General features: G+C 51.6%; 55 protein-coding genes and 3 pseudogenes (2 of these 58 only partly in view). 31 read left to right on the top strand and 27 right to left on the bottom strand.

All coding sequences use genetic code 11. From position 1 onward, the window contains the following. From ACLJRU_RS12645 to ACLJRU_RS12565, 17 genes and pseudogenes are all read right to left on the bottom strand, one after another. A pseudogene (locus ACLJRU_RS12645) lies at window positions 1-1,241 on the bottom strand (DUF6056 family protein); it reaches 307 nt to the left of the window's first position. Beyond that, window positions 1,241-2,170, bottom strand: a complete 930-nt coding sequence (locus ACLJRU_RS12640; protein WP_000703637.1) for a glycosyltransferase family 2 protein — start codon at window positions 2,168-2,170, stop codon at window positions 1,241-1,243. Before ACLJRU_RS12640 ends, ACLJRU_RS12645 begins: the two are co-directional and overlap by 1 nt. Then, complete coding sequence (locus ACLJRU_RS12635) at window positions 2,167-2,529, bottom strand: GtrA family protein (RefSeq protein WP_000593182.1); 363 nt, start codon at window positions 2,527-2,529, stop codon at window positions 2,167-2,169. The genes ACLJRU_RS12640 and ACLJRU_RS12635 overlap by 4 nt, the downstream gene beginning before the upstream one ends. Window positions 2,530-2,855: 326 nt before the next feature. Further along, entirely contained in the window at window positions 2,856-3,578 is a 723-nt protein-coding gene (locus tag ACLJRU_RS12630; RefSeq protein WP_001541288.1) for a phage baseplate assembly protein V, read from the bottom strand. 9 nt (window positions 3,579-3,587) lie between these two features. After that, the gene (locus tag ACLJRU_RS12625) at window positions 3,588-4,631 is read right to left on the bottom strand and encodes a phage late control D family protein (protein WP_000818153.1); all 1,044 of its coding nucleotides are present in this window, start codon (window positions 4,629-4,631) and stop codon (window positions 3,588-3,590) included. Beyond that, window positions 4,619-4,828: a tail protein X gene (locus ACLJRU_RS12620; RefSeq protein ID WP_001269715.1), complete on the bottom strand. Its 210-nt coding sequence runs from the start codon at window positions 4,826-4,828 to the stop codon at window positions 4,619-4,621. Before ACLJRU_RS12620 ends, ACLJRU_RS12625 begins: the two co-directional genes overlap by 13 nt. Further along, complete coding sequence (locus ACLJRU_RS12615) at window positions 4,828-5,781, bottom strand: phage tail protein (RefSeq protein ID WP_000271432.1); 954 nt, start codon at window positions 5,779-5,781, stop codon at window positions 4,828-4,830. The genes ACLJRU_RS12620 and ACLJRU_RS12615 overlap by 1 nt, the downstream gene beginning before the upstream one ends. Beyond that, window positions 5,781-8,135: pseudogene (locus ACLJRU_RS12610) on the bottom strand (phage tail tape measure protein). Before ACLJRU_RS12610 ends, ACLJRU_RS12615 begins: the two are co-directional and overlap by 1 nt. Before the next feature lie 96 nt (window positions 8,136-8,231). Beyond that, window positions 8,232-8,360 (bottom strand): GpE family phage tail protein, encoded by a 129-nt coding sequence (locus tag ACLJRU_RS12605; RefSeq protein ID WP_001185655.1) that lies wholly within the window; start codon window positions 8,358-8,360, stop codon window positions 8,232-8,234. Continuing rightward, a complete protein-coding gene (locus ACLJRU_RS12600) occupies window positions 8,320-8,637 on the bottom strand; it encodes a phage tail assembly protein (RefSeq protein ID WP_001003641.1) in 318 nt (105 codons plus the stop codon). The genes ACLJRU_RS12605 and ACLJRU_RS12600 overlap by 41 nt, the downstream gene beginning before the upstream one ends. A 51-nt stretch (window positions 8,638-8,688) precedes the next feature. Then, a complete protein-coding gene (locus ACLJRU_RS12595) occupies window positions 8,689-9,213 on the bottom strand; it encodes a phage major tail tube protein (protein ID WP_000907494.1) in 525 nt (174 codons plus the stop codon). Continuing rightward, window positions 9,213-10,640 (bottom strand): phage tail sheath family protein, encoded by a 1,428-nt coding sequence (locus ACLJRU_RS12590; protein ID WP_000729853.1) that lies wholly within the window; start codon window positions 10,638-10,640, stop codon window positions 9,213-9,215. The genes ACLJRU_RS12595 and ACLJRU_RS12590 overlap by 1 nt, the downstream gene beginning before the upstream one ends. Beyond that, complete coding sequence (locus ACLJRU_RS12585; protein ID WP_000875314.1) at window positions 10,630-10,827, bottom strand: hypothetical protein; 198 nt, start codon at window positions 10,825-10,827, stop codon at window positions 10,630-10,632. The genes ACLJRU_RS12590 and ACLJRU_RS12585 overlap by 11 nt, the downstream gene beginning before the upstream one ends. After that, window positions 10,824-11,279 carry a Gp37 family protein gene (locus ACLJRU_RS12580; RefSeq protein WP_001541292.1) on the bottom strand — a complete coding sequence of 152 codons (456 nt, stop codon included), beginning with the start codon at window positions 11,277-11,279 and terminating at the stop codon, window positions 10,824-10,826. The genes ACLJRU_RS12585 and ACLJRU_RS12580 overlap by 4 nt, the downstream gene beginning before the upstream one ends. A gap of 158 nt (window positions 11,280-11,437) precedes the next feature. Continuing rightward, complete coding sequence (locus ACLJRU_RS12575; RefSeq protein ID WP_000777267.1) at window positions 11,438-11,752, bottom strand: hypothetical protein; 315 nt, start codon at window positions 11,750-11,752, stop codon at window positions 11,438-11,440. Between the two features lie 12 nt (window positions 11,753-11,764). After that, window positions 11,765-12,370 (bottom strand): lytic transglycosylase domain-containing protein, encoded by a 606-nt coding sequence (locus ACLJRU_RS12570; protein ID WP_001541293.1) that lies wholly within the window; start codon window positions 12,368-12,370, stop codon window positions 11,765-11,767. Between the two features lie 2 nt (window positions 12,371-12,372). Continuing rightward, a complete protein-coding gene (locus tag ACLJRU_RS12565) occupies window positions 12,373-12,660 on the bottom strand; it encodes a putative holin (RefSeq protein WP_001226439.1) in 288 nt (95 codons plus the stop codon). Window positions 12,661-13,234: 574 nt separating this feature from the next. Between ACLJRU_RS12565 and ACLJRU_RS12560 the strand changes: the two genes are divergently transcribed. After that, entirely contained in the window at window positions 13,235-13,582 is a 348-nt protein-coding gene (locus tag ACLJRU_RS12560; protein ID WP_000615249.1) for a Mor transcription activator family protein, read from the top strand. A gap of 131 nt (window positions 13,583-13,713) precedes the next feature. Here the strand turns inward: ACLJRU_RS12560 and lysC are convergent, their stop codons facing one another. Beyond that, the gene (gene lysC / locus ACLJRU_RS12555; RefSeq protein WP_001541295.1) at window positions 13,714-15,063 is read right to left on the bottom strand and encodes a lysine-sensitive aspartokinase 3; all 1,350 of its coding nucleotides are present in this window, start codon (window positions 15,061-15,063) and stop codon (window positions 13,714-13,716) included. Between the two features lie 344 nt (window positions 15,064-15,407). Here lysC and pgi point away from each other — a divergent pair, with 344 nt between their 5' ends. The 6 genes and pseudogenes from pgi to psiE all read left to right on the top strand — a co-directional run bounded on the left by pgi (window position 15,408) and on the right by psiE (window position 21,823). Beyond that, window positions 15,408-17,057, top strand: coding sequence for a glucose-6-phosphate isomerase (gene pgi / locus ACLJRU_RS12550; protein WP_023235458.1), 1,650 nt, complete (start codon window positions 15,408-15,410; stop codon window positions 17,055-17,057). 443 nt (window positions 17,058-17,500) lie between these two features. Next, window positions 17,501-17,743, top strand: a complete 243-nt coding sequence (gene yjbE, locus ACLJRU_RS12545) for an exopolysaccharide production protein YjbE (RefSeq protein WP_001541297.1) — start codon at window positions 17,501-17,503, stop codon at window positions 17,741-17,743. A gap of 63 nt (window positions 17,744-17,806) precedes the next feature. Continuing rightward, the gene (locus ACLJRU_RS12540) at window positions 17,807-18,445 is read left to right on the top strand and encodes a YjbF family lipoprotein (protein WP_000824806.1); all 639 of its coding nucleotides are present in this window, start codon (window positions 17,807-17,809) and stop codon (window positions 18,443-18,445) included. Continuing rightward, window positions 18,442-19,174, top strand: a pseudogene (locus tag ACLJRU_RS12535) (capsule biosynthesis GfcC D2 domain-containing protein). The gene ACLJRU_RS12540 and the pseudogene ACLJRU_RS12535 overlap by 4 nt, the downstream one beginning before the upstream one ends. Then, window positions 19,174-21,270 carry a YjbH domain-containing protein gene (locus tag ACLJRU_RS12530; protein WP_001541299.1) on the top strand — a complete coding sequence of 699 codons (2,097 nt, stop codon included), beginning with the start codon at window positions 19,174-19,176 and terminating at the stop codon, window positions 21,268-21,270. Before ACLJRU_RS12535 ends, ACLJRU_RS12530 begins: the two are co-directional and overlap by 1 nt. 142 nt (window positions 21,271-21,412) lie before the next feature. Continuing rightward, a complete protein-coding gene (psiE, locus tag ACLJRU_RS12525) occupies window positions 21,413-21,823 on the top strand; it encodes a phosphate-starvation-inducible protein PsiE (protein ID WP_000982749.1) in 411 nt (136 codons plus the stop codon). A 165-nt stretch (window positions 21,824-21,988) separates the two neighbouring features. Here psiE and malG read toward each other — a convergent pair whose 3' ends face one another. From malG to malE, 3 genes are all read right to left on the bottom strand, one after another. Further along, window positions 21,989-22,879, bottom strand: a complete 891-nt coding sequence (gene malG, locus ACLJRU_RS12520; RefSeq protein WP_001252085.1) for a maltose ABC transporter permease MalG — start codon at window positions 22,877-22,879, stop codon at window positions 21,989-21,991. Window positions 22,880-22,893: 14 nt separating this feature from the next. Beyond that, window positions 22,894-24,438 carry a maltose ABC transporter permease MalF gene (gene malF, locus ACLJRU_RS12515; RefSeq protein WP_000382570.1) on the bottom strand — a complete coding sequence of 515 codons (1,545 nt, stop codon included), beginning with the start codon at window positions 24,436-24,438 and terminating at the stop codon, window positions 22,894-22,896. 131 nt (window positions 24,439-24,569) lie between these two features. After that, complete coding sequence (gene malE, locus ACLJRU_RS12510; protein ID WP_000695415.1) at window positions 24,570-25,760, bottom strand: maltose/maltodextrin ABC transporter substrate-binding protein MalE; 1,191 nt, start codon at window positions 25,758-25,760, stop codon at window positions 24,570-24,572. Between the two features lie 361 nt (window positions 25,761-26,121). Here malE and malK point away from each other — a divergent pair, with 361 nt between their 5' ends. The 5 genes from malK (at window position 26,122) to ubiA (ending at window position 31,323) form a co-directional block, all read left to right on the top strand. Beyond that, window positions 26,122-27,231, top strand: coding sequence for a maltose/maltodextrin ABC transporter ATP-binding protein MalK (malK, locus tag ACLJRU_RS12505; RefSeq protein ID WP_000179176.1), 1,110 nt, complete (start codon window positions 26,122-26,124; stop codon window positions 27,229-27,231). Window positions 27,232-27,319: 88 nt separating this feature from the next. Continuing rightward, on the top strand, window positions 27,320-28,678 hold the full coding sequence (locus ACLJRU_RS12500; RefSeq protein ID WP_000973642.1) for a maltoporin: 1,359 nt from the start codon (window positions 27,320-27,322) through the stop codon (window positions 28,676-28,678). 163 nt (window positions 28,679-28,841) lie between these two features. Further along, complete coding sequence (gene malM / locus ACLJRU_RS12495) at window positions 28,842-29,759, top strand: maltose operon protein MalM (protein WP_000782497.1); 918 nt, start codon at window positions 28,842-28,844, stop codon at window positions 29,757-29,759. A 180-nt stretch (window positions 29,760-29,939) separates the two neighbouring features. Further along, on the top strand, window positions 29,940-30,437 hold the full coding sequence (gene ubiC, locus ACLJRU_RS12490; RefSeq protein WP_023235459.1) for a chorismate lyase: 498 nt from the start codon (window positions 29,940-29,942) through the stop codon (window positions 30,435-30,437). Window positions 30,438-30,450: 13 nt separating this feature from the next. Beyond that, window positions 30,451-31,323, top strand: coding sequence for a 4-hydroxybenzoate octaprenyltransferase (ubiA, locus tag ACLJRU_RS12485; protein WP_000455248.1), 873 nt, complete (start codon window positions 30,451-30,453; stop codon window positions 31,321-31,323). 98 nt (window positions 31,324-31,421) lie between these two features. Here ubiA and plsB read toward each other — a convergent pair whose 3' ends face one another. Then, complete coding sequence (plsB, locus tag ACLJRU_RS12480; RefSeq protein ID WP_023235460.1) at window positions 31,422-33,842, bottom strand: glycerol-3-phosphate 1-O-acyltransferase PlsB; 2,421 nt, start codon at window positions 33,840-33,842, stop codon at window positions 31,422-31,424. A gap of 170 nt (window positions 33,843-34,012) precedes the next feature. Between plsB and ACLJRU_RS12475 the strand changes: the two genes are divergently transcribed. The 5 genes from ACLJRU_RS12475 (at window position 34,013) to ACLJRU_RS12455 (ending at window position 36,943) form a co-directional block, all read left to right on the top strand. After that, entirely contained in the window at window positions 34,013-34,381 is a 369-nt protein-coding gene (locus tag ACLJRU_RS12475; RefSeq protein WP_000002900.1) for a diacylglycerol kinase, read from the top strand. Between the two features lie 108 nt (window positions 34,382-34,489). Continuing rightward, window positions 34,490-35,098 (top strand): transcriptional repressor LexA, encoded by a 609-nt coding sequence (lexA, locus tag ACLJRU_RS12470; RefSeq protein WP_000646079.1) that lies wholly within the window; start codon window positions 34,490-34,492, stop codon window positions 35,096-35,098. A gap of 178 nt (window positions 35,099-35,276) precedes the next feature. Next, window positions 35,277-36,602 carry an MATE family efflux transporter DinF gene (dinF, locus tag ACLJRU_RS12465; RefSeq protein WP_001541301.1) on the top strand — a complete coding sequence of 442 codons (1,326 nt, stop codon included), beginning with the start codon at window positions 35,277-35,279 and terminating at the stop codon, window positions 36,600-36,602. After that, window positions 36,599-36,712, top strand: a complete 114-nt coding sequence (locus ACLJRU_RS12460) for a hypothetical protein (protein ID WP_010989093.1) — start codon at window positions 36,599-36,601, stop codon at window positions 36,710-36,712. Before dinF ends, ACLJRU_RS12460 begins: the two co-directional genes overlap by 4 nt. A 21-nt stretch (window positions 36,713-36,733) precedes the next feature. Beyond that, window positions 36,734-36,943 (top strand): CsbD family protein, encoded by a 210-nt coding sequence (locus ACLJRU_RS12455; protein ID WP_001030592.1) that lies wholly within the window; start codon window positions 36,734-36,736, stop codon window positions 36,941-36,943. A gap of 99 nt (window positions 36,944-37,042) precedes the next feature. Here the strand turns inward: ACLJRU_RS12455 and zur are convergent, their stop codons facing one another. Beyond that, window positions 37,043-37,558 (bottom strand): zinc uptake transcriptional repressor Zur, encoded by a 516-nt coding sequence (zur, locus tag ACLJRU_RS12450; RefSeq protein ID WP_000416271.1) that lies wholly within the window; start codon window positions 37,556-37,558, stop codon window positions 37,043-37,045. 246 nt (window positions 37,559-37,804) lie between these two features. Here zur and ACLJRU_RS12445 point away from each other — a divergent pair, with 246 nt between their 5' ends. From ACLJRU_RS12445 to pspG, 3 genes are all read left to right on the top strand, one after another. Then, a complete protein-coding gene (locus tag ACLJRU_RS12445) occupies window positions 37,805-39,115 on the top strand; it encodes a conjugal transfer protein TraF (RefSeq protein WP_001039346.1) in 1,311 nt (436 codons plus the stop codon). Between the two features lie 87 nt (window positions 39,116-39,202). Further along, window positions 39,203-40,201, top strand: a complete 999-nt coding sequence (dusA, locus tag ACLJRU_RS12440) for a tRNA dihydrouridine(20/20a) synthase DusA (protein WP_001182218.1) — start codon at window positions 39,203-39,205, stop codon at window positions 40,199-40,201. A 167-nt stretch (window positions 40,202-40,368) separates the two neighbouring features. Continuing rightward, entirely contained in the window at window positions 40,369-40,611 is a 243-nt protein-coding gene (pspG, locus tag ACLJRU_RS12435; RefSeq protein ID WP_000891414.1) for an envelope stress response protein PspG, read from the top strand. A 174-nt stretch (window positions 40,612-40,785) separates the two neighbouring features. Here the strand turns inward: pspG and ACLJRU_RS12430 are convergent, their stop codons facing one another. Further along, entirely contained in the window at window positions 40,786-41,769 is a 984-nt protein-coding gene (locus tag ACLJRU_RS12430; protein WP_001541302.1) for a quinone oxidoreductase, read from the bottom strand. A 64-nt stretch (window positions 41,770-41,833) separates the two neighbouring features. Between ACLJRU_RS12430 and dnaB the strand changes: the two genes are divergently transcribed. The 6 genes from dnaB (at window position 41,834) to ACLJRU_RS12400 (ending at window position 47,543) form a co-directional block, all read left to right on the top strand. After that, entirely contained in the window at window positions 41,834-43,249 is a 1,416-nt protein-coding gene (dnaB, locus tag ACLJRU_RS12425; protein ID WP_000918353.1) for a replicative DNA helicase, read from the top strand. A gap of 31 nt (window positions 43,250-43,280) precedes the next feature. Beyond that, window positions 43,281-44,360, top strand: coding sequence for an alanine racemase (gene alr, locus ACLJRU_RS12420; RefSeq protein WP_001147302.1), 1,080 nt, complete (start codon window positions 43,281-43,283; stop codon window positions 44,358-44,360). Window positions 44,361-44,545: 185 nt separating this feature from the next. Further along, entirely contained in the window at window positions 44,546-45,739 is a 1,194-nt protein-coding gene (gene tyrB / locus ACLJRU_RS12415; protein WP_023235461.1) for an aromatic amino acid transaminase, read from the top strand. A 186-nt stretch (window positions 45,740-45,925) separates the two neighbouring features. Then, window positions 45,926-46,639, top strand: coding sequence for an acid phosphatase AphA (gene aphA / locus ACLJRU_RS12410; protein ID WP_000724435.1), 714 nt, complete (start codon window positions 45,926-45,928; stop codon window positions 46,637-46,639). Window positions 46,640-46,767: 128 nt separating this feature from the next. Next, window positions 46,768-47,184, top strand: coding sequence for a secondary thiamine-phosphate synthase enzyme YjbQ (locus ACLJRU_RS12405; protein WP_000270392.1), 417 nt, complete (start codon window positions 46,768-46,770; stop codon window positions 47,182-47,184). A 2-nt stretch (window positions 47,185-47,186) separates the two neighbouring features. After that, the gene (locus ACLJRU_RS12400; protein ID WP_000155665.1) at window positions 47,187-47,543 is read left to right on the top strand and encodes an MmcQ/YjbR family DNA-binding protein; all 357 of its coding nucleotides are present in this window, start codon (window positions 47,187-47,189) and stop codon (window positions 47,541-47,543) included. On the opposite strand, the gene ACLJRU_RS12395 is transcribed toward ACLJRU_RS12400, so the two are convergent. From ACLJRU_RS12395 to uvrA, 3 genes are all read right to left on the bottom strand, one after another. Continuing rightward, complete coding sequence (locus ACLJRU_RS12395) at window positions 47,544-47,882, bottom strand: hypothetical protein (RefSeq protein ID WP_000146589.1); 339 nt, start codon at window positions 47,880-47,882, stop codon at window positions 47,544-47,546. It lies immediately after the preceding gene. Next, a complete protein-coding gene (locus ACLJRU_RS12390) occupies window positions 47,869-48,324 on the bottom strand; it encodes a hypothetical protein (protein WP_001541304.1) in 456 nt (151 codons plus the stop codon). The genes ACLJRU_RS12395 and ACLJRU_RS12390 overlap by 14 nt, the downstream gene beginning before the upstream one ends. A 131-nt stretch (window positions 48,325-48,455) precedes the next feature. Beyond that, window positions 48,456-51,281, bottom strand: a complete 2,826-nt coding sequence (gene uvrA / locus ACLJRU_RS12385) for an excinuclease ABC subunit UvrA (RefSeq protein ID WP_000357725.1) — start codon at window positions 51,279-51,281, stop codon at window positions 48,456-48,458. A gap of 247 nt (window positions 51,282-51,528) precedes the next feature. Between uvrA and ssb1 the strand changes: the two genes are divergently transcribed. The 5 genes from ssb1 to siiD form a co-directional block, all read left to right on the top strand. Further along, window positions 51,529-52,059 carry a single-stranded DNA-binding protein SSB1 gene (gene ssb1 / locus ACLJRU_RS12380; RefSeq protein ID WP_000168322.1) on the top strand — a complete coding sequence of 177 codons (531 nt, stop codon included), beginning with the start codon at window positions 51,529-51,531 and terminating at the stop codon, window positions 52,057-52,059. Window positions 52,060-53,098: 1,039 nt separating this feature from the next. Further along, window positions 53,099-53,731: an SPI-4 type I secretion system auxiliary protein SiiA gene (siiA, locus tag ACLJRU_RS12375; RefSeq protein ID WP_000389234.1), complete on the top strand. Its 633-nt coding sequence runs from the start codon at window positions 53,099-53,101 to the stop codon at window positions 53,729-53,731. Beyond that, complete coding sequence (locus ACLJRU_RS12370) at window positions 53,728-55,116, top strand: MotA/TolQ/ExbB proton channel family protein (RefSeq protein ID WP_023235463.1); 1,389 nt, start codon at window positions 53,728-53,730, stop codon at window positions 55,114-55,116. The genes siiA and ACLJRU_RS12370 overlap by 4 nt, the downstream gene beginning before the upstream one ends. Beyond that, window positions 55,106-56,425, top strand: a complete 1,320-nt coding sequence (gene siiC, locus ACLJRU_RS12365) for an SPI-4 type I secretion system protein SiiC (protein ID WP_001541306.1) — start codon at window positions 55,106-55,108, stop codon at window positions 56,423-56,425. The genes ACLJRU_RS12370 and siiC overlap by 11 nt, the downstream gene beginning before the upstream one ends. After that, window positions 56,422-56,900, top strand: the beginning of a protein-coding gene (gene siiD, locus ACLJRU_RS12360; protein WP_001081935.1) for an SPI-4 type I secretion system protein SiiD. The gene runs 799 nt beyond the window's last position; only the first 479 of its 1,278 coding nucleotides appear in the window; it begins with the start codon at window positions 56,422-56,424; its stop codon lies beyond the right edge, outside the window. The genes siiC and siiD overlap by 4 nt, the downstream gene beginning before the upstream one ends.

Genomic DNA, 56,900 nt, shown 5'->3' with positions numbered 1-56,900 from the left:
TGGAATAAACCAAAATGACCACCGCTATTTTGCAACTTGACGAAATGATAGTCAGGGATGATAAACTTCTGTTTACCTGCCGCTATTTCTTTAGTAATGATTTTTTGTCTTACGATTTCCTGTCCGGCCGTTTTTTTATAACCGTTAAGCATCAATGAATAGGACCAAAGGAATACGATACCACAGAGAACAGTCACGGCAGTTACGCCGACGACTCCAGCCTTAACGCCGCTTTTCAACAGGGCGTAAGCGATGAAGGAGATAGCTAAAAGGAAAAACATAAACGTACCGTTCATAACCCGATCGGGGTAGGACGGCGACGCGAACATGATTAAGGAAGTGCCAATACCTATACATACGACTAACGCAGCGCAGATAAGGGACGTTTTATCAATTTTGGCGCGAATCTGCTTATTGAATATGACCAGTAAGACCAGCAATAACAAAACAACATAAGCTATCCAGATCAGCGCCAGATGGTTATGAACGCGTTCTGTTAAGTGAATGAAAATACGTTCAAAAATCGGCCTTCCATACCAGAATTCTTTGCCGCTGGCGCGGATGAAATTGCCCGGAGAAAGTATCAATACGCATGAACCTGCGATTGCACAGAGACTATAAACTATCTTATTGCGCGAAACAGATTTGTTTTGCCATAACTCGTATGCAATGGCCAGAACAGAAATAAGCGAGACGAAAGGTGAGACGCTTTCATTGGAACAGCCTGCCATAAAGCTTAGTAATGCAACCCACGGGCTGATCGCTTTACTGTTTTTTATTGTTATGGTGTAAAAGAAGAACAGCCATGCAACAACGAACAGATTCGTCCACAAATAATTCGCAGCACCAACGATCCAGAAAGTGGTTTGACCCAAATTCGGGTTCGAAATTCAGTAAGTGAAGAATATTAGTGGGAATAATAAGTAGTCGGATTTATTCCAGCGTAATGTACCTGAGGGTGTCTTCACAATGAAATAACAAAATACCAGTGTCGAAACGGCAGCGCTGATGGAATACACGAGTTGAGAACGTGTATACAGGATGAGTGCGCTGGTGTAATCAGCTATAATCCTGCCACTCCATGTCATATAATGATGAAAATGTGATTCCGGCGAAATTCCTAAAAGGTAATAGCGGTAATCATCAGAGTGAATGGGGGTATACCATTCAATAAGAAAAATGGCCAAAAAAGCCAGTAGTATCATCGCCGTTTTCGGTAATATCTTGAGCATAGTAATCATTATTCCATCATTGTTTTTTTGTTTTTCACGATATAGCGAGGCCTTTGCTTTACCTCCGTGTAAACGCGTCCGATATATTCACCCATGATGCCTATGCCGATAAGCTGGATGCCGCCTAAGAAGAGAATCGCGGTCATAAGCGAAGGATAACCAGGAACAGGGTTTCCCCACATCAATTTATCAATGATCATCCACATGGCATATATCAGGGAGAGGGCAGAAACGCTCACTCCTATATACGTCCAGATACGCAAAGGGAAAGTAGAAAAACTTGTAATCCCCTCCAGCGCCAGGTTCCAGAGTTTCCAGCCATTAAATTTTGAGTTACCTGCGACACGTTCAGCACGGGCATATTCGACAACATCTGTTTGACCTCCAACCCATGAAAGTATACCTTTCATGAAAAGGTTACGTTCTGGTAATAGCTTGATATTTTCTACAATCTCGCGCGACATCAATCGAAAATCACCGACATTCTCTTCAATCTTTGGCGTACTGATTTTGTTATGCAGCCTGTAGAACCACTCAGCGCTTTTACGCTTCAGGTGGCCATCCGTTGAACGATCGATACGCTTAGCCAGCACCATTTCTGTACCAGCCTGCCATTTATTGATCAAATGTGGGATTACTTCGATGGGATCTTGTAAATCAACATCGATAGGGATCACCACATCTCCGGTCGCGTAATCCAATCCGGCAAAAAGTGCAGGTTCTTTACCAAAATTGCGGGTAAATGAGATCGGAACAACAAGAGGATCGGCAACAGCTAATGCGCTGATGATTGATTCAGTCGCATCGTGACTCCCATCATTAACGAAGATAATCTCAACGTTATAAGGTTTAAGTGAACTGTATTCTCTGACCGTTTTATAGAAAATAGGGATCGCGTCCTCTTCATTAAAGACGGGAACCACTAATGAAATTTTCATTTCTCATTCCTGAAAACAATGAATCTGGAATATAAAAATCCGCAAATAAGGCTAATTGCGGAAAATACAATGAGCGTAAAAATGGGAGGCATAGCACACTTGTCGCCTGTCCATCCCACGACGGCGCTCAGCACGCCCATAAAACCGACGTACAGCAAATAACGTCCGGTTGATACGCTGGCTCCAAAGGTAAACCGGGCGTTAGCGAAAAAACTAAAACTGACAGCGACAGCAAAGCCCGCTACGTTTGCCAAAGCCTGACTTGTTTGAAATCCATAGACGCAAAGGGCAAAGATAGCCCAGTGCAAAGCAGTATTAAGTACGCCTATCGAAACGTACTTTATAAATAATTTTATCATTATAGCAATCAAGAAGTTGTAATTCAGCGAAGTCTACCAGACAAAACTGAGAGGATCATTCCTGAACAGCAGATTTTATGTAAACAAGGCGAAGTTAAAGTAAAAAATAACGCTAGTTTTCCAATATACATATATGCAATATTTGCAGCGCAAAGTGATTACATTTTCATCGGAAATAGCGCGGGAAAAGGGCTTAATCACGTTGCGCTGAAATAAATATCCTCCAGCAATTTGCCCGGTGGCGCTTCTGCGCTTACCGGGCCGGTGTTTATGCACCTTTTGCAGGCTGGATAAGGCGAAGCCACCATCCAGCAGCAATTTGCAGGTTAGTGAGAGTGGTGGTTGGAGTTGCCGCCGCTGTCCATCACTGAACCGCTGGCGTTAACGTTGCCGAGGACATTCACGTTGCCGGTAATCACCGCGCTGTTTCCGACGCCGCCGCTGCCTGCCATACCGCCAAGCCAGGTGAGTTTTTTCATCACGGTAACGTCGCCGGTAAAGGTGCTGAGCGGCGCATCGACGATGACATTCAGCGCTTTAATGCCCGTATGGGGCGCTTCCACGTTGACATCTACCGCCTTGACGCCCACGGAGGTGGCCGCCACGTCTACGTTTTCTGATATCACCGTGACGTGCTGCGCCCTGACCTCTACTTGCGGTGAAGTAAGCTGCGTACGTTCCTTCACTTCAATGACGATTTTTTCTATGCCGCCGTTGACGGTGAGCTGGTGTAACGCACGGTCATATTCAAAGGCCGCGCCGTCGGAAAACTGCACGTAGCGCTTGTCGCGCGAGGCCAGCGGCGCGGTATCCACGCTGGAGTAGACCGCGCCCAGCACCACGCCATCCTCGCCGTTGTCGTCGAGCAGCACTTCGACCTGTTCGCCAATATCCGGCAACCAGTAATCTTTGTTGTCCTGCGTGTTGCGTTGCAGCACCGCAAGCCAGTTACTGCGCAGGTTATCGCACTCCGGTAGAGTGACTCTGACGCGCACGACCGCCTCATCAATATCGCTGATAATGCCCGTCTGGCGGGTAACGCCTTTCATATTGTCTCCTTACTGGCTGGTTGCCGGTCCGCGTGAAATGTCGATTTCGGTAGTGTAGCCGCCGCTGCGCGTAAGTTTGTGCATGGATTTATCAATCAGCCACTGCCCGGAAAGCACGCCAAAATCGCTCAGTTCTATCTTGTTGCCCGCCGTCAACTGCGGGCAGCCCATCATGCTGAGCGTGCCGGTTTGCTGGTATTCGTTGTGGCTGTCCAGCGCAGCATTGGCTTTAGCCTGCGCCGCGCCGGCATCTGGGGCGCGACTGTTGATCTTCAGGGTATCGGCGCTGGTCGCCGCACCGCGCGCCGAGGTCTTTTCCTGGCTATCATGGGTATAGATAACCAGTTCTTTTTGCTTACTATTTTGATGTTGCACGGTGGCGTTTTTGTAGATCCGGTTGATGGTATCTTTGAACGTGTAGTGCGAAATATCCGTCCGCCTGAGCGTCTTCACCGGCGCCAGACAGCGCAGCGTCGGCAGATGCGAAAAGATAAGCTCCGTCGCCGTCACTTTCACGGTATAGCCATATTCACTCGCCAGCCGTTTGAGAAACGCCACGTCGGTTTCGGCATATTGCGTGACCCGATCAATCGTCAGCGGCGCAATCTTGCCCGCCAGCGTTAAACCGTGTTTTTGCGCGATGCGACTGGCGATGGCGGAAAGCGTCGTCTCCTCAAAGCCCTGGCTGTTTTTGGTGCGTAGCGCTTTGCTGACCGAGGTGGCGATACCGTCGATATTGACCGTCGAAGGCGGCGCGCTGATATCAATTTTATCAATGACATAGATTCCGCAATCGAGCAGATCTTCGCCCTGGTAGCCCAGGCGCAGCGCCAGCGTGTCGCCTTTTCTCGGATACCATTCGTTTACCCAGCGCCCGGCGCTATCTTCCAGCGCAATGGCAATGACATCCGACTCGTTTTTAATGCTGTCGCTGTAACTGATGCTGGTGACATAAGGCGCGATGTCGTAAGTGATCTCTTTATGTCCGTACCAAAGGGTAAAAATGGGCGTCAGGGTGGCGAACACCCCGCCGGATACCGTTATCTCAGCCATGGCGGTAGCTCCGGGGTCGTTTGCGTGACGCTGATAACCGGGATGTTCAGCCGCACGCCTGACGGCAAAACTGGCATAATAGCGATGTGCGGATTGGCCGCGATGATGCGTTCGTAGGCCAGCGCATCGCCGTAATAGCGCCAGGCGAGATTATCCCAGCGTTCGCCGTCGGTAGTGACATGTTCAAGGTAGCGCATTACAGACTCCTCGTAATATCGGCGGCGGCAAGCTGGCTCACGTCAGGGGCGCTTGTTTGCAGCGTGCCGCGCGCCTGATTGACCAGCGTCGCGGCGCTGTCGTAAGTCGCTTCCGCGACGCTGCTGGTGATAGCGTCAAACAGCGATTCGGCGTGTTCGATAAGCGTGCCAGCATCGCCCGCGCATTCGCGGATCCCCGGCAGGCTGTCGATCAGTTCCTGCATTTTTGCCGCCAGCGCTTTCGGCAGCCCGGCCAGCGTTTGCAAATCCAGCGGCTGCTGGAACAGCGCGTCTATCGAACTCATGGTTTTTTTCAGCGAATCGACGATATCGCCACATTTTTCTTTCAGCGCTTTGGCTTCCTTCACCAGCTCTTTCGCCTGGGCGATCGTTTTTTTGATGTCATCAATGGCGTCGGCCACCTCATCCATCATCTCTTTGGCTTCACGCATACCCTCTTCAACGGCGCTCATCAGTTCATCGAACCAGGAATCGCTAACGTCGGGAAGCTCATCCAACATCTCGTCAATGTTCGGTTCCTGGGTGGTGATGGCCGGAGGCAGCAACGGGCTCTTCGGATCGCCGGTGTACTCCTGTAGCGACAGAGTGCCGCCCTGGGCAATGACGTTACCGTAAGGATCGGTGTGTTGGTGGGTAGCGGTCAGATCGGTAATCACGAACCAGCCGCGATAATCGCCGTTGCCGAACACCAGCGCCATCGCCTGGTGCGCGGTCATGGCTTCCCGCAGACGGTTCAGCTCGGTGGTCGGCTGGCAATACTGACTATGAAAGTTGAATTTCAGGGTGATTTTGTCCAGCTTATCGCCGATAAATTGCACGCCCGGTTTCCCTTCAATACGGGCATGGCTGGTATAATCCACGCCCATCGTGCTTTCAAATTCGTCCCAGTAAGCGACGACGTCAAATTCTATTTCGCCTAATACGGCATACATTATGCGTACTCCCGGCGCCGTTGTTGCGCCATGACATCGTTAATCATTCTCTCCAGCTCACGTTTACTCAGCGACAGCACGTTGTTGATATCTTTGGTGGCATTCGCGCCGCTTCCCTGCACGGTAACCTGCGGGGAAAAGTGTACCTGCACGTTGCTTTGCGCGCGGGAGGGCAGCGTATAAGGTTTCCCGCCGGATTTGCCGGGAAGCGCGGCTGGCGTCGGCGGCGTGGCGGCGCTTTTCGTCTTCATAGGCTGCGGCGAGGCCATCGTTTTGGCCGAGGTTGTCACCGCTTTCGCTCCCGATGCCAGCGGCGCGCTGGCCTGTTGCGCGACCATTGTTCCGGCAATACCGGGGACGGCGGCGGCGACAGACGGCATTTCAGTGCTGATGCCCTGCGCGCTTTTCGCCCAATCGGGGATCAGCGCTTTTATCTTCTCAATCGCCCCGTTCAGGAAAGGAAGCGCATTCAGAATGCCGTTGATCAGGCTATCCAGAATATTGCCGCCAAATTCGCTGAAGCTGGCGGGGAGTTCAATGCCAAACCAGTCCAGTACGCTGGCGAAGGCGCGGTAAAACAGCCCCAGCGGCGACCAGTCGAGAATCAGACGCGTGACGCCTGCAATGCCTCCGTCAAAGGCGGTTTTGATGCGCTCCCAGACTCCGGCAAAGAAACCGGAAATCGGTTCCCAGTAGCGATAAAGTAAATAGGCGGCGCCTGCGATAGCGGTGATAGTCAGGCCGACAGGGTTCATCAGCAGCGCCCGACCCAGCCAGATAAATGTCTGGCCGACCAGCCGTAGCCCTTTTATCAGGCCGTTTCCCAGCAGCATCGTCAGGCTTTTCGCACCGTTGCCAAACGATTTCAGAACCGACAGCGCGCGACTGCCGCCGCCCAGCGCCAGACCGGCTTTGACCTTCAGGAAGAGCTCGATCAGGCAAATAAACGGTGACGCAATGAGGTTTGCTCCCAGCCTGAGAATATTCAGCGCCCCGTTGAACAGCCAGATAACGCCAACGACTTTGGCGACCCCTTGCACCAGCGCCGGATTTTCCCGCAGCCAGGCGCTGAACTGCCGCACCAGCGGCGTGATGCTTTGCGCCAGTTCACCAATGGCGGGCATCAGTTCCAGGCCGACGGTCAGCCACAGATCGTTAAGTGAAAGTTGTAACGCTTTGGTCTGTTCTCCGGGCGATGTCATTTTCGCGGCGAAGTCATCATCAATAAAATGTTGCCCCGCCGCCTGCATTGCGGAGGCTTTTAGCTGGCGATATTCGTCCATATTCGCCAGCATCGGGGCGAGAAAATCCCGCGTTTGCGCATCGCCGAACATCGCGCCGAGGTTAAATTTCTCCGTCATGGCCTGTAGCGTGTCGCCGCGCGCGGAAAGATCCTCAATCTTCATGGTTTGCCTGAAGGTGTCGAGGATCTGCGGGTTCATTTTCTCCAGTTGCATCTGCACGATGTGGGTCATCGCTTCCGTCACGCCGATCCCATTTTGCTGATGCTCCAGCAGCGATCCCTGAAGATCCACGCCCTGGCGGGCAGACCAACTGTCCGTCTCTTTCGAGAAGGCGGATTTCAGGAAATGGTCGAAATTCGCTGCCGCCGCGCCTGCGTCAGGGGCGTTTTTCATGGCGACTTGCATCGTTGCGGTCAGTTCCGCAATGCCTTCTTTCCCCTGAGCGCCGGTTTTTCCGGCAAAGGCGTTAATCCACTAGGTTTGTTCTGCAACGGAGCCGCCGCCGCTTTTTGCCACGCTGTACAGCATATTTTGCGCAAAACGGAAGTCGTCAGGGGCGATGTTCAGTTTGTCGCGAGTGGCCAGAGCCGCCTGCGCCCAGCTTTGCGCGCTGTCGCGGGAGGCGGTCGCGGCTTTGGCGATATCGGGCATGTAGCGGCTAAGATCCTGCAATGCGCTGACGCCGCCTTCGATCATCGTGGCGGCGGCGCTTTGCAGATCTTTTTGATCCTGGTTGAAATCAAGGCTCCAGTCGCGGATATTCAGGCTCAGGGCGTCCCGCGCGGTGTTATCCATGCCGCCTTTCGCCGCCATATCGACCATGTTGCCCTGAAATTCGTAAGGCAGCTTCCAGTCGGGAGTCTCAATGTTCAGGAGCTTGCCGAGCTGTCCGGCGAACGTTTGTGTTTTTTCCAGCAACCCGACGCGCTGTTTATCGTTCTCTTCCCGGCCAAGGGCAGAGTTAGCGAGCTGTTGCGTAAGCCGGGTGATTTTTGTTTGCTCAAAGCTGAGCGTGTGCAGCGTGCTGGCGTTGAGTGAGCCGTAACGGGCTATTGCCTGCGTCAACGTCTCATTACGCGCCTGAAGCTGAGTAATAATGTCGTTGGCCAAAATAGTGTCTCGTATAAGTTGCCCGGTAACAGGCTGCTTGCCGGAAAAAGGACAGGGAAGGAGTGAACCGGGCTTGGGTCAGGAAACCCGCAGGCATTAAGCCTGCGAGTCGTATTCGTGTTTAATTTGCGCGCTGGCTTCGTCCAGCCAGCGGGTAAAATCGTCAACCGACAGCGCGTCAATTTCACTGGGCGGAAAGCGAAACCACCTCGCCAGCAGCGCCATTGCCTGCCACAACTGCTGTGGGTTCTGTAGCCATGCTAAGCATGGCCTGAAATCGTTTCTGCAATGCCTGATAATCCAGCAGATCCATTTCCGCCAGATCTTCGGTTACCAGCCCGGTCATAGCCGCCATCAGCGGCTCATCCCACTCTTCCGGTTTATCGCTGGCGCGTCGCGCGGCGCGCATATCTTTTACCTTCAGGCGACGTAATTGCAAAACGTCGATACGTTCCCCGGCGGCGGAGGTAAACGGAAATTGCAGGGTATATTTTTCGTTCATGGTGTAGTCCTTATTCGTCGTGTTAAATTCGGGGCCGTAGCCCCGAAGTAATTAACCGCCAATATTATTGCGGTAGGCATTTAATTGATCCGCGCCATTTACGCGGAAAATATTCGCCAGATAATCCAGTTCAAGAAGCGTTTCACCGTCAACCACCTGTTTAATATAAGTGCAGCCGAAGGCGCTGCTGAATTCCGGGTTTTCATTCTGTTTAAACGTTCCCAGCGGGTTCTTTTTAAACATTACGGTCATATGCGTCACCAGCGCTAACTGATCCGCTTTACCCTGCGAGTTATAACAATCGATGCTGGAGCGGCACTGCAATGCCACCGCCTGCCACGGGTTTGCCGTTTTACGCATGACGTCGTGGTAAAACGAGTTCCATTTAATTTCTCCCTCCAGTTTGTCAAAGCCGGCAGGCAGTTCAATTTTACCTACCATCCCCAGCGCTTTATGCTCCTGCATAATCATGCTGATATCAGGCAGTTTAATTTCACTCGCGCGACCTAAAAGATTATTACCATCAAGATAAATATTGGCGTTGGTAATACGGTTAATTTGAATTTTTCCAGCCATTAGCGATTGCTCTCCAGAGAAACTAAATATTCAGAGGTAATTTCGGTTTCAAACGTCAGACGTTCCAGCGGCGGCGGCGGGGTGAATTTGTAGCTCAGCAACAGATGCCCGGCGGCCAGTTCAGTCTGTTCATTACGCGCCGGGTCGTACCAGCATTCAAAGCCCAACAACGCGCCGTCGGCAATCAGCTTGCGGCCCCAGGTGTTCACCGATTCGGTCAGCGCGTCGATCAGCGCCTGGTTTATCGGCATATCCATATACTGCTGGCTGAAATAACGAATCGATTCGTTGATTACATCGCCGGTACGGCGCACGTTCTCAAAGTTACGCATATGAGTAACCGTCGGCCAGGCGGCGGTACGGTTGCCCCACAGGCGCAAACCGGAGCCATAGCTGTTGAAGATGGTGGTGATGCCGTTTTCATTCAGTTGATTCACTTCGCTTTGCGGATCGTCGATCATCGCTGACAGCGAGCGCTCTACGCCGGTAATGCCCTGAATTTCCTGATTGGAGTTGCTCCACCAGAAGCCTTTTTCCAGATCCACTTTGGCACGCAGGCCAGCGGCGCGGGAGGAGAGCGGCTCCAGGACTTCGCTGTCCGTCGCGCTGTCGTACACTTTAACGTGCGGATAGCACAGACGCGCGCGATCGGAACTGGTATTGAAGTTAATCGCCCCCTGCGGGCCGCGCCCTGCCAGAACCTGCTGGAAAGTCGTGCCGATGGGCGCATCAATGTAGGTAATGGCTCCCAGCGCTTCTGCCTGAGCGATAAGCTTAACGGCGACCGAGTTTTGCGTACAAAAGACCGGCGCAATCAGGATCTTTGCGTAAAAACCAAACTGGTTCCAGGTGTCCTGTAACAGCTTCATGCCGGTACGGTCACCCGCCGTGTTTACCGCGCCAACAATATCGGCGGCAGTCACTTTGGTGGGGTCCGCGTAAGTATAATTTACATAGGCCTGAACGCCGGGTTTCAGATTGGTTCCCATACAGGTGATTTTACCGGTCAGCATATCAATGGTGTAATCGGTGCCTTTGATATAAGCGTTTCCGGCGTTCGTGCTGCGGCCAATACTCATTGTTTGCACGGCCCCGTGCTTGAGTTGAATCTGACCGTTGTCATCAACCTTCACGGTTTCACTGGGAATGGTACTTTTGTGTACCGCCGGATTCAGCACGTTAATCACCACGACCGTCCCTGCGCCGTGATCGTAGATCGCCTTCAGCGCCTGCGGGATGGTGAAATTTGCCAGACCTGGGCCAAACTGTGCCGCGTCGCTTTCAGAAAGGCACAGCGTCGGCTGGTTAACCGGGCCGCATGGCGCGGTGCCGATCAGACCAATAACCGCAGATTTAACCGCCTTAACCGGACGTGGGCCGGTTTCGATCTCAATGGTCTCTACACCGTGCAGGTAATTAGCTGCCATGGACAATTTCCTCTTCATTAGTTTCTACTTCTTGCGTAACCACTGGCACCAGGTGACGGCGGGCAATCATGGTGATTACCCACTCGTTATCTTCCGGCAGCGAGATTTCGCTATTGGGCCACAGTAAGACTTCCTGACCGTCGGCGAGCGTGACGCCGCTTGCCGGGCCACTGTAGATATATTTCATTGAATTTCCTCATAATTAACGATTGTCAGCAGGGGGGAGTCCTTGCTTTCCTGTTCCGCGATAAACAGGGTGCTGGCGGTCATATCCAGGGCGTAACGGCAGAAGTTTGCGGCGTCGCCGATATATTTTTCGCTTTCCAGCCAGAGCGGACGATCACAGTCGGGAAGTTCAATGCCCCCCAACGAGCGACGTAGACGATCCAGCGCGTTTATCGCGTCACTTATTTGCGGAACAATAACGGTGGCGGAAATCCGGATTAGTTGTTTTTGTACCGTGGCATCCGTATTTTCTGGTTCGGCAAAAACCGAACCGCAGTAGTGAGTTAATACCGTTACCTGCTGTCCTGTTGGGATATATACTTTCGCATCGGTTGATGAAATATGTATATCCATATCAGGGTTTAATTCACGTAGTCTATTCGCCACGGTATGTACAACAGATAATGTTTCCATATACGCTTTCCTTGATTTACCGGGAGAGATGATATTCTCTCTTCGTTATCGTTCAGACGTATTTTGATGTATCAGGCATCAGGAATCTTTTAATCTCCTTTAGAGAAAAAAGTTAAAACGAATAAAAAATCCCCGGCGTATAAACGGCGGGGATTTGTTTAATGGTTACCTCGTTGGATCAGTTCTATTTTGCTATATAGCGCATCCAGTTTTGCTTCCAGAACAGCCTGGCCGCGCAGATAGTCGTCTCTGCGGACATAATGCAGCGGCAGATCGGCGCGGAACTCCAGAAATTCTCTTTCGAGCCTGGACCAGCCTATTTCTGATTCGCGCCGGGCAGCTTCCAGTGCTTCAAAACGTTCATTCAGCCGTTTTTCAATTTGCGCCAGCAGCAATTTACCGGCGGCAAACATTAATCCAACAAACGAAAGTAAGAGGGAGATGACTTCCCAAAAATCGATACTGAGTTTCATTACTCCCTCTGATTAATGAATGCAGCTAGCCTGCCCCCATTGCAAATAACGGGGAGCATGTTGGTATAAAATCGCTTTGGGGTAGTGACGATTCTCGCGCCAGTTCGCGGCGCTGCGCCCGGCGTTAACGCGTTCTACATGTTCAAACCAGATGGATGCATCCAACCCCTTTGCGGCGGCCAGCTTTTTATCTCTGTTCACCCAGCCTTGCCCGCCGTTATAGGCGCTCAGAGTGAAAGCCATTCGCTGGCAGCTATTTTTTGCTAACACGCTTTTCCACAACTGGCGGTCATACTGTACCAGCGCGCGTATCGCCCAGGCGGGATTAAACGGCTTGTTCTCGCGAAGCGCTGGGTACAACTGGCTTACCCATTTTGCCGTTGCGGGCATAAATTGCGCCATACCCTGCGCGCCAGCCGGAGAAAGCGCGTCAGGCGCCCAGCCGGATTCCTGATGTAGTTGCCCGGCAAAATTAGCAACGGGGGCGTTAAGCCCCCAGATTTCGCGCGCGGTACGAATCACTTCGTTTCGCCATTGCAGAGAAGCGCGCGGCGGTTCGGCAGCGTCGGCAGACAAGAAAGTCATAGCGCAGACCAGGCATACGTATTGATAACGCATCGTTACAGCCCCAGCGCGACGGCAAGGCAAATTGCCGCAACGATGATCGCGCGACGAATCATCGCCGCGGCGCAGCACAGCGATTCTTCCCAGGGGCAAAAGGAGTCGGGACGTGCCCAGGGGAAAAGACTACGGTCGAGCCAGTAACCCAGCACCGCTGATAACGAAACCAGGCTGAGTTTATAGATGACGACCGGAATTTGCGCTGATGATGTCCAGCCGATAAGCGCAAACAGTACGACAGAGGCAATCAGCCAGCCGGAAAGTCGGGGAACAATAATTTTTCGCATACTCTATCTCCTGATAATTGAGTGAGAAGTATCGCTTTTCCCCATAGCGGAAGAACGAAAAGGGCTTTAATAAATAACTTTAAAAAATGTTTAGCGCATGGTGTCAAATGCCAACAAATAAACGAATAAATAAAGCTTTCGGGGCAGGGGGTAGAGGCTGCCTGCGGAGAGTCAGTATGTGTCTGTGGCAGGCTACGATGGCGGTATTGCTGCGTCATAATAATCTTTAATTAAAATTATCTTATTGATTTTTAAAGTCAGTTTAAAAATTCACGCGATCGTGAGGAAAGCGATCTTTTTGATCGAACGCAGAAAAAAATGCAAAAAACTAACTGTATATACATACAGTATTGTGTAAAATGATGACATCAGTGAAGGCTTACTTCACCTATAAAATAAATACATATTATAAATTGAAAGCGATATATATTCTTTTAATTTATAATTAAATGCCGTTGATAGTAAATATTTATATATATTTTGAATATATTGATAGGTAGTTATTGCACCGTTTTTTACGCTTCCCTTTTTGGTGCCGTCACGGGAAGCATGGTGCTGGATATGGAGATAAAATATGATTCAGAAATCAAAAGAAATGGTTCGGCTTCCGGAGATTATTAACGATCTGGCGTTTCATGCGTCGCAGGTGCTTATTGAAAGCATGAATATTGATAGCGCGTCAGCCGAAAATGCCGGTCAGGCAATTGCTGACAGAATGATGCGCAACTGGGGCGGGCAAAGCATTTATTTCCCCAAAGGTATCTCTGGCCGGGTCTCGGAACGGGATTATCAGATTTACAGCGAGTGCGATGGGCGTAATTATGCGGAGCTGGCCAAAAAGTACAATTTGACACTGCAGTGGATCTATAAAATCGTTAAGCGGGTCCACACGGAAAAACAGCACCAGCGGCGTATGCTGTAAGCGATATCGGGTATGGCGTATAGCGACAAGCGCTATACGCCGGGAGCTGCGACAGGCCGGATAAGGCGCTTGCGTCGTTATCCGGCAGCGTATTGCCTGATAGCGCTCACCCGCTGTCGAGCCAGGGCGATTTATTCAAATAAGTTCTGATGCAGCTTTTGCACCACTTGCTCGGCATCGTCTCCCGGCACGAGGAAGCACAGATTGTGGCTGGAGGCGCCGTAACAAATCATGCGAATGTTGAACGGTTCCAGGACGCCAAACACTTCTTTACCAACACCGCAGGCTTTTGACAGGTTGTTGCCAATCAGCGCGACCAGCGCCAGTCCTTCCTCGACTTCTACCCGACACAGCGCGGAAAGCTCCATCAATAAGGATTGGGTCAGTAACGTATCGCCCGTGGAGGTGGAGCCGGTAGTATCCAGCGTCAGCGCGACGCTCACCTCCGAAGTGGTAATCAGATCTACCGAAATATTATGCCGCGCCAGAATGCCGAACACCTCTGCCAGGAAACCTCGCGAGTGCAGCATATTCAGGCTGTGCAGCGTCAATAGCGTTTGATTGCGGCGCAGCGCCAGCGCACGGAACAGCGGCGGGTTTTGGGTTTTATTGCACACCAGCGTACCGCCCGCTTGCGGATCTTTACTGGAGCCAACAAAGACCGGGATATCGCTACGCACGGCCGGGAGTAAGGTGGCTGGATGCAATACTTTTGCGCCGAAGGTTGCCATCTCCGCCGCTTCTTCAAAGTCGATTTCATCAATTCGCTGCGCGACAGGCACTACGCGCGGGTCGGTGGTGTAAATACCGGGCACATCTGTCCAGATATCAACCCGCGCGGCGTGGAGCGCTTCAGCCAGCAACGCTGCCGTATAGTCGCTGCCGCCGCGGCCTAATGTCGTGGTGCGGCCTTTGCTTTCACTGCCGATAAAGCCCTGAGTAATGACCAACGTTTCGCTCAGGCGCGGGAGCAACTGCTGCGCGGCCAGTTCCGCAAGCGCTGCGACGTCCGGTTCCGCACGGCCAAAGCGATCGCTGGTACGCATCACTTTGTGCACGTCGAACCAGTGGGCCTGTACGTCGCGTTCACGCAGGATCTCAACAAATAGCAGGGTAGACATCAGCTCGCCGTGGCTGACCAGTTCATCGGTCAGGGCTGCCGATGTCGCCAGCGATGCCGCCTCCGCCAGAATAGTGATGTTTTCCAGCAGGCGTTCAATCTCTTCGCGAATGACATTCGGATGACGCAGACGATCAAGGATATCGAACTGGATTTTACGGATGGCGTCGAGCGTAGCGAAACGTTCGCCAGGCTCCATCCCTTCGGCCAGCGCCACCAGCAGATTAGTGATGCCGGCAGACGCGGAAAGCACGACTAAACGAACATTGGCGTCGGAAAGTACGATATCCGCGCTACGGTTCATGGCGTCAAAATCAGCGACGCTGGTACCGCCAAATTTGGAAACAACGATCTCTGTCATATCAACCTCGTGTCAGGAAATGAAAAACGCGACCATGGCACAAGGGCAGAACAGAAACCGGTGCAGGCGCAAATGCAAGTAACGTATTTATAAATAAAAGTTGTGGCCTGGACTGTCAACGTTGGGATTATGCGGATTTTTTATGCTGAGTTTAGGCTCAGTAACAGCGCTTATAACCCCGATACCCATTTGCCGCCTTTCTGCACCTCGAATTATTTAGGGTATATACTTTTTATCCTCATTCGACAGTGCCTGGGGCAACGGCACTAAAACAATCACACTTTTCTGTGACTGGCGTTACAATCGATCCCAGTCACAATTCTCAAATCAGAAGAGTATTGCTAATGAAAAACATCAATCCAACGCAGACTTCTGCCTGGCAGGCGCTCCAGAAACACTACGATGAAATGAAAGACGTTACGATCGCTGAGCTTTTCGCGAACGATAGCGACCGTTTCGCTAAATTTTCCGCGACGTTTGACGATCTGATGCTGGTGGATTTCTCCAAAAACCGCATCACCGAAGAGACGCTGGCAAAATTACAGGATCTGGCGAAAGAGACCGATCTGGCCGGCGCGATTAAATCCATGTTCTCCGGCGAGAAGATCAACCGCACCGAAGACCGCGCCGTGCTGCACGTGGCGCTGCGTAACCGTAGCAATACGCCGATCATCGTGGACGGCAAAGATGTGATGCCGGAAGTGAACGCCGTGCTTGAGAAGATGAAAACTTTCTCGCAAGCGATTATCTCCGGTCAGTGGAAAGGCTACACCGGTAAGGCCATCACCGACGTGGTGAACATCGGTATCGGCGGTTCCGACCTCGGCCCGTTCATGGTGACCGAAGCGCTGCGTCCGTATAAAAACCATCTGAACATGCACTTCGTCTCTAACGTCGATGGCACCCACATCGCTGAAGTGCTGAAGAAAGTGAACCCTGAAACCACGCTGTTCTTGGTCGCTTCTAAAACTTTCACCACCCAGGAAACCATGACCAACGCCCACAGCGCGCGCGACTGGTTCCTGAAAACTGCAGGCGATGAAAAACACGTGGCGAAACACTTTGCTGCGCTCTCCACCAACGCCAAAGCGGTCGGCGAATTTGGTATCGACACGGCCAATATGTTCGAGTTCTGGGACTGGGTCGGTGGTCGTTACTCGCTGTGGTCTGCCATCGGGCTGTCCATTATTCTGTCCGTCGGTTTCGACAACTTTGTCGAGCTGCTTTCCGGCGCGCACGCGATGGACAAGCATTTCTCCACCACTCCGACGGAGAAAAACCTACCCATTCTGCTGGCGTTGATTGGCATCTGGTACAACAATTTCTTCGGCGCGGAAACCGAAGCCATTCTGCCGTACGACCAGTATATGCACCGTTTCGCCGCCTACTTCCAGCAGGGTAACATGGAATCCAACGGTAAATACGTTGACCGTAACGGCAACGCCGTGGATTACCAGACAGGCCCAATTATCTGGGGCGAACCAGGCACCAACGGTCAGCACGCGTTTTATCAATTGATTCACCAGGGTACTAAAATGGTGCCGTGTGATTTTATCGCCCCGGCTATCACCCATAACCCGCTATCCGATCATCATCAGAAGCTGCTGTCTAACTTCTTCGCGCAGACCGAAGCGCTGGCGTTTGGTAAATCCCGCGAGGTGGTTGAGCAGGAATATCGCGATCAGGGGAAAGATCCGGCGCAGCTTGAACACGTTGTGCCATTCAAAGTGTTTGAAGGCAACCGCCCGACCAACTCTATCCTGCTGCGCGAAATTACGCCGTTCAGCCTGGGCGCACTGATTGCGTTGTATGAGCATAAAATCTTTACGCAGGGCGTCATCCTGAACATCTTTACTTTCGACCAGTGGGGCGTTGAGTTGGGTAAACAGTTGGCTAACCGTATTCTGCCGGAGTTGGGCGATGATAAAGCTATTTCGTCCCATGATAGCTCTACTAACGGTCTGATTAACCGTTATAAAGCCTGGCGCGCCTGATGGCACTGCGCTTATCCGGTCTACGTAATGCATAGCGTCTGTAGGCCGGGTAAGGCGTTTCGCCGCCATCCGGCAAAAAGAGAATAAGATAATAAAAAGGCCGATATTCACATCGGCTTTTTTTATAAGATAATTCCGCTTGTCCGTCTTTATCCCCACAATTTTATATTGAGCTTAATCCTAAAATAAGCAATAACCAGAAAATCACTCTGCGTTATTTTCAGATTATACGGATGCTGATGTCTTTTAGTTTAATTTTAACTTATTGATTTTATTTGTTTGTTAATTAAATAATGTAGGCGTTACTTCTTTAAAGTTTAATTATCCTAAAACTTCGATGTTATTTCTCCCGGGCATAATCCGCCTGCTTTGGTTGTGTATACTCGGTAGCGCCCGAAATTCTTTTGGGTAAATCTCCATTCATTCAATGAAGGGAAATTATGATGAAAAAAGTACTGTATGGCATTTTTGCCATAACCGCGCTTGCGGCGACATCTGTCTCGGCAGCCCCCGTTCAGGTGGGTGAAGCGGCAGGGTCGGCAGCGACGTCGGTATCGGCGGGAAGCTCCTCCGCTACCAGCGTTAGCACCGTAAGTTCGGCGGTGGGCGTCGCGTTAGCGGCAACCGGCGGCGGCGATGGTTCCAATACCGGGACCACGACCACCACGACCACCAGTACCCAGTAGTATCGGTATGTTTAACCATAACCACACTCCGGTGTGGTTATTTTGCCCCTCTGGAGAAGCGTCGTGAAGCGACTCGCACTTATCCTGATTTGCCTGCTATTACAGGCGTGTTCGGCCACCACTAAAGGCCTGGGCGATTCACTGTGGGACAGTTTGTTCGGTACGCCAGGCGTACAGCTAACGGATGACGATATTCAAAACATGCCGTATGCCAGCCAGTACATGCAGCTTAACGGCGGCCCTCAACTGTTTGTGGTGCTCGCTTTCTCGGAAAACGGGCAGCAGAAATGGGTGACGCAGGATGGCGCGACGATCGTGACGCAGCATGGCCGTCTGGTCAAAACTCTGCTCAGCGGTGACAACCTGATCGATGTGAATAATCTGGCGGCCGACCCGCTGGCGAAACCAGGACAGATTATCGATGGCGCGACCTGGACTCGCACCCTGGGCTGGACCGAACATCGCCAGGTGCGTTACGCCACCGCCCGCTCCGTTTTTACATGGCGAGGGACCGATAGCGTGAACGTCGGCAGTGAAGAGACCGCCGTGCGGGTGTTAGATGAAGAAGTGACGACCGATCAAACGCGCTGGCGCAATCGCTACTGGGTTGATAGCGAAGGCCAAATTCGCCAGACGGAACAGTATCTGGGCGCGAATTACTTTCCGGTGAAAACCACGCTGATTAAGGCGGCAAAATCATGATGAAAAGGACGATAAGCGCGCTGGCGCTGGCCTTTATCGCGTCATCCGCCTTTGCCAGCGGCACTGTTACCGTTTTTACCCAAGGTAATAGCGAGCCTAAAACGCTGACAGACGCTGAGCGTCTGCTCGATTTAGTCGGACAGCCGCGCCTGGCAACGAGCTGGTGGCCTGCGGCGGTGATAGGCGAAGAACAGACGACCGTGACGGCGCGTCAACAGCAGCAGGAACTTCTCGGGCGACTGGCGGCGCTCAGCGCTGAGGAAGATGGCGATGCGGCGGGGGCAATAAACACACTACGCCGACAGATTCAGGCGGTGAAGGTGACGGGCAGACAATTCGTGAATCTTGATCCTGACGTGGTGCGGGTGAGCGAACGAGGTAACCCGCCGCTGCAAGGTCACTACACGCTCTGGGTCGGGCCGCAACCCACGCAGGTGACGCTCTTTGGCTTGATTAGCCAGCCGGGCAGCCAGCCTCCCTGGGCGGGACGTCGCCAGTTATCTTGAGGATCAGCGCTTACTCAGCGGCGCGGATCGTAGCTATGCCTGGGTGGTTTACCCTGATGGACGCAGCCAAAAAGCGCCGGTGGCTTACTGGAATAAGCGTCATATCGAGCCGATGCCCGGCAGCATTATTTTTGTCGGTTTTGCCGATTCCCTTTGGCGCGGCACGCCGGAGGCGATGAATGCCGACATTCTTCATACCCTGACGCAGCGGATACCGGAATAATGAAAAAAACACATCTGCTCAGCGTGCTGGCGCTGGGTATTAGCGCGGCCTGCCATGCCGAAACATATCCAGCCCCTGTTGGGCCTTCACAATCTGACTTTGGCGGCGTGGGCCTGCTGCAAACGCCGACAGCGCGTATGGCGCGTGAAGGGGAGATGAGCCTGAACTATCGCGATAACGATCAGTACCGCTACTACTCGGCTTCGGTTCAGCTTTTCCCGTGGCTGGAAACCACGTTGCGCTATACCGATGTCCGTACGAAAAAGTACAGCAACGTGGAATCATTCTCCGGCGACCAGACTTACAAAGATAAAGCGTTTGATGTGAAACTGCGGTTGTGGGAAGAGAGTTACTGGATGCCGCAGGTGGCGGTTGGCGCGCGCGATATCGGCGGGACGGGGCTGTTTGATGCGGAATATATTGTAGCGAGTAAGGCCTGGGGGCCATTTGATTTTTCATTAGGTCTCGGCTGGGGCTATCTTGGCACCAGCGGCAATGTGTCTAATCCTTTCTGTTCGTATAGTGATAAATTCTGTTCGCGTGATAACAGCTATAAAGAGGCAGGTTCCGTCGACGGTAGCGATATGTTTCACGGCCCGGCCTCACTGTTTGGCGGCGTGGAATATCAGACCCCGTGGCAACCGCTACGCCTGAAGCTGGAGTATGAAGGCAATAATTATCAGCAGGATTTTGCGGGTAAACTGGAGCAGAAGAGCAAGTTTAACGTCGGCGCCATTTACCGCGTCACCGATTGGGCCGACGTTAACCTCAGCTACGAGCGCGGCAACACCTTTATGTTTGGCGTTACGCTGCGCACCAATTTCAACGATTTACGACCCGCGTATCATGACAATTCACGCCCGCAATACCGACCACAGCCGCAGGATGCCATCCTGCAACATTCGGTAGTGGCTAATCAATTAACGTTATTGAAATATAATGCCGGTCTGGCGGACCCGAAAATCCAGGTCAAAGGCGATACGCTATACGTTACCGGTGAACAGGTGAAGTACCGCGACTCCCGTGAAGGGATCGTGCGCGCTAACCGGATCGTCATGAACGATCTGCCGGAGGGGATCCGCACGATCCGCGTGACGGAAAACCGCCTTAATCTGCCGCAGGTCACCACTGAAACCGATGTCGCCAGCCTGAAACGCCATCTGGAAGGCGAACCGCTGGGACATGAAACTCCGCTGGCGCAAAAACGCGTGGAGCCGATCGTGCCAGAGAGTACTGAACAGGGTTGGTATATCGACAAGTCGCGCGTTGATTTTCATCTTGATCCCGTGCTGAATCAGTCGGTAGGCGGCCCGGAAAACTTCTATATGTATCAGTTGGGCGTAATGGGAACCGCGGATCTGTGGGTCACAGATCATCTGCTCACCACGGGCAGCGTGTTTGCCAATATCGCCAACAACTACGACAAATTTAACTACACCAATCCGCCGAAGGACTCGCATCTGCCGCGGGTGCGTACGCATGTCCGTGAGTATGTGCAGAACGATGTTTATGTGAATAACCTACAGGCCAACTACTTCCAGTATTTTGGCAATGGTTTCTATGGGCAGGTCTACGGCGGTTATCTGGAGACCATGTTTGGCGGTGCTGGGGCGGAAGTCCTGTATCGCCCGGTAGACAGCAATTGGGCGTTTGGTCTGGATGCCAACTACGTGAAACAGCGTGACTGGCGTAGCGCGCAGGATATGATGAAGTTTACCGATTACAGCGTGAAGACCGGACATTTGACCGCATACTGGACGCCGTCGTTCGCCCAGGATGTGCTGGTGAAAGCCAGCGTTGGTCAGTATTTGGCGGGCGATAAAGGCGGTACGCTGGAGATCGCCAAACGCTTCGATAGCGGCGTCGTTGTCGGCGGTTACGCGACGATTACCGATGCGTCGCCGGATAAATATGGGGAAGGGGATTTTACCAAAGGCGTATATGTTTCCGTGCCGCTGGATATCTTCTCGTCCGGCCCAACCCGAAGTCGTGCGGCAATTGGCTGGACGCCGCTGACGCGTGACGGTGGTCAACAGCTTGGCCGTAAGTTTGGCCTGTATGATATGACCAGTGACAGGAGCGTAAATTTCCGTTAATACTCAGGCCGGATAAGGCGTTTACGGCGCTATCCGGCAAATTATCTTATTGAACAAAATATAAACATAAATAAAAAATATAGATGCCCGTCACATTTGTGCGTTATACAGAAACCTCGCCGCAGAGAAAGAGGGGGCTGTTATGATGCCATTATCGCGCTCACGTCTTGAGTTTATCGCCACGATTTTACAAAACGTACTAAATTTGGGGCTGCTTACCCTCGGTCTGATCCTGGTCGTTTTTCTCGGTAAAGAGACGGTTCATCTGGCGGATGCATTATTTGCGCCTGAGCAAGCCAGCAAATATGAACTGGTGGAAGGGCTGGTGATCTACTTTCTTTATTTCGAATTTATTGCGCTGATTGTGAAGTACTTTAAGTCTGGCCTTCACTTTCCGCTGCGCTATTTCGTGTACATTGGGATCACGGCGATTGTGCGTCTGATCATTGTCGATCATAAAACGCCAATGGATGTATTACTCTATTCGGCGGCGATCCTCCTGTTGGTTATCACGTTGTGGTTATGTAATTCGAACCGACTACGGCGAGAATAGGCGTCGCCACACCGTAACGGACGTATGGCGTGGCAATAAATTAGCCGCTGTCTATAACGCATAAAAAAAGCGCTCCGAAGAGCGCCAAAATACGACCATAAGTGGGGATAACATAAGTTGAGGGCAGTGGCATTGCCCGTTGCCGGGCAGGTACTTCGATAAAACTTAACCTTTCACACCCCCAGCCGTCAGGCCGTTGACCAGCCAACGTTGCGCCAACAGGAACACCAGGGTGATAGGAATAGCAGAAAGGACGGCGGCGGCGGCAAAGTCGCCCCACAGGTAGTTTTGCGGGTTGAGATATTGCTGCATACCCACGGCCAGCGTATAGCTGTCCACATCGCGCAGTAACAACGAGGCGACCGGAACTTCGGTAATCGCCGCGATGAACGACAGAATAAACACCACCGCCAGAATCGGTACGGAAAGCGGCAGCAGCACCAGGCGAAATGCCTGCCACGGGGTTGCGCCATCCAGCGCAGCGGCCTCTTCCAGCGAGCTGTCGATAGTTTCGAAGTAGCCTTTAATCGTCCAGACATGCAGCGCAATGCCGCCAAGATAGGCGAAGATCACGCCGCCATGCGTATTCAGACCGATAAATGGAATGTATTGTCCCAGGCGATCAAATAACGCATACAGCGCTACCAGAGACAAAACCGCCGGAAACATCTGGAAAATCAGCATCCCTTTGAGCAGTGTTGCTTTACCTGGAAAACGCATTCGTGCGAAAGCGTAGGCGCAGGTGGTGGAGAGCGCCACGATGCCGATGGCGGTAATACCGGCGATTTTCACCGAGTTCCACAGCCACAGCAGGACCGGGAAGGGAGGCGGCGTTACCCGACCATCCGCATGTTCCACGCTGAAACCCAGCGCCAGCCGCCAGTGTTCCCAGGAGATTTTGTCCGGGATCAGGCTTCCGGTGGCGAAGTTCCCTTCACGTAGCGAGATAGCGATGACCATCAGCAGCGGGAACATAATCGCTGCGATGAAAATCAGCAGCCCCAGGTGCGTGATGAGGAGACGCAGTTTCTGAGATTTGGGTTGGACCATAGCCATTGTTATTATCTCCCTTAATCAAACTTCATACGCGTGGCTTTCAGGTTCACTATTGCCAGCGCGCCTACCAGCAGGAAGATCAGCGTGGCAATGGCCGCCGCCAGACCGAAGTCCTGACCGCCGCCGCCTTCAAAGGCGATACGGTAGGTGTAGCTGACGAGTAGATCGGTATAACCGGCAGGCGTGGTGGTGCCGAGACGGTCTGGCCCGCCGTTGGTCAATAACTGAATCAGGACAAAGTTATTAAAGTTAAAGGCGAAGCTGGCGATCATCAGCGGCGTTAGCGGCTTAATCAGCAGCGGTAAGGTGATCTTAAAGAAATTCTGAAATGGACCGGCGCCGTCCATTGCGGAGGCTTCGTACAGGTCATCCGGAATCGCTTTCAGCAGTCCCATGCACAGGATCATCATGTAGGGATAGCCCAGCCAGGTATTCACGATAATCACCATTGCCCGCGCGGTGTTGGGGTCGCTGAACCAGGCAGGTTTAATGCCGAACAGCGCGCTCAGCATCATATTGATTTCACCAAAGCTTTGGTTGAATAACCCTTTGAAAATCAAAATTGAAATAAACGACGGTACGGCGTAGGGCAGAATCAGCAGGACGCGGTAGATAGCTTTACCTTTCAGCGCTTCCCACTGTACGAGGCAGGCCAATACCATCCCAACCGCCACGGTTAACACCACAGTGAGGACCGAAAAGACCACGGTCCAGACGAAGATAGCGAAAAAGGGCTTCTGGATCCCTTCGTCGGTAAAGACGCGCGTAAAGTTTTTCGCGCCGATAGTAACGGTATAACCAGGACTGAGTTTTTCATCACCCCAGCTTCCGTCGGCGTTGATCGACTGATAATAACCGCTATCGTTGTTTGGCCGGTATTTTACGCCGCTCTGGTTATTGGTCAGCAGGCCGTCATCAGCCAGTGTGTACAGCGGACGAGTACCGGAAAACTGACGTAGCGAGCTCATAATTACTTTACTTTCATCCGGCAGGACGGCGGTTATCTGGTTCAGCGCCAGACGGTTCTGGGTGATTATCCGCAGATTGGCGCGTTCGCCGCCCGGCAGGGCATCGGTCTCTTTCAGCTGTAATTTTTGTTCGCCGCCGAAGGAAAATGCGTCAGACAGGTAATGTTTGCCCGTTTCTCCGTCGGTGAGGGCCAGTTGCCACTCGTCGCCGCTCGGGTAAAGACCGAAGTTATAGGTTTTTCCTGCCTGATAAGAACGGTCCATTAGCACTTGCTGGGCGCGTTCAAAGGTGAGCTGGTTGGTGCTGCTGTAGTTAGTAAAGGCGATAGCGATGGTGCACACCAGCGGGAATAGCACAAATAGCCCCATGCCGGCGAGGCCAGGGTAAACGTAGCGCCAGGCATAGGTTTTACGATTTGCGAAAATATACAGGCCAGCAGAGCTTAAAATCAGCGTCATGATGGCGAACAGATACTCCCCTTGTACGTACATTAAAACTACAAGGTAACCCACCAGCAGGCCCAGCAGACCAATTACTGACCATTTAAGCTGGTCACTTTGCCACCAGTGTTTCTTTTTAATGACATCCATGGGGATTTTCCTCTACAGCGTTGAAACTTCCTGGCCGGAGATGTGCCTGATGGCGTTGCGCTTATCAGGCCTACGGTGTGTTGTAGGCCGGATAAGGCATTTATGCCGCCATCCGGCACAGGCTCGCGGCATTACTTAGTGATACGGCTTTGTGCATCTTTCAGCGCGGCATCCACGGTTTGACGGCCGCTGGCGGCGTTAATCACAGCCGTACGTACCGCATACCAGAAGGCGGACATCTGCGGAATATTCGGCATGATCTCGCCTTTCTGGGCGTTATCCATGGTGGCGGCGATACGGGGGTCTTTCGCTAACTGCTCCTGGAAAGATTTCAGCGCCACGGCGCCCAGCGGTTTATCTTTGTTCACCGCTTCCAGACCCTGATCGGTCAGCAGGTAGTTTTCGAGGAACTCTTTCGCCAGCTCTTTATTCGGGCTGGCAGCGTTAATCCCCGCGCTCAGCACGCCGACGAACGGTTTCGAGGGTTTGCCTTTGAAGGTCGGCAGCAGGGTGACACCGTAGTTGACTTTGCTCTTGTCGATGTTCGACCATGCCCACGGACCGTTGATGGTCATTGCCGTTTCGCCTTTATTGAAGGCCGCTTCGGCGATGGAGTAATCGGTATCGGCGCTCATATTTTTGTTCTTGATCATATCGATCAGGAAAGTCAGGCCCGCTTTCGCGCCGGCGTTGTCGACACCAACGTCTTTCACGTCATACTTGCCGTTTTCAAATTTGAACGCGTAACCGCCGTCAGCGGCGATCAAAGGCCAGGTGAAATACGGCTCTTGCAGGTTGAACATTATCGCCGACTTCCCTTTCGCTTTTAGCTCTTTATCCAGCGCCGGGATCTCTTCCCAGGTTTTCGGCGGGTTCGGGACGAGGTCTTTGTTATAAATCAGGGAGAGGGCTTCAACGGCGATGGGGTAGGCGATCAGCTTGCCGTTATAACGTACCGCATCCCAGGTGAACGGATAGAGTTTGTCCTGAAACGCTTTATCCGGAGTGACCTCCGCCAGCAGACCAGACTGCGCGTAGCCGCCAAAACGGTCGTGCGCCCAGAAGATAATGTCAGGACCGTCGCCGGTGGCTGCCACCTGCGGGAATTTCTCTTCCAGCTTATCCGGGTGCTCAACGGTCACTTTAATGCCGGTGTCTTGCTCAAATTTTTTACCGACCTCGGCCAGACCGTTATAGCCCTTGTCGCCGTTGATCCAGATAACCAGTTTACCTTCTTCAATTTTGGCGAGAGCCGGGGCGGAAATCATCATCGTCGTAAGTGCGGATAATGCGAGGATGCCTACGCCAGTTTTAATCTTCATATCTCCCATCCTTTTTGGTGATGTACACAGAGGTGGTTTAACGGTCTCTAGTTTCTTTATACGACAACCTCTTTCCATCCTCCCCGCCCCTACGCCCCACCCCGGCTTTATGTGATCTGTGTTGCATAAATGTGAGTAATGCGTGCTGGCGCACACAAAAACACGCCGATTTTTGCGGGCGGCATCACGAAATTCCTTTTCTGCCCGCACTCGTGGTCTCAGGCGCTGTGTCCTCATCCTCCCGCCTCCTCCCCCATAAAAAAGCCGGGGGGTGGAGGATTTACCCCAGTCAGGGATCGCGCATAGTCAGGCCATCATGAATGTTGCTGTCAATGACAGGTTGTAACGAAGGGAGAAAGGCATGGCGAGCGTACAGCTACGAAATGTAACGAAAGCCTGGGGTGACGTGGTGGTATCGAAAGATATTAACCTCGATATCCATGACGGGGAGTTCGTGGTGTTTGTCGGACCGTCAGGCTGTGGTAAATCGACCTTGCTGCGTATGATCGCCGGGCTTGAAACCATCACCAGTGGCGACCTGTTTATCGGGGAAACCCGTATGAATGATATTCCGCCTGCCGAGCGCGGCGTGGGCATGGTATTCCAGTCTTATGCGCTCTATCCCCATCTCTCCGTTGCAGAAAACATGTCTTTCGGCCTCAAGCTGGCGGGCGCCAAAAAAGAGGTAATGAATCAACGCGTCAACCAGGTGGCGGAAGTGCTGCAACTGGCGCATCTGCTGGAACGTAAGCCAAAAGCGCTTTCCGGCGGGCAGCGTCAGCGCGTAGCGATTGGCCGCACGCTGGTGGCGGAGCCGCGTGTGTTTTTGCTGGATGAACCGCTCTCTAACCTGGATGCCGCGCTACGCGTGCAGATGCGCATTGAAATTTCTCGCCTGCATAAACGTCTGGGCCGCACGATGATTTACGTCACCCACGATCAGGTCGAGGCGATGACGCTGGCCGACAAAATCGTGGTGCTGGACGCCGGTCGCGTCGCGCAGGTCGGTAAGCCGCTGGAGCTGTACCACTATCCGGCGGACCGTTTTGTCGCGGGCTTCATCGGCTCGCCGAAGATGAACTTCCTGCCGGTGAAAGTGACCGCCACCGCGATTGAACAAGTCCAGGTCGAACTGCCGAATCGCCAGCAAATCTGGCTGCCGGTCGAAAGTCGCGGCGTGCAGGTCGGCGCCAATATGTCTTTAGGCATTCGGCCGGAACACCTGCTGCCGAGCGATATCGCCGATGTCACCCTGGAAGGCGAAGTCCAGGTGGTCGAGCAGTTAGGGCACGAAACACAAATTCATATCCAGATCCCCGCCATCCGTCAAAACCTGGTTTATCGCCAGAATGACGTGGTGTTGGTAGAAGAGGGCGCCACATTCGCTATCGGCCTGCCGCCAGAGCGCTGTCATCTGTTCCGCGAGGATGGCAGCGCATGTCGTCGTCTGCATCAAGAGCCGGGTGTTTAAGGCCTCCATAAAAAAACGAAACGCAAAACCATTCGCAGTTTTAGAAGGTGGCAGCGTTTAAAGAAAAGCAATGATCTCAGGAGATAGAATGATGATTACTCTGCGCAAACTCCCACTGGCGGTTGCTGTCGCAGCGGGCGTAATGTCCGCTCAGGCAATGGCTGTCGATTTCCACGGTTACGCCCGTTCCGGTATTGGCTGGACGGGAAGCGGCGGCGAACAACAGTGTTTCCAGGCAACGGGTGCCCAAAGTAAATACCGTCTTGGTAACGAATGTGAAACCTATGCGGAACTGAAACTGGGCCAGGAAGTGTGGAAAGAGGGCGATAAGAGCTTCTATTTCGACACCAACGTCGCCTATTCGGTTAATCAGCAGAACGACTGGGAATCGACCGATCCCGCCTTCCGCGAAGCGAACGTGCAGGGTAAAAACCTGATTGAATGGCTGCCGGGCTCTACCATCTGGGCCGGTAAGCGCTTCTATCAGCGTCATGACGTACACATGATCGACTTCTACTACTGGGATATTTCAGGTCCTGGCGCAGGTATCGAAAATATCGATCTGGGCTTCGGTAAGCTTTCACTGGCGGCGACCCGCTCTACTGAAGCGGGCGGCTCTTACACCTTCAGCAGCCAGAATATTTATGATGAAGTGAAAGATACCGCTAACGACGTCTTTGACGTACGTCTAGCTGGTCTGCAAACGAACCCGGACGGCGTACTGGAGCTGGGCGTTGATTACGGTCGCGCCAATACGACCGATGGTTATAAGCTGGCGGATGGGGCATCGAAAGACGGCTGGATGTTCACCGCCGAACATACGCAAAGCATGTTGAAAGGCTATAACAAGTTTGTCGTGCAATATGCCACCGATGCCATGACCACGCAGGGTAAAGGCCAGGCGCGCGGTTCCGACGGTTCTTCATCTTTCACTGAAGAATTACCTGATGGAACCAAAATTAATTATGCCAATAAGGTCATCAATAATAATGGCGATATGTGGCGTATTTTGGATCATGGCGCCATCTCGCTTGGTGATAAATGGGATTTGATGTACGTCGGTATGTACCAGAATATCGATTGGGATAATAACCTGGGTACTGAGTGGTGGACCGTGGGCGTACGTCCAATGTACAAGTGGACGCCAATCATGAGTACCCTGCTGGAAGTCGGCTACGACAACGTGAAATCTCAGCAGACCGGCGATCGTAACAATCAATATAAAATCACCCTGGCGCAACAGTGGCAGGCGGGCGACAGCATCTGGTCGCGTCCGGCTATCCGTATTTTCGCCACCTACGCAAAATGGGATGAGAAGTGGGGCTATATCAAAGACGGCGATAACATTTCCCGTTATGCCGCAGCGACTAACTCCGGCATTTCCACCAACAGCCGTGGCGATAGCGATGAGTGGACCTTCGGCGCCCAGATGGAAATCTGGTGGTAATACGATGGTCATCTGACGTAACGAGGGGCGCAAGCCCCTCTGAAACATCAGGTCTGATGATGCTTGTAAGCCGAATAAGGCGCCAGCCGCCATTCGGCGATATGTTTGGGTTGGCGCGCTATTGCCTGGCTACCGCTGAACCCGCCTTATTGAGGTGAGAATAATGAAAATGAAGAAAAGTCTCGTCGCCCTCTGTTTAACCGCAGGGCTGTTCGCCAGCGTGCCGGGTATCAGCCTGGCGGAAGTGAACTATGTACCGCAAAATACCAGCGCCGCGCCCGCTATTCCTGCTGCTGCGCTACAGCAATTAACCTGGACGCCTGTAGATCAGTCAAAAACGCAGTCTACCCAACTGGCGACTGGCGGCCAGCGCCTTGACGTCGCCGGCATTACCGGCCCGGTCGCCGCTTATAGCGTTCCGGCGAATATCGGCGAGCTGACATTAACTCTGACCAGCGAGGTCAATAAGCAAGCCAGCGTTTTTGCGCCAAACGTGTTGATTCTTGACCAAAATATGACACCTTCGGCGTTCTTCCCCAGCAGTTACTTTACTTATCAGCAGCCGGGCGTCATGAGCGCAGACCGGCTGGAAGGCGTGATGCGCCTGACGCCTGCGTTGGGGCAGCAGAAACTCTATGTTCTGGTGTTTACGACCGAAAAAGATCTTCAGCAAACCACTACGCTGCTCGATCCGGCAAAAGCCTATGCCAAAGGCGTCGGTAACTCTATCCCGGATATTCCCGATCCAGTTGCTCGCCATACCACTGACGGCGTGGTGAAACTGAAGGTAAAAACCAACAGCAGCTCCAGCGTATTGGTCGGGCCGTTGTTTGGCTCGTCCGGTACCGGGCCGGTAACGGTAGGCAATACCGCCGCGCCGGTCGCTGCGCCAGCGCCAGTCGCGCCGAAGAAAAGCGAACCGATGTTGAACGATACGGAAAGCTACTTTAATAAAGCGATTAAGGATGCCGTAGCGAAAGGCGACGTCGATAAAGCGCTGAAACTGCTTGATGAGGCCGAACGTCTGGGATCGACATCTGCCCGTTCCACCTTTATCAGCAGTGTAAAAGGCAAGGGGTAATTGTTTCCCCACAGTGCTGATTTTGCAGCAACTGGTGCGTCTCCTGGCGCACCTTTTTTTGTCATTTCATGCGAATTGTTATTTTTTTGTTGCGCAACAGATCACTTAATTGTGATTGCGCCCCCCGTAATGTCTTTTCTGAGATACAATGACTTTAGGTTATGAATCGGAGAGTAAGGCATGTCACACCCTGCGTTAACGCGACTGCGTGCGCTGCGCTATTTTGATGCGATGCCTGCGCTTGAACCCCATTTGCTGGACTGGCTGTTGCTGGAAGATTCTATGACTAAACGTTTTGAGCAGCAGGGAAAGCGGGTAAGCGTGACGCTGATTCGGGAAGCGTTTGTCGGCCAAAGTGAGGTCGAGGAAGCATCAGGTTTACTGCCATCAGAATCCCGCTACTGGTTACGTGAGATACTGCTTTGCGCTGACGGCGAGCCCTGGCTTGCCGGACGTACCGTGGTACCGGAATCCACGCTGTGCGGACCTGAACAGGTCTTACAACATCTGGGTAAAACCCCGCTTGGACGTTATCTATTTACATCATCGACACTGACCCGCGATTTTATTGAAATTGGACGCGATGCAACGCTGTGGGGGCGCCGCTCTCGACTGCGGTTGAGCGGAAAACCGCTGTTGCTTACCGAGCTTTTTTTACCTGCATCGCCGCTGTACTGAGAGGAAGATAAAGATGGAGTGGAGTCTGACGCAGAGTAAGCTGCTGGCGTTTCACCGTTTGATGCGTACAGATAAGCCTATTGGCGCGTTGCTGCTGCTCTGGCCGACGCTTTGGGCGCTATGGGTGGCGACGCCGGGTATGCCTCAGCTGTGGATTTTGGCAGTTTTTGTCGCTGGCGTGTGGTTAATGCGCGCGGCGGGCTGCGTGGTGAATGATTATGCCGATCGTAAATTTGACGGACATGTAAAACGTACGGTCAACCGACCTTTACCCAGCGGCGCCGTGACAGAGAAAGAAGCGCGCAACCTGTTTGTGGTGCTGGTGCTGCTGGCGTTTCTGTTGGTGCTGACGCTGAACGCCATGACGATTCTGCTTTCCGTAGCGGCGCTGGCGTTGGCCTGGGTTTATCCCTTTATGAAACGCTACACCCACCTGCCGCAGGTCGTGCTGGGGGCCGCTTTCGGCTGGTCAATCCCCATGGCGTTCGCCGCGGTGAGCGAATCCCTGCCGTTGAGCTGCTGGCTGATGTTCCTCGCCAATATTCTCTGGGCGGTGGCTTACGATACGCAATATGCGATGGTCGACAGAGATGATGATATCAAGATAGGCATTAAATCGACGGCGATCCTGTTTGGTCGTTATGACACATTGATTATCGGGATTCTGCAGCTTGGCGTCATGGCGTTAATGGCGCTGATCGGCTGGTTGAATGGTCTGGGAGGGGGATATTACTGGGCTGTGCTGGTGGCGGGCGCGCTGTTTGTCTACCAGCAAAAACTGATTGCGAACCGTGAGCGTGAAGCCTGCTTTAAAGCCTTTATGAACAATAACTACGTTGGCCTGGTGCTATTTTTAGGGCTGGCGATGAGTTACTGGCACTTCTGATGTCATGCCGGGCGGACCCGGCCTACAAAGCCAAAATATTCAATACGTCATATCAGTTGCCCGATAAGCTTACGCCATCGGGCATTTCAGGCACGGGCTTACTCGCCCTGCGTCGCGCTTTCAATCGTCAGACGGACATCAGAGGTAATCAGATCGGCAAGTATCTGATATATCTTCATCGTTTCTGCCGGTTCGGCATCGCCCGTATCACTGATATAACCCTCATCCCGTAGCGTCAACACGAGTGAACTGAACACCGCTTTGTCGAAAAACTCCGGCGCGTTAATACCGTGCAGGACAGACAGACGTTGCGCCACGGTACGGCTTTCTTTCTCCAGCGTACTGCGGTTGATGGACGGATTGGCGCTCAACAGCCAGAACGTAATGGCATAACGCTGTAGCGTTTCGCGCGCGCCTGCCGCCAGCAGCTGCAGCGTACGGGAATGCGTCGGGTTGATATGCAGTTCATCATCCTGCAGGGTAATTAGCCCCTGACGCTGCATTTCACTGGCCAGAGCGTCAATGACCGAGGCTAACTCCTCGCGCTCCCAGCGCAGGAACAGCTCCGCTTTTAACATCGGATAGAGCGCTTCAACATGCTGCTGCAACGCATCACGCGAAATGCGACGATGCTGGGTGATAATCGCCGCCATCAGCGAAGGCATAATCAACATATGCGCGATATTATTACGATAATAGGTCATCAACACCGCCTGCTCGCGCGGCAGGATGATGATATCGCCAATGGTGTCTTTCTCGACCTCAAACTTATTCATCTGCAGCGCGTGAGCGATGAGCTCGCCAGCGCTGGCGGCAGGAACGGTTGAGTCTGTGGAATAAGGGACATTGCGCATCAGATCGAGATAGCAATCAAGCTGCTCGGTGAGCTGCTCGCGGGTGAGCGAGCGCTGACGCGACGCTAACAGCGCGGTACAACACAGGTTCATCGCGTTTGCCGCGCCAGCGTTGTTAATACGCACCATCAGATCGGCGGCGATACTATTTACCGTCGGCGTCAGCCAGGCTGGGCGTATGGCCTCTATAGGGTCGATAGATTCGCGCCACTCCGGCACATGCTGGTTCAGGTACGTCATGAGCGGCATCGGTTCGCCAAAGTTAACGTAGCCCTGACCCAGATTGCGCAGCTTGCTCAAGCCTTTCAGCATCTGCGGCAGGCTCTCTTTCTCTTTTGTCGCGCCGCGCAGCTCTTTCGCATAGGTGCCCACTTCCATGACGTGCTCATAGCCGATGTAAATAGGCACTAACGTAATTGGACGGGTACCGCCGCGCAGCATCGCCTGGATAGTCATCGACAGGGTGCCGGTTTTCGGGTCTAACAAACGTCCGGTACGCGAACGTCCTCCTTCAACAAAATACTCAACCGAGTAGCCGCGGCTGAACAGCTCGCCCAGGTATTCGCGAAAGACGGTGGAGTAGAGTTTATTCCCCTTAAAGGTGCGACGAATAAAGAACGCGCCCAGACGACGGAAAATTGGGCCAGCGGGCCAGAAATTAAGGTTAATACCGGCGGCAATGTGCGGCGGAACCAGCCCCTGATGGTACAGCACATAAGAAAGGAGCAAGTAGTCCATATGGCTGCGGTGACAGGGCACATAGACGATTTCATGCCCGTCGTGCGCCAGTTGGCGTACGCGCTCGGCGTTATGCACGTTAATCCCCTGGTAAAGTCGGTTCCAGGTAAACCCCAAAATCCTGTCGGTCAAACGAATCATCTCGTAAGAGAAGTTCGCCGCGATCTCTTCCATCAGCGCAATGGCGTTTTGCTGCGCTTTTTCATGAGAGATTTTCTTACTGCGCGCTTCGTCTTCTACCGCGCGGGCGATCGCTTTCGAGGCCAGCAGTTTGTTAAACAGATCCTGACGGGCGGGCAGGCGTGGGCCAACCGCCGCCAGGCGCTGGCGAGCAAAGTGCATACGCGCCACGCGAGCCAGCTTCTGCGCGATGATTTTATCGGTGCCGTGTTCATCAGCCATGCGACGCAATGAGACGGACGGCGAGAATCGGACAAAGCTATCGCGACCCAGCCAGGAGATGGCAAAGAATTTCTGTACGCCGTTCAGCATACGTAAAGGCGGGTTATCTTCTCCCTTTTCACGACCCGGCGCGCGGCCAAACATCACGGAAACGGGCACCATCTGAACGTCCAAAGCCGGATTACTCCGATGCAGATCGAGATAATCGTGAAAAAGTTTCACCGACTCTTCTTTTGGCGTGTAATAGGTAAAGACACGCGGTCCGCCGTGAATAAATACATAGCGTGGCAGTAGCGCGCCGTCGATCTCCAGCGGCTCCAGCGGATCCGGGAGATCGTGCGCCAGACATTGCGCCCGCAGCGTCAGTAAGTCCGCTTTTGAGTTGTATGGCAAGACATACATAATGGGGCGAGAAGTATCGAGCCCCAATTCCTGGGCGGGTTCCGCCGGAATAGACTTGCTTTTTACCAGTATGCTTAATGGTAAATTCAGTAATTTGTAGTAAATTCGTGGCCAGCCGGACATAAACGATGTAAAGCCTCTGGTTAATAATGCAAATGCGGTGCAAGGATATCAGAAAGTTTAGCGAATTTCTGTTGTATCCCGTCATACTTCGCGCTGCGTTACGGCAGTCCGAATCGTGCAGGGCAACCGTATAATGTCATTGACGTTAATAATGTAAAAAGGTTCTTTTGATGGCCAATAATACCACTGGATTCACCAGAATTATCAAAGCGGCAGGATATTCCTGGAAAGGATTTCGCGCCGCATGGACTCACGAAGCGGCGTTTCGCCAGGAAAGTATCGCGGTATTGCTGGGCGTCATCATCGCCTGCTGGCTGGATGTGGATGCGATTACCCGTGTGTTATTGATAGGTTCCGTTTTACTTATCATGATTGTTGAAATCCTCAACAGCGCTATTGAAGCGGTCGTGGACCGCATCGGTTCTGAATACCATGAGCTTTCCGGCCGTGCGAAAGATATGGGATCGGCTGCGGTGCTACTGTCTATTTTCGTTGCCCTGATGACCTGGGGCATCCTGTTATGGTCACATTTTCGATAAAGGTTCCAAATTTTATAAATCTCTTGTTTTTTGCGCCGTTTGTGGTTCCAAAATCACCTTTAACTGTATATACTCACAGCATGATTGTATATACACCTAGGGGGCGGAATGAAAGCGTTAACGGCCAGGCAACAAGAGGTGTTTGATCTCATCCGGGATCACATCAGCCAGACAGGTATGCCACCGACGCGTGCGGAAATCGCGCAGCGTTTGGGGTTCCGTTCCCCAAACGCGGCGGAAGAACACCTTAAAGCGCTGGCGCGCAAAGGGGTGCTTGAAATCGTTTCCGGCGCATCGCGAGGTATCCGTCTGTTACAGGAAGAAGAGGACGGATTACCGCTTGTTGGGCGTGTCGCGGCGGGTGAACCGCTTCTGGCGCAGCAGCATATTGAAGGCCATTACCAGGTCGATCCTTCACTGTTCAAACCCAGCGCCGATTTCCTGCTGCGCGTGAGCGGTATGTCGATGAAAGACATCGGTATTATGGATGGGGATTTGCTGGCGGTACATAAAACGCAGGACGTCCGTAATGGCCAGGTGGTTGTCGCTCGCATTGACGATGAAGTGACAGTAAAACGCCTGAAAAAGCAGGGCAATAAAGTGGAGCTGCTGCCGGAAAACAGCGAGTTTACACCGATAGTGGTGGATCTGCGCGAACAAAGCTTTACGATTGAAGGGTTGGCGGTAGGCGTCATTCGCAACGGGGAATGGTTGTAATCTCTTTTTAATCTCCTTGTAAGCCGTCATCCGGCAATCGTGCAGCCTGATGGCGCTGCGCTTATCAGGCCTACGGGAATGCAGTTCCTGAGATGATTAATTTGTAGGCCGGATAAGGCGTTACGTCGCCATCCGGCAATGCGCTCGTTTCGTTTAACTCCTTGTCAGGCTTTTCTCCATGCCGCTTTTTACCTCCTCTGATAAAGCTCTCTGGCGTCTCGCGCTGCCGATGATTTTTTCTAACATCACCGTCCCCTTACTGGGGCTGGTCGATACGGCGGTGATTGGTCATCTGGACAGCCCGGTTTTCCTGGGCGGCGTGGCGGTGGGCGCGACTGCCACCAGCTTTCTTTTCATGCTGCTGCTATTTCTACGTATGAGCACCACCGGCCTAACGGCGCAGGCATTTGGCGCCAAAAATCCGCAGGCGTTAGCCCGGGCGCTCATTCAACCGTTATTGCTGGCGCTGGGCGCAGGCGTGATGATTGTGCTATTTCGCACGCCGCTTATCGAGCTGGCTTTACATATTGTCGGCGGGAACGACGCTGTCCTGGTGCAGGCGAGACGCTTCCTTGAAATTCGTTGGCTAAGCGCTCCCGCGTCACTGGCGAATCTGGTGCTGCTCGGTTGGCTGTTAGGCGTTCAGTATGCGCGGGCGCCGGTTATCTTGTTGGTCGTGGGCAATATCCTCAACATCGCGCTCGACCTGTGGCTGGTGATGGGGCTTCATATGAACGTGCAGGGCGCCGCCCTGGCGACGGTCATCGCAGAATATGCCACGTTACTGATCGGCTTTATGATGGTACGTAAAGTTCTCCATCTCCGCGGTGTGTCGCTGGATATGCTAAAACAGGCCTGGCGCGGCAACGTGCGCCGCCTTTTGGCGCTCAATCGCGATATCATGCTGCGCTCATTGCTCCTTCAGCTTTGTTTTGGCGCAATCACGGTGTCAGGCGCGCGGCTGGGCAGCGATATTATCGCGGTAAATGCAGTCCTGATGACCTTACTCACCTTTACGGCCTATGCGCTGGACGGTTTTGCTTATACGGTGGAGGCGCACTCCGGTCAGGCTTACGGCGCGCGTGACGGTAGCAAGCTACTGGACGTCTGGCGAGCGGCGTGTCGTCAGTCAGGAATTGTGGCCTTGTTGTTTTCCACAGTCTATGCCCTGGCAGGCGAACATATTGTCGCGTTACTGACCTCATTGCCGCAAATACAGCTACTGGCGGATCGGTATCTTATCTGGCAGGTGGTATTACCGCTGGTGGGCGTATGGTGCTATCTGCTCGATGGTATGTTTATTGGCGCGACGCGCGCTGCCGAAATGCGCAATAGCATGGCAGTCGCCGCGGGAGGATTCGCGCTGACGCTCTTCGCCCTGCCGGTATTAGGAAATCATGGTTTATGGCTGGCATTAACCGTATTTCTGGCGCTTCGCGGTCTGTCGTTGAGCCTTATCTGGCGTCGTCACTGGCGCGAGGGTACATGGTTTGCCAGATCGTGACGGTTAAAAATTCTGAATATAAAACCGAAGGCCGAATTCCTGCCTACAATTATTATCACGTCCAGCAGAAATTGCAGAGCATTTGGGCGAATAACACCTGCTATTCCTAACCGAATGATGAGGACAAGATGATGAATAAAGACGAAGCCGGCGGTAACTGGAAACAGTTTAAAGGTAAAATGAAAGAACAATGGGGCAAACTGACCGATGACGATATGACCGTTATCGAAGGTAAACGCGACCAACTGGTAGGTAAAATCCAGGAGCGTTACGGTTACCAGAAAGATCAGGCGGAAAAAGAGGTTGTTGACTGGGAAACCCGTAACAACTATCGCTGGTAATATGTTTTCCCCTACCAGGAGTACATGGATGTGCTTCCCACTGTTTGCTTATGAATGCGGGCGTGCCCCTCTCTCATTGCCGCCCGTTTTCCGTTCAGGCTAACGCGGTTTTTTCTTCACCAGCACCGAGTGATCGTGACCACAGTCGCCCGGATGGCGACACGCTTCCACTTCTACGCACGCAGGGCACAGACCGTGCGCCTCAATAACGTTATGTCGTAGCGCAAAGCCCATTTTAGCCGCCAGCGTATGCATGATGTCTTCCACGCCCTCGGCACACTCTTCCTTCACCACGCCGCAACGATCGCAGATAAACATGGCCGAGCTGTGCGTCGGCTGGTCGAACAGGTGGCAAACCACATAACTATTGGTGGATTCCACTTTATGGACAAAACCCTGTTCGAGCAAAAAATCCAGCGCGCGGTAAATGGTGGGCGGTTTGGCCTGTGGTTCCGTTTCGCGCAGCAAATCGAGCAAATCGTATGCGCTGATGGCACCCTGTTGCAGACTCATCAGGCGCAGCACTTCGAGGCGCTGAGGCGTCAGGCGCACGTTGCGCTGCGCGCAGAGTTTTTCAGCTTGCGCCAGTAACTCTTGCGTTGTGGTCTTTTCCATGTAGCACCTCGAATGGCATGAAAGTCTAATCCGTTACTTTACCACGAGCTGCTTAAAACTCTGAAATTACCCCGCGACAATATATCGCCTGCTAAGCTTTTCCGCGCCAGTATTCTCATCTATACATAATGAGGGTCGATATTATAACAACAGGATTTAACATCACTATTTCACAGCAATAGTTCGCCTCTGTCCGGTAAAGCGTGGCGGAGGGATTACTTCACCTGATAATAAGATGGGCTAACTGTGAACAAAAACGTCAAACTTTCACTGATTGCTATCTCGGTCTCGCTTTTTATGGCAAAGCAGGCGAGCGCCGCCAATACCTGGACGGAAGCGCGTAATGACGCAATGGGCGGGACGGGCGTTGCGTCCGCGAATTATGGCAGCGGAGTACTATTAAATCCGGCGTTACTGGCAAAAGCCAAACCGGAAGACAATATCACTGTTGTCCTTCCTGCGGTCGGCGTCCAGATTACGGATAAAGACAATCTCCAGGATGAAATTGACGATATCAGCGATAAAGTGGATTACTACGATGAGGTCGTCGATAACCTTACGCTGGGGCAAATTCTGCTCAATCCGCGAGGCGTGCTGAATCAATTTCAGGGCGCCGCGCGCGACCTGGCCGATGAGCTGGAATATCTCAACGGAAAAACCGCCCGCGCCAATGCCGGCGCCGGGTTGGCGGTAAGTATTCCAGGACAAACCCTTTCCGTGGCGTTTATCGCCAAAGGTTATGCGCATGGGCGCGTGAGTTCGTCCATTGATCAGAATGATATTCAGTATCTGCGCGATATCCAGCATGATGAACGTGTCGCGATTCGTGAAGCAGGACGCGCTGCTTTGCTGGGGTCTGACGAAATTACAAAGCATTTAAACTCTACCGCGTCGGGGCGGGTAGCGATTGTATCTGACTACGGTATTGCGCTGGCGAAGCAGTTTGTGGTGGGCGAGGTGCCTGTTTCCATTGGCGTTACGCCAAAACTGCAAAAAACCTGGCTCTATAACTACACCACCTCAATTTATAACTACGACAGTAGCGACTGGAATAGCAGCCGTTATCGCAATGACGATACGGGTTTTAACATTGATGCGGGGCTTGCTGCCGATATCGGTGAAAACTGGACGCTGGGGGTGAGCGGACAAAATCTGGTATCTCGCGATATCGATACGAAAGATATTTACATCACTAATGGTATGACGGGAGAAACCACCAACTACAAAGATACATACCAAATCCGCCCCCTGGTTACCGCGGGCGTCGCATGGCATAACGATTTGCTGACCGTAAGCGCCGATGGCGATCTGACGGAAACGAAAGGCTTTAAGAGCGAAGACAATTCACAGTACGTTGGCGTCGGCGCTGAAGTTCGACCGTTATCATGGCTGGCGGTGCGCGCAGGGTATCGTGCGGATGTGAAAAATAACGATAGCAATGTGGTTACCGGCGGTCTTGGCTTTGCGCCCTTTAACCGTGTGCATCTCGATTTAATGGGACTGTACGGCGAAGATGAAACCTGGGGGGCAGGCGCGCAGCTTACGATGACATTCTGAGGTGCTTTCACCGGAGGCGCTACGCCTCCGGTTTAGCGTTATGCTATAGTAACGCCCCTTTTTTAACCGGATGCTTATTTATTCGCCATGCAGCCTGAAACCCAGTCCTCCGCTTTCCCTGCTTATCGCTTCTCCATCGCGCCTATGCTCGACTGGACGGACAGACATTGCCGCTATTTCCTGCGTTTGCTGTCTTGCCAGACGCTGCTCTACACCGAAATGGTGACCACGGGCGCGATTATTCACGGTAAGGGTGACTATCTGGCTTATAGCGAAGAAGAGCATCCGGTCGCTCTACAGCTTGGTGGAAGCGATCCGGCTCAGCTTGCGCATTGTGCAAAGCTGGCGGAAGCGCGTGGCTACGATGAAATTAACCTCAACGTGGGGTGCCCTTCCGATCGCGTGCAAAACGGTATGTTTGGCGCCTGTTTGATGGGCAATGCGCAACTGGTCGCCGATTGTGTTAAAGCCATGCGTGATGTCGTCTCGATTCCGGTGACGGTAAAAACCCGCATTGGTATTGACGATCAGGACAGCTATGCGTTTCTGTGTGATTTCATCAATACGGTTTCCGGTCAGGGCGAATGCGAGATGTTTATTATCCATGCGCGCAAAGCCTGGCTTTCTGGCTTAAGTCCGAAAGAAAATCGTGAGATCCCGCCGCTGGATTACCCGCGCGTATACCAGCTAAAGCGGGATTTTCCGCACCTGACCATGTCCATTAACGGCGGCATCAAATCGCTGGAAGAGGCGAAGGAGCACCTGCGCCATATGGATGGCGTCATGGTTGGCCGTGAAGCTTATCAGAATCCGGGTATACTGGCCGCGGTGGATCGGGAGATCTTTGGCGCCGATACCACCGATGCCGACCCGGTTGCGGTGGTTCGCGCGATGTATCCCTATATTGAGCGTGAATTGAGCCAGGGAGCGTATCTGGGGCATATCACTCGCCATATGCTGGGGTTGTTCCAGGGCATCCCCGGCGCGCGGCAGTGGCGTCGCTATCTGAGCGAAAACGCCCATAAAGCTGGCGCGGATGTTGCTGTACTGGAGCAGGCGCTAAAACTGGTGGCAGACAAGCGTTAAAAGTTCGCCAAAAATTAGTCAATCTCACCACGCTCTGTGCAGTCTTGCAGGGCGTTTTCTTTATATATCAAAAACATAAATATTGGCATGATTTTTGTAATAGCTTACCTGACCAAACCCGGTAAGCGCCGTGCCGCCGGGCAATGCCATCTTTATGGGGAGCGACTATGCTGGAACTACTTTTTGTGCTTGGCTTTTTTCTGATGTTAATGGTGACGGGCGTCTCCTTGCTGGGCATTCTGGCCGCGCTGGTTGTAGCGACTGCCGTCATGTTCCTGGGCGGAATGTTCGCCCTGATGATCAAGCTGTTACCGTGGCTACTGCTGGCGGTGGCTGTGGTGTGGGTGATCAAAGCAGTAAAAACGCCAAAAATCCCACAGTATCAGCGCAATAACCGTCGGTTTTACTAAGGTATTGAGCGGTTCGTCACAACCTGGAACTTTGCCCTCACAGGCAAATAGGAATCGATTATTAAATCTGTCATGATTGCGCAGGTAACGAATTCATCGCGCTGTACCCTACATACAGCCGAACAAAAAAAGAAAGGGCTTCCCGGGTGGAAGCCCAATTTCTTTGCAGAGCTATTACGGAGTCAGCAGGCTTGAGCCCTGTGTGGCCCGGCTTTCCAGCACCTCATGCGCGCGACGGGCATCTTTTAACGCATAGCATTGATTTTCAGCCACATCAACTTTAATCACGCCGCTGGCAATCAATGAGAACAATTCATTGCTGGCTTCGGTCAGTTCTTCACGCGTCGTAATATACCCCTGTAGTGAAGGTCGCGTGGCATACAGGGAACCTTTCTGATTCAGAATACCTAAATTCACGCCGGTGACGGGGCCGGACGCATTGCCGAAACTGACCATCAGTCCCCGACGTTGCAGGCAGTCCAGTGAGGCTTCCCAGGTATCTTTCCCCACGGAGTCATAGACCACGCGGACTTTTTTGCCGCCGGTGATCTCTTTTACCCGTTCGACAATGCTCTCTTCACGATAATTAATCACCTGCCAGGCGCCGGCGTCCAGCGCCCGCTGCGCTTTTTGCGCGCTACCGACGGTACCGATAAGCTTCGCGCCCAGCGCTTTCGCCCATTGGCAGGCGATCAGACCGACGCCGCCCGCAGCGGCATGAAACAGGAAGGGTTCGTCGGGTTTCACTTCATAGGTTTTGCGCAACAGGTAAAAAACGGTCAATCCCTTGAGAAAAGAGGCTGCCGCCTGTTCGAAGGAAATGGCGTCAGGTAAAATCGCGGCTTTATCTGCGGGGACGTTATGGACGGAACTGTAAGCGCCGAGCGTTGACTGCGCGTAGACGACGCGATCGCCCACGCGAATGTGCTCCACGCCGTTGCCGACTTTACTGACCACACCCGCAGCTTCGGTTCCCAGGCCCGCAGGCAACGACGGGGGCGGATAGAGTCCGCTACGGATATAGGTGTCGATGAAGTTGATACCAATGGCTTTGTTCTCAACCTGGATTTCGTGTTCCGCCGGTTCCGCTGGCGTAAACTCCACGGTCTGAAGCACTTCCGGACCACCATGCTTGTGAAATTCAATACGCGTTGCCATGCTTCCTCCAAAAGAAATGTGGTAATCTTTCGACCCAATCACTATCTCGGTAACTCCATTCACTATGGCAGGAAATAAACCCTTCAACAAACCACAGACTGATGCCCGCGACCGCGATCCGCAGGTTGCCGGGATAAAAGTGCCGCCGCACTCGATTGAAGCGGAACAGTCGGTGTTGGGCGGTTTAATGCTGGATAACGAGCGCTGGGACGATGTGGCCGAGCGCGTGGTGGCGGAAGATTTCTATACCCGCCCGCATCGCCATATCTTTACGGAGATGGGGCGCTTGCAGGAAAGCGGCAGTCCTATCGACCTGATTACGCTCGCGGAATCGCTGGAGCGGCAGGGCCAACTGGACAGCGTCGGCGGTTTCGCCTATCTGGCGGAGCTGTCTAAAAACACGCCAAGCGCGGCGAATATCAGTGCTTATGCGGACATTGTGCGCGAACGCGCCGTGGTCCGCGATATGATCGCGGTGGCGCATGAAATTGCGGACGCCGGTTACGATCCACAGGGGCGCAATAGCGACGAACTGCTGGATCTGGCGGAGTCGCGCGTCTTCCAGATCGCGGAAAACCGGGCCAACAAAGACGAAGGTCCGAAAAGCATCGACCAGATTCTCGACGCTACCGTGGCGCGTATTGAGCAGTTGTTCCAGCAACCGCACGATGGCGTTACAGGCGTGGATACCGGCTATCAGGATCTCAATAAAAAGACGGCAGGGTTACAGCGTTCGGATTTGATTATCGTCGCGGCGCGCCCCTCCATGGGTAAAACCACTTTTGCGATGAACCTCTGCGAAAACGCGGCGATGTTGCAGGATAAACCGGTACTGATCTTTAGTCTGGAGATGCCCGGCGAACAGATCATGATGCGTATGCTGGCCTCGCTGTCCCGCGTCGATCAGACACGTATTCGTACCGGTCAACTCGATGATGAAGACTGGGCGCGAATCTCCGGCACGATGGGCATTCTGCTGGAGAAACGCAATATGTATATTGACGACTCCTCAGGTCTTACGCCGACAGAAGTCCGTTCGCGCGCGCGGCGTATTTTCCGCGAACATGGCGGGTTAAGTCTGATTATGATCGACTACCTGCAATTGATGCGCGTGCCGTCGCTTTCTGATAACCGTACTCTGGAAATCGCCGAAATTTCTCGCTCGTTGAAAGCGCTGGCGAAGGAACTCCAGGTGCCGGTCGTGGCGCTATCGCAGCTTAACCGCTCTCTGGAACAACGCGCAGATAAACGTCCGGTGAACTCCGACCTGCGTGAATCCGGCTCTATTGAACAGGATGCCGACTTAATTATGTTTATCTACCGTGATGAGGTTTATCACGAGAACAGCGACTTAAAAGGCATTGCTGAAATTATTATTGGTAAGCAACGTAACGGTCCTATCGGTACGGTTCGTCTGACGTTCAATGGTCAGTGGTCGCGCTTCGATAACTATGCGGGACCGCAATACGATGATGAGTAACTCTCCGTCATTCTGTTAACAAGGAATTCAAATGCAAGCGGCAACAGTCGTCATTAACCGCCGCGCTCTGCGACACAACCTGCAACGTCTGCGTGAACTGGCGCCTGCCAGTAAGCTGGTTGCGGTGGTGAAAGCGAACGCTTATGGACACGGTCTTCTGGAGACCGCGCGAACGCTCCCTGATGCTGACGCTTTTGGCGTGGCGCGTCTTGAAGAGGCTCTACGTCTGCGAGCGGGCGGGATCACGCAGCCTATCCTGCTGCTGGAGGGTTTTTTCGACGCCGCCGATCTGCCGACCATTTCCGCGCAATGTCTGCATACCGCCGTACATAATCAAGAGCAGCTTGCCGCCCTGGAGGCGGTGGAGCTGGCGGAGCCGGTAACGGTCTGGATGAAACTGGATACCGGTATGCATCGTCTCGGCGTGCGTCCCGAAGAGGCGGAAGCGTTCTACCAGCGTCTGACGCACTGTAAAAATGTACGCCAGCCGGTGAATATCGTCAGCCATTTTGCCCGTGCGGATGAGCCGGAATGCGGCGCTACCGAACATCAGCTCGACATTTTTAGTGCCTTCTGTCAGGGTAAACCCGGGCAGCGCTCTATTGCCGCGTCTGGCGGTATCCTGCTGTGGCCGCAGTCTCACTTTGACTGGGCGCGTCCGGGCATTATTTTGTATGGCGTATCGCCGCTGGAGCACAAACCCTGGGGGCCGGATTTTGGTTTTCAGCCGGTGATGTCCTTAACCTCCAGTTTGATCGCGGTGCGTGACCACAAAGCGGGCGAACCGGTGGGCTACGGCGGGACATGGGTGAGTGAGCGCGACACGCGCCTGGGCGTGGTGGCGATGGGTTATGGCGATGGCTACCCACGAGCGGCGCCTTCCGGTACGCCAGTACTGGTCAATGGTCGTGAAGTTCCGATTGTCGGGCGGGTGGCGATGGATATGATTTGCGTGGATTTGGGGCCAAACGCGCAGGATAACGCGGGCGATCCGGTGGTCTTATGGGGTGAAGGTCTGCCGGTTGAACGTATCGCTGAAATGACAAAAGTAAGTGCTTACGAACTTATCACGCGCCTGACCTCAAGGGTGGCGATGAAGTATATTGATTAAATACGCGGCGGGCCGGGTGGCGCTTGCGCTTATCCGGCTTGTATCGCGCATTGGCTGTAGGCCGGATAAGACGTTCACGCCGCCATCCGGTAATATGCGCATTCACCATAACATCCTCTCGATCTTCTCGTCCTTCCGGTTTATTGTGTTATTTCCTGCCATCTGTAAACCTGGAGAACCATCGCGTGTTTCAAAAAGTTGACGCCTATGCCGGCGATCCGATTCTTTCACTGATGGAGCGTTTTAAAGACGACTCCCGTCACGACAAAGTAAATCTGAGCATTGGCCTGTATTACAACGAAGACGGGATTATCCCACAGCTTAAAACGGTGGCCGAAGCCGAAGCCCGGCTTAACGCGCAGCCGCATGGCGCTTCGCTGTACCTGCCGATGGAGGGACTCAATACTTATCGCCATACTATCGCGCCTTTGCTCTTTGGCGCCGATCACCCGGTTCTTCAGCAACAGCGCGTGGCTACTATCCAGACATTAGGCGGTTCCGGCGCGCTGAAAGTGGGCGCGGATTTCCTGAAGCGTTATTTCCCCGACGCAGGCGTATGGGTGAGCGACCCCACCTGGGAAAACCATATTGCGATATTTGCCGGGGCAGGATTCGAAGTGAGTACTTCCCCCTGGTATGACGACGCGACTAACGGCATCCGTTTTAACGATCTGCTGGCCACGCTGAATACGTTACCTGCGCGCAGTATCGTGCTGCTGCACCCCTGTTGTCACAACCCGACCGGGGCGGATTTAACGCCTTCGCAATGGGATGCGGTGATTGAAATAGTGAAAGCGCGCGATCTGATTCCATTCCTTGATATTGCCTATCAGGGGTTTGGCGCAGGCATGGACGAGGATGTTTACGCTATTCGCGCCATTGCCAGCGCCGGGTTACCTGCGTTAGTCAGTAATTCTTTTTCGAAGATTTTCTCGCTGTACGGCGAGCGCGTCGGCGGCCTGTCCGTGGTGTGTGAAGATGCTGAAATCGCCGCGCGGGTTCTGGGACAGCTAAAAGCGACGGTGCGCCGAATTTACTCCAGTCCGCCGTGTTTCGGCGCTCAGGTGGTCGCTACGGTCCTGGGCGATGAGGCGTTAAAAGCGGGCTGGCTGGCGGAAGTCGACGCGATGCGTAACCGCATTATATCGATGCGCCAGACGCTGGTGAAGGAGCTGAAGGCGGAGATGCCTGACCGCAACTTTGATTACTTGTTACAGCAGCGCGGTATGTTCAGCTATACCGGGTTAAGCGAGGAGCAGGTCGATCGGTTGCGCGATGAGTTTGGCGTTTACCTGATTGCCAGTGGCCGCATGTGTGTCGCCGGGCTTAATGCTTCAAATGTACACCGCGTGGCGAAGGCATTTGCCGCTGTCATGTAATATTCAGGCCGGACGGCGATAACAGTGCCTTCCGGCCTGACAATAGCTGTTGTGATCATCCTCTTTTTTCGTAACAAAACCGCAGATAATCCTTCCTTTTGACCGTTACTGGCGTTATGGTCAGGTAGTTTTTTGAGCAAAGACTCATCTTAATAATTATAATATTTTGAATTTTAAGGGAAAACTATGAAAAAAATAACCCTGGCGCTGAGTGCCGTCTGTTTGTTGTTTACGCTAAACCATTCCGCGAATGCGTTAGTATCTTCCCCTTCGACACTCAATCCGGGCACTAATGTTGCAAAACTCGCGGAACAAGCGCCTGTCCATTGGGTCTCTGTCGCCCAGATTGAAAACAGCCTCACCGGACGCCCGCCGATGGCGGTCGGCTTTGATATTGACGACACCGTGTTATTTTCCAGCCCCGGATTCTGGCGCGGAAAGAAAACCTACTCCCCGGACAGCGACGATTATCTGAAAAATCCGGCCTTTTGGGAAAAAATGAACAACGGCTGGGATGAGTTCAGTATTCCAAAAGAAGTGGCCCGACAGCTCATTGATATGCATGTTCGCCGTGGCGACAGTATTTACTTTGTCACTGGTCGTAGTCAGACGAAAACGGAAACCGTGTCGAAAACACTGGCGGATAACTTCCATATTCCGGCGGCGAATATGAATCCGGTGATTTTCGCCGGCGATAAACCGGAACAAAATACGAAAGTACAGTGGCTGCAGGAGAAGAACATGCGTATCTTCTACGGCGATTCGGATAACGATATTACCGCAGCTCGTGATTGTGGTATCCGCGGTATTCGCATCCTGCGCGCGGCTAACTCCACCTACAAACCGCTGCCGCAGGCAGGAGCGTTTGGCGAGGAAGTCATTGTCAACTCGGAGTACTAAAAATCAGGAGAGCGTCAGGCTCTCCTTTTTTGCATGATTTTTGCACAAACTTGCCCCGCTGGCTTTTACCTTTTCCAGACTTGCTGCACACTATTCAGGAGACGTTTGTTTTTAGGAAGGAGCAGCCTATGTGGTATCAGCGCACCATTACACTGAGCGAGAAGCCGCGCGGGTTTCATCTGATAACAGATGAAATTATCGATAAATTGTCTGGCTTACCGCCTGTCGAAACGGGTTTGCTGCATCTGTTGTTGCTACATACCTCGGCCTCGCTGACGTTAAACGAAAACTGCGATCCTACCGTGCGCGCTGACATGGAGCGCCATTTCCTGAAAACCGTTCCCGATAATGCGGCGTATGAACATGACTACGAAGGCGCGGATGACATGCCTTCGCATATTAAGTCGTCAGTATTGGGCGTCTCGTTGCTGCTGCCTGTACGCCAGGGGCGTTTACAGTTAGGAACATGGCAAGGTATCTGGTTGGGAGAGCACCGTATTCACGGCGGTCCACGTAAAATCATCGCGACACTACAAGGGGAATGATAATGACCATTTCGGAATTACTGCAATACTGCATGGCAAAACCTGGCGCAGAGCAGAGCGTCCACAGCGACTGGAAAGCGACGCAAATTAAAGTGGAAGATGTACTTTTCGCGATGGTAAAAGAAGTTGAAGGACGCCCGGCAGCCTCTCTCAAAACCAGCCCGGAACTGGCAGAGTTGTTACGTCAGCAGCACAGCGATGTACGACCGAGTCGGCACCTTAATAAAGCGCACTGGAGCACGGTCTATCTGGACGGATCGCTGCCGGATTCACAACTCTATTATCTGGTCGATGCCTCTTATCAACAGGCGGTAAATGCGCTGCCGGAAGATAAACGCAAGCAGTTGCCGCAGTCCTGATTATAGCGTGCCGACCAACAACGCCAGGGCGATATCAATGAGGCGGATGACCGTAGACCGGATACGGCTGCCGAGGGCGATTTGCGCATTATTGGCGCGTAGCCTGGCGAGGTCCCGCTGTCCTTCCAGCAGAATAATCATATCGTCGTCGTCCAGCCAGCCGCGAGCATGTTCCTGAAGCGCGCGGGCGATAAACGCGGCGGACTCGCGGATACCGTCGTCGCTGTCTTCTCTTGCCTGCTTATACGTCTGGATAAACTCGGCCATCGTCGAGGAGGCTACAGGGTGTTCGGCCCGGGCGGTGGTCATCAGGTTATGTATTTCGTTAATAGACGCCATTTTCATCTCCCTGAGTGCAGCGGGCGCCCCAATGCAGACACTCGCCCTGTATGGCTAATTTCCAGACCTGATTATTTTGCTGTTGGTATCTCTCAGCCTGGATGTAAGTAAGTGGTTGCTTATGTTGCATAACCCGCGCATAAAGACGCAAATAGTGATTTTTCAGCAGCGCCAGATTTTCGAGTCGGTGTTTATCCCCACCTTGACAGGCGACCCGCTCAGCCTGAAAAAATGTCTGACGGATATCGCGGTCATCCTTGAGCAGTGTCTCTTTTTGCCACGGTATTCGCGCCGCGTCCTGCAGGAAGCGGGTTGAGCACGCTTGTAATAGCGTCAGTTGTTGAAAAGCCACGGCGCTAAAGCGGTCAGGCAGCGTACAGGCGGCTAAAAACAGGCACAGCAGTAGTGTGATTGCGTAGGGCAACTTCATGGTGTTTTCCATAACAGACCGTTTGCGCTATCACATGTCAGAGCGAGGCGGCACGCAAATCACAAATGCTCAACACGGATACAATGAGGTGGGATGAGGAAAAATGATGCCGCTTCCCGGCGAATCGGAAAGCGGCGTGAAGGTTATTTGAGCATAGGTTTAAGGAAGCGGGCAGTATGCGACGCCTCGCACTCCGCCACGGTTTCCGGCGTACCGGAGACGAGAATTTCGCCGCCGCCGCTGCCGCCTTCCGGGCCGAGGTCGACAATCCAGTCCGCCGTTTTAATGACGTCCAGGTTGTGTTCGATCACCACGATGGTGTTGCCCTGATCGCGCAACTGATGCAGAACGTCAAGCAACTGCTGAATATCGGCAAAGTGCAGGCCGGTGGTCGGCTCGTCGAGAATATACAGCGTCTGCCCGGTGCCGCGCTTCGACAGTTCGCGCGCCAGCTTCACGCGCTGGGCCTCGCCGCCGGAAAGCGTTGTCGCCGACTGACCAAGACGGATATAGGTCAGCCCCACGTCCATCAGCGTCTGCAGCTTACGCGCCAGCGCCGGAACCGCATCAAAGAACTCACGCGCTTCTTCAATGGTCATATCCAGTACTTCGTGGATGGTCTTGCCTTTGTACTTAATCTCCAGCGTTTCCCGGTTATAGCGCTTGCCTTTGCACTGGTCGCACGGCACGTAAATATCCGGCAGAAAGTGCATTTCGACTTTAATGACGCCATCGCCCTGGCACGCTTCGCAGCGACCGCCGCGCACGTTGAAGCTGAATCGCCCTGGCGTGTAGCCGCGCGAGCGAGACTCCGGCACGCCAGCAAAAAGCTCGCGAACCGGGGTAAAGACGCCCGTATAGGTCGCCGGGTTGGAACGCGGGGTGCGCCCGATTGGGCTCTGGTCGATATCGATCACTTTATCGAAATGTTCCAGCCCCTGAATATCCCGATACGGCGCCGGTTCGGCGATAGTCGCCCCGTTTAACTGACGCTGGGCGATGGGGAACAGCGTGTCGTTAATCAGCGTCGATTTACCGGAACCCGAGACGCCGGTGATACAGGTAAACAGCCCTACCGGTAGCGTAAGGGTCACATCTTTCAGGTTGTTGCCGCGCGCGCCGGTGAGTTTGAGCACTTTTTCTGGATTTGCCGGCACGCGTTGTTTCGGCACTTCAATTTTGCGTTTACCGCTCATGTACTGGCCGGTCAGCGATTCCGGTACCGCCATAATGGCTTCCAGCGGGCCTTCCGCCACCACCTCGCCGCCGTGAACGCCCGCGCCGGGGCCAATATCAATCACATGGTCGGCGGCGCGGATGGCGTCTTCATCGTGTTCCACCACAATCACGGTATTGCCAAGATTGCGCAGATGAATCAGCGTACCCAGCAGCCGTTCATTATCGCGCTGGTGCAGACCGATGGACGGTTCATCCAGCACATACATCACGCCGACTAACCCGGCGCCTATCTGGCTCGCTAGACGAATACGCTGGGCTTCGCCGCCGGAAAGCGTCTCTGCCGAGCGGGAGAGCGTGAGATAGTTCAGGCCGACGTTCACCAGAAACTTGAGGCGATCGCCGATCTCTTTTAGCACTTTTTCGGCGATTTTCGCCCGTTGCCCGGAAAGCTTGAGATTAGTGAAAAAATCCATCGCATGGCCAATGCTCATATCGGAAATAGCAGGCAGCGGCGTATTTTCCACAAATACATGGCGCGCTTCGCGATTCAGTCGCGTTCCTTCACAGCTGGCGCAGGGGCGATTACTGATGAATTTCGCCAGCTCTTCGCGCACCGCGCTGGATTCCGTCTCTTTATAACGGCGCTCCATATTATGCAGCACGCCTTCGAACGGATGGCGGCGCACGGAGGTATCGCCGCGATCGTTCATATATTTAAATTCGATGTTCTCTTTGCCGGAACCGTACAGCACGACTTTGTGTACGTTGGCGCTGAGGCTTGCCCACGGCGCATCCACGTCGAACTTATAGTGTTCCGCCAGCGACTTGAGCATTTGAAAGTAGTAAAAATTGCGACGATCCCAACCACGAATCGCGCCGCCTGCCAGCGACAGGTCGGGATTCTGGATCACGCGGTCCGGATCGAAATATTGCTGAACGCCGAGCCCGTCACAGGTCGGGCAGGCGCCTGCCGGGTTGTTGAACGAGAACAGACGCGGTTCCAGTTCGCGCATACTGTAGCCGCAAATCGGACAGGCAAAATTGGCGGAGAACAGAAGCTCCTCCGCTTTCTCATCGTCCATATCGGCAACAACCGCCGTGCCGCCGGATAATTCCAGCGCCGTTTCGAACGACTCCGCCAGGCGTTGGGAAAGATCGTTGCGAACTTTGAAGCGATCGATCACCACCTCAATGGTATGTTTCTTTTGTAGCTCCAGCTTCGGCGGATCGGAGAGATCGCAGACTTCGCCGTCAATACGGGCGCGAATGTAACCCTGGCTTGCCAGATTTTCCAGCGTTTTGGTGTGTTCGCCTTTACGCTCTTTAATAATCGGCGCGAGCAGCATCAGACGTTTGCCTTCCGGCTGTGACAGCACGTTATCGACCATCTGGCTAACGGTTTGCGCCGCCAGCGGCACGTCATGATCCGGACAACGCGGCTCGCCCACGCGGGCAAACAGCAGGCGCAGGTAGTCGTGGATCTCGGTAATAGTACCCACCGTAGAGCGCGGGTTGTGCGATGTCGATTTCTGTTCAATTGAGATCGCGGGCGATAGCCCCTCAATATGGTCGACATCCGGTTTTTCCATGAGCGACAAAAACTGCCGCGCGTAAGCGGAGAGCGATTCAACGTAACGACGCTGCCCTTCGGCATACAGAGTGTCGAAAGCCAGTGAGGATTTGCCTGAACCCGAAAGCCCGGTCACGACAATCAGTTTGTCGCGGGGGATGACGAGGTTAATATTTTTGAGATTATGGGTGCGGGCGCCCCGAACTTCGATCTTATCCATTCACCTTTCCCGGTAGAGACTCGGATGCCTGGTTTGTTTGAAGGACAAACGGCAGAAACGGCTAATTATGACACAATTTAACCTGTTTGAATATACAGTATTGGAATGCATCTTCAGCTAAAGTATGCAACAATATGAGGTTCGCGCGAGTGACCTGGAACCTGCATCGCAGCTATTAAAATGCTACGTGGAAATGGTACACTCACGCGTTTACACTATTTATGAAACGTATTCAGGAGACTCAATTATGGCCAGCAGAGGCGTAAACAAGGTGATTCTCGTTGGTAATCTGGGCCAGGACCCGGAAGTACGCTATATGCCGAGTGGCGGCGCTGTCGCCAACTTAACGCTGGCTACTTCTGAATCCTGGCGCGATAAGCAGACCGGCGAAATGAAAGAGCAGACTGAATGGCACCGGGTGGTGATGTTCGGCAAACTGGCGGAAGTGGCCGGCGAATATCTGCGTAAAGGTTCTCAGGTGTATATCGAAGGTCAATTGCGTACCCGCAAGTGGACCGATCAGAGTGGCCAGGAACGCTATACGACTGAAATTAACGTTCCGCAGATCGGCGGCGTGATGCAGATGCTGGGTGGTCGCCAGGGCGGCGGCGCGCCGGCAGGCGGTCAGCAGCAGGGGGGTTGGGGTCAGCCACAACAACCTCAGCAGCCGCAGGGCGGCAACCAGTTCAGCGGCGGCGCGCAGTCGCGTCCACAGCAATCCGCGCCAGCGCCGTCTAACGAACCGCCAATGGATTTTGACGACGACATTCCGTTCTGATTTTTGGTAAAAAAGTCAAAGCGTTATTTGCATTTTCGCTATAGCTCTCGTCTGCTGAAATGCCTGGTGTAAACCAGGCATTTTCTTACCTGGTATTATTGTCTTTGTATCCCTTTCAAAAAAGAGAAGCGCATATCTTACGGAAAAATGTCGCTTATCGCCTCTGGCCGACTCGCCTCGGCACATCATTATCCAGCCGAAGTTCATAAATGTACTGCAATAACCCGGATTGTCTTAAATATGAAAGAGAAATCTCATCTGCAAAATATATAATTTATAGCCATTTTTTGACAACAAAAAGATATTATAAAATAACGGTAGAGAATGGTCGGTATTATCAATAGTTAATTAAATGTTTGCTTTAGCTTGTGATGAGCTCAAATATGATATGTGTATCTTGCTTTATTTTTAATTGCTGAAGATAAAATTGTTACTTATAGCTGGCTTTATATAAAAAATGGTTTTATTTGTGTATTTTTTTACGCAATTCTGATTTTTTACTCCCCACTTATTATATTTTCAATGATTTAAGTTATATTGAAGTCCCTATGACCCTATGTTTTAATTGTGAAAATTCATTTTATCCTCTGGAGGCAAATTTATTAAATACGTATGGTTATAACGCGTATTAAAAAGAAATATGTCCTTAAAATGATTTAGAGTTTCAATGATTAGCTAACAAATCTATTTATCGGCGGGTGGTTTTAATTTGCTGATGACTATTTTTTATTTATGAGCTGAGAGCTTATGCGATACCTATTATTGGGGAAGATATAGTTAGTGCAATAATTGATGTCTACCTAATTAAAAAATGAAGAGTGTTTTTAATTAAAGCACTCATCTTTGTTGTGGGCGCATAAAAATGGCGTCGTTGTTTTTATTTTTCTGATTACGAGATGTAGGAAAACTGAAATCTATAAAGCGTATTGGTAGCAGGAAGCCAAGGGCGGTAGCGTTCATTTTCTGAATAAGTTGAGCATCCTTTATCCTTTCTAATCCACAAAAACATTTTATTCACAATGTAATATCAGGAGACAACATGGAAGACGAAAGTAATCCGTGGCCTAGTTTTGTTGATACATTCTCTACGGTATTGTGTATTTTTATATTTCTTATGTTGGTGTTTGCACTTAATAATATGATTATTATGTATGACAACTCAATTAAAGTTTATAAAGCAAATATAGAGAATAAGACTAAATCTACTGCTCAAAATAGCGGAGCCAATGACAATTCAAATGCTAATGAAATAGTTAATAAAGAAGTGAATACTCAAGATGTGTCGGACGGAATGACTACAATGTCAGGTAAGGAGGTTGGAGTATACGATATCGCCGATGGTCAGAAAATTGATATAACATCTACAAAAAATGAGCTTGTTATTACGTATCATGGCAGGCTGAGAAGCTTTTCTGAAGAGGATACTCATAAAATAGAGGCTTGGTTAGAAGACAAAATCAATAGTAATTTATTGATAGAAATGGTTATTCCTCAGGCAGACATCTCTTTCTCTGACTCTTTACGACTGGGATATGAACGGGGAATTATTTTAATGAAAGAGATTAAGAAGATATATCCTGATGTAGTTATTGACATGAGTGTTAACTCCGCAGCATCAAGTACAACGAGTAAAGCTATTATCACGACTATTAATAAAAAGGTGTCAGAGTGAAATATATAAATCATTACCGCTATTTGTTTGTCTGTTTTTTCCTTGCCATACTCCCTTTTTTCGCTTTATCTTTTCCCGGTATAAGAGAGTATGTTTTTGATAACTTTATGGTTTCTGCAATTTACAATGGAGTCATTATTGCCATTTATATTACAGGTTCTTTGTGTGCATTATTCACTATTCTTAAAAATATTTCAGCAAAAGACATATTAATAGCTCAGGACGCCAGTAGAAAAAATAGCATTCTTTCTAACCTCAATCAGGTTTTGTTTGCCGGGGAACCCAAACAGTGTGATTTCAATTTGCTGATGGAATTAGATGACAATGTGTCTACCGCCCGTAATCAACGATTGTCATTTATTATGAGCTGTAGCAATGTGTCGACGCTTGTTGGCCTGTTGGGGACGTTTGCGGGTCTGTCTATTACGATTGGTTCAATCGGGAACTTATTGAGCTCGCCATCAGATGTTGGCGGTGATAATGCAAGTAATACACTCAATATGATCGTGACAATGGTAGCGTCGCTTTCTGAACCATTGAAAGGGATGAATACCGCATTTGTATCTTCTATCTATGGTGTTGTTTGCGCCATACTCCTGACCTCACAAAGTGTTTTTGTTCGCAGCTCCTATTCCCTTGTTTCTACGGAAATCAAAAAATTAAAAATCATAAGCAACAGATCCAATAATAAACAACGAAGCCTGCGGGTTGAATCAGAGACGCTTGTAGAATTTAAAGAGTTGTTTAAAGCGTTTTTTGATAACTCTCTGTCAGTTGAAAATTTACGGACGCAGGATGAAGAAAAGAAACTAGAGATGCTATCAGATAGCTTTGTCACTTTGCAAAACCGACTATTGGATAACTCAGCAAAATTGGAACAACTTTCTACGCTGATTGATGGTTATCTGGTAAGCAGTAACGAAAATCTCAAAAAATTATCTGACGGTGTAATAACAATTACCTCGCGTTTATCTGAAGGTAATATCCTGCTTGCTGATAATAATGCACGACTGGAGGCAATGAGTACAATACAAAATATTATAGATAAAAAGAATGATTCAATAATGGCATCAGTTGATAAATGCTATCAGGAATCTCTTTCACATGGTAAGACCATAAACGATATTGCTGCTGGCAGTGCCGATATTTCTCATACTCTCGATGGGCTGAGAAAAGAAATGGATGAGGATATGAATAATGTTCATTTAGCGCTATCCGATCTATCGGCTACTGATAAAAAGATTATTGCCAATACTAAAGAGATTAGTGCTGAAATGGTTAGCTACCGTGATACCTATATGCCATTAATGGAAAAAATAACATCTATGCATCAGGAAATAGTAAAGCAACGTTTGTTAAACAAGGAGGAAAAAAATGAAGATTAAGATGTTTTTTCTGACGACTGCTTTTATTACACAAAGCACATACGCCAGCGAGCTTCCGGTCATTCCTCTAAGAGATTTAGTTAATGCCGCATTAACGCATCAGCCCTCTGTTGCTGTTTCATATTATGAGACTGAAAAGAAAAACAGTGACTTAGATCTTTCACGGGCAGCACTTTATCCTACCCTGGATCTAACATCTGGCCTTAATAATAACAGGAAAGAGTCATCAGGTACCGAGAGGAACGTTGAAAATAAGGTGTCTTTATCATACCGAATAACGGATTTTGGAGTGAGGGGGGCTAATATCAGGAAATCTGAATATGAAAGAGATAATAGTAAAACTGACTATGAAAAAACAAAGAATATAGTGTCTCAGGAGGTTGTGACAACCTATTACAACATCAGTAAATATCGTGAAATGATTGATGGCGTAAATCTGGAGAAAGAGTTTTATAAAAAGATGCTGGAAACTTTTTCGTTGCTGGTATCTTCCGGTGTAGCTATGCAATCTGATATGCGTAAAGTACAAGTATCTATCGATGCATTAAATACCAGAAGCATTATGTATCAGTCGATGTTGGATGATGAAATGTATAAAATGCAGAATATGACTGGTCTGAATTTATCGCCAGTTCAGATTCAAAGCGATGAAAAATTCAACCTCTTCAAAAAATATATCTTTGTCGAAAGCCCTGAAAAACTTATGGACATGGTGATGAAATACAACGATGACTATAAGATGCTTGTCAATACCCGAAAAGCCGCGACCGAAGATATTAATGCCGCAAAATCATCCTATTTTCCGACTGTAGATCTTGTTTCCAGCTATGTACAGAATAACCCGAGCGGTAGTGCCAAAAAAAGTGATTATGAAGATGAATTTAAAACGGGTATCAATGTCAGTTTCAACATTTTTAATGGGTTCAGAAATTCAGCCCAGGAAAGAAAAATGGTGGCAAGTTACTCGCAGGCTAAGCTGCAAATTGACGATTTTTTGATTAAAACGCGTTATAACATTGATTCACAACTTTCAAGATACGCCGCTGCAAAAGAGACTTACTCAGTGGCGGAACGTTCACATACAAACGCGTTACAGCTTACTGAATTATATGAGCAGGAGTTTCAGTTAGGGCAAAAAAGTTTGCTTGATTTAATTTCAAGCCGTAATGAAGCATTTCAGGCATATGTAAGCATGATCGACAGCAAATATAGCCTGTATATTTTAAAACTACAGCAACTCTCATTGATTTTTCATTTAATGGATTATTTAAAAGGAAATACTGAAAGTGAGTTAAATGTAATGAAATGAATAGAAGACAAAGCGATCATCTCATGATGATAATTATTTCTTTGACGATCTTAATTATTATCCTTACCTACTTTATAGAAATTAATTCAGTGGTTCATGGTCAGGGCGTTATCACTACTAAAGATAATGCTCAGTTAATATCTCTTTCTAAAGGAGGGACGATACAAGATATTTATGTAGCCGAGGGTGATACTGTAAAAAAAGGAGAACTCCTTGCAAAGGTCGTTAACCTTGATCTGCAAAAAGAATATCAAAGGTATAGAACTCAAAAAGGGTATCTGGATAAAGATGTTAACGAAATATCTTTCATTCTTGATAAAGAAAATGAGAGTGGGTTGATTACCCTGGATGGCACCCGTTCTTTAAGCAATAAAGAGGTAAAAGCGAATATTGAATTAGTGCATAGTCAGATAAGAGCTAAAGAGTTAAAAAAAACCTCTCTTGATTCTGAGATTAGCGGATTACAAGAGAAGCT

This window comes from Salmonella sp. SAL00653 (genome assembly GCF_046552515.1).
Taxonomy (GTDB): Bacteria; Pseudomonadota; Gammaproteobacteria; order Enterobacterales; family Enterobacteriaceae; genus Salmonella; species Salmonella enterica.
Note: the sequence above shows the minus strand (reverse complement) of the source record. Positions and strands in the feature narration are given on the sequence as shown.

Bases quoted from the DNA above. Each gene is read 5' to 3' on its own strand.
- ACLJRU_RS12640 (WP_000703637.1), bottom strand. From the start codon at position 2,170: ATGAAAATTTCATTAGTGGTTCCCGTCTTTAATGAAGAGGACGCGATC.
- ACLJRU_RS12635 (WP_000593182.1), bottom strand. From the start codon at position 2,529: ATGATAAAATTATTTATAAAGTACGTTTCGATAGGCGTACTTAATACT.
- ACLJRU_RS12630 (WP_001541288.1), bottom strand. From the start codon at position 3,578: ATGAAAGGCGTTACCCGCCAGACGGGCATTATCAGCGATATTGATGAG.
- ACLJRU_RS12625 (WP_000818153.1), bottom strand. From the start codon at position 4,631: ATGGCTGAGATAACGGTATCCGGCGGGGTGTTCGCCACCCTGACGCCC.
- ACLJRU_RS12620 (WP_001269715.1), bottom strand. From the start codon at position 4,828: ATGCGCTACCTTGAACATGTCACTACCGACGGCGAACGCTGGGATAAT.
- ACLJRU_RS12615 (WP_000271432.1), bottom strand. From the start codon at position 5,781: ATGTATGCCGTATTAGGCGAAATAGAATTTGACGTCGTCGCTTACTGG.
- ACLJRU_RS12605 (WP_001185655.1), bottom strand. From the start codon at position 8,360: ATGGCGCTGCTGGCGAGGTGGTTTCGCTTTCCGCCCAGTGAAATTGAC.
- ACLJRU_RS12600 (WP_001003641.1), bottom strand. From the start codon at position 8,637: ATGAACGAAAAATATACCCTGCAATTTCCGTTTACCTCCGCCGCCGGG.
- ACLJRU_RS12595 (WP_000907494.1), bottom strand. From the start codon at position 9,213: ATGGCTGGAAAAATTCAAATTAACCGTATTACCAACGCCAATATTTAT.
- ACLJRU_RS12590 (WP_000729853.1), bottom strand. From the start codon at position 10,640: ATGGCAGCTAATTACCTGCACGGTGTAGAGACCATTGAGATCGAAACC.
- ACLJRU_RS12585 (WP_000875314.1), bottom strand. From the start codon at position 10,827: ATGAAATATATCTACAGTGGCCCGGCAAGCGGCGTCACGCTCGCCGAC.
- ACLJRU_RS12580 (WP_001541292.1), bottom strand. From the start codon at position 11,279: ATGGAAACATTATCTGTTGTACATACCGTGGCGAATAGACTACGTGAA.
- ACLJRU_RS12575 (WP_000777267.1), bottom strand. From the start codon at position 11,752: ATGAAACTCAGTATCGATTTTTGGGAAGTCATCTCCCTCTTACTTTCG.
- ACLJRU_RS12570 (WP_001541293.1), bottom strand. From the start codon at position 12,370: ATGCGTTATCAATACGTATGCCTGGTCTGCGCTATGACTTTCTTGTCT.
- ACLJRU_RS12565 (WP_001226439.1), bottom strand. From the start codon at position 12,660: ATGCGAAAAATTATTGTTCCCCGACTTTCCGGCTGGCTGATTGCCTCT.
- ACLJRU_RS12560 (WP_000615249.1), top strand. From the start codon at position 13,235: ATGATTCAGAAATCAAAAGAAATGGTTCGGCTTCCGGAGATTATTAAC.
- lysC (WP_001541295.1), bottom strand. From the start codon at position 15,063: ATGACAGAGATCGTTGTTTCCAAATTTGGCGGTACCAGCGTCGCTGAT.
- pgi (WP_023235458.1), top strand. From the start codon at position 15,408: ATGAAAAACATCAATCCAACGCAGACTTCTGCCTGGCAGGCGCTCCAG.
- yjbE (WP_001541297.1), top strand. From the start codon at position 17,501: ATGAAAAAAGTACTGTATGGCATTTTTGCCATAACCGCGCTTGCGGCG.
- ACLJRU_RS12530 (WP_001541299.1), top strand. From the start codon at position 19,174: ATGAAAAAAACACATCTGCTCAGCGTGCTGGCGCTGGGTATTAGCGCG.
- psiE (WP_000982749.1), top strand. From the start codon at position 21,413: ATGATGCCATTATCGCGCTCACGTCTTGAGTTTATCGCCACGATTTTA.
- malG (WP_001252085.1), bottom strand. From the start codon at position 22,879: ATGGCTATGGTCCAACCCAAATCTCAGAAACTGCGTCTCCTCATCACG.
- malF (WP_000382570.1), bottom strand. From the start codon at position 24,438: ATGGATGTCATTAAAAAGAAACACTGGTGGCAAAGTGACCAGCTTAAA.
- malE (WP_000695415.1), bottom strand. From the start codon at position 25,760: ATGAAGATTAAAACTGGCGTAGGCATCCTCGCATTATCCGCACTTACG.
- malK (WP_000179176.1), top strand. From the start codon at position 26,122: ATGGCGAGCGTACAGCTACGAAATGTAACGAAAGCCTGGGGTGACGTG.
- ACLJRU_RS12500 (WP_000973642.1), top strand. From the start codon at position 27,320: ATGATGATTACTCTGCGCAAACTCCCACTGGCGGTTGCTGTCGCAGCG.
- malM (WP_000782497.1), top strand. From the start codon at position 28,842: ATGAAAATGAAGAAAAGTCTCGTCGCCCTCTGTTTAACCGCAGGGCTG.
- ubiC (WP_023235459.1), top strand. From the start codon at position 29,940: ATGTCACACCCTGCGTTAACGCGACTGCGTGCGCTGCGCTATTTTGAT.
- ubiA (WP_000455248.1), top strand. From the start codon at position 30,451: ATGGAGTGGAGTCTGACGCAGAGTAAGCTGCTGGCGTTTCACCGTTTG.
- plsB (WP_023235460.1), bottom strand. From the start codon at position 33,842: ATGTCCGGCTGGCCACGAATTTACTACAAATTACTGAATTTACCATTA.
- ACLJRU_RS12475 (WP_000002900.1), top strand. From the start codon at position 34,013: ATGGCCAATAATACCACTGGATTCACCAGAATTATCAAAGCGGCAGGA.
- lexA (WP_000646079.1), top strand. From the start codon at position 34,490: ATGAAAGCGTTAACGGCCAGGCAACAAGAGGTGTTTGATCTCATCCGG.
- dinF (WP_001541301.1), top strand. From the start codon at position 35,277: ATGCCGCTTTTTACCTCCTCTGATAAAGCTCTCTGGCGTCTCGCGCTG.
- ACLJRU_RS12455 (WP_001030592.1), top strand. From the start codon at position 36,734: ATGAATAAAGACGAAGCCGGCGGTAACTGGAAACAGTTTAAAGGTAAA.
- zur (WP_000416271.1), bottom strand. From the start codon at position 37,558: ATGGAAAAGACCACAACGCAAGAGTTACTGGCGCAAGCTGAAAAACTC.
- dusA (WP_001182218.1), top strand. From the start codon at position 39,203: ATGCAGCCTGAAACCCAGTCCTCCGCTTTCCCTGCTTATCGCTTCTCC.
- pspG (WP_000891414.1), top strand. From the start codon at position 40,369: ATGCTGGAACTACTTTTTGTGCTTGGCTTTTTTCTGATGTTAATGGTG.
- ACLJRU_RS12430 (WP_001541302.1), bottom strand. From the start codon at position 41,769: ATGGCAACGCGTATTGAATTTCACAAGCATGGTGGTCCGGAAGTGCTT.
- dnaB (WP_000918353.1), top strand. From the start codon at position 41,834: ATGGCAGGAAATAAACCCTTCAACAAACCACAGACTGATGCCCGCGAC.
- alr (WP_001147302.1), top strand. From the start codon at position 43,281: ATGCAAGCGGCAACAGTCGTCATTAACCGCCGCGCTCTGCGACACAAC.
- aphA (WP_000724435.1), top strand. From the start codon at position 45,926: ATGAAAAAAATAACCCTGGCGCTGAGTGCCGTCTGTTTGTTGTTTACG.
- ACLJRU_RS12405 (WP_000270392.1), top strand. From the start codon at position 46,768: ATGTGGTATCAGCGCACCATTACACTGAGCGAGAAGCCGCGCGGGTTT.
- ACLJRU_RS12400 (WP_000155665.1), top strand. From the start codon at position 47,187: ATGACCATTTCGGAATTACTGCAATACTGCATGGCAAAACCTGGCGCA.
- ACLJRU_RS12395 (WP_000146589.1), bottom strand. From the start codon at position 47,882: ATGGCGTCTATTAACGAAATACATAACCTGATGACCACCGCCCGGGCC.
- ACLJRU_RS12390 (WP_001541304.1), bottom strand. From the start codon at position 48,324: ATGGAAAACACCATGAAGTTGCCCTACGCAATCACACTACTGCTGTGC.
- uvrA (WP_000357725.1), bottom strand. From the start codon at position 51,281: ATGGATAAGATCGAAGTTCGGGGCGCCCGCACCCATAATCTCAAAAAT.
- ssb1 (WP_000168322.1), top strand. From the start codon at position 51,529: ATGGCCAGCAGAGGCGTAAACAAGGTGATTCTCGTTGGTAATCTGGGC.
- siiA (WP_000389234.1), top strand. From the start codon at position 53,099: ATGGAAGACGAAAGTAATCCGTGGCCTAGTTTTGTTGATACATTCTCT.
- siiC (WP_001541306.1), top strand. From the start codon at position 55,106: ATGAAGATTAAGATGTTTTTTCTGACGACTGCTTTTATTACACAAAGC.